Origin of the sequence: Streptococcus sp. HMSC064D12, from assembly GCF_001837205.1 — a bacterium.
Taxonomy (GTDB): Bacteria; Bacillota; Bacilli; order Lactobacillales; family Streptococcaceae; genus Streptococcus; species Streptococcus salivarius_D.
Genome location: NZ_KV831751.1, coordinates 23,117 through 80,787, shown reverse-complemented (window position 1 = coordinate 80,787; position 57,671 = coordinate 23,117). Strand labels below are relative to the sequence as shown.

Sequence of the window (57,671 nt, the reverse complement as noted above, 5' to 3'; positions counted from 1 at the left end):
GAAACCCTCTCTAAGGGTCGAACTTCAGAAGCTATTAAGAAACTTATGCACTTGTCAGCCAAGGAAGCAACTGTCCTTCGTGATGGTAAGGAAGTCAAGCTTCCTGTGGATAAGGTTGTTCTTGGTGACCATATTGTGGTCAAACCTGGGGAAAAGATAGCCGTGGATGGTCGAGTGATTTCTGGTAGCTCTGCTATTGATGAGAGTATGCTTACAGGTGAGTCACTCCCTATTGAAAAATCAGCTGGTAAACCAGTTTTTGCAGGTTCTATTAATGGTCAGGGTAGCTTGATTTATGAAGCTGAAAAGATTGGTAAGGACACCTTGCTTTCCCAAATCATCAAATTGGTTGAGGATGCCCAACAAACCAAGGCACCGATTGCCAAAATTGCCGATCAAGTGTCAGCGGTCTTTGTTCCTGTTGTCATGGCTATCGCACTTGTTTCAGGTCTCTTTTGGTACTTTGTCATGGGACAAACCTTTACCTTCGCTATGACAGTAGCAGTTAGTGTCTTGGTTATTGCTTGTCCATGTGCTTTGGGTCTTGCGACACCGACAGCTATCATGGTTGGTACAGGCCTTGGTGCCGAACACGGTATTCTCTATAAGCGTGGGGATGTGCTTGAACTAGCTCACAAGGCTGATGTCCTCGTTTTTGACAAGACAGGAACTATTACTCAGGGTAAACCTCAGTTGGTTTCTAGCTATACCTATGGCAATAGTGGGGCAACCTTACAGCTTTTGGCATCCTTGGAAGCTAAGTCTGAACACCCCTTAGGTCAAGCAATTCTTGTGGCAGCAGAAAATACTAACTTGGACTTGTTAGAGATGGACAATTTTTCAAGTTTGACTGGGCGAGGTCTTACTGCCAGCTATGCAGGCAAGACTTATCTAGCTGGAAATCAAACCCTTATGACAGAGGAAAAAGTCGACTTGACTTCAGCACAAGCTGATTTCCAACACTTGACGGCCGATGGTCAAACTCCTATTTTCCTGGCTGAAGATGGTAAGTTAATCGGACTCTTTGGTGTAGCCGATCAGGTTAAATCAGATAGTGCAGATATGGTGGCGTCTCTTCATCAAATGGGCAAGGAAGTCATCATGTTGACTGGGGATAATGACCAAACAGCTCAAGCTATCGCTCAAAAGGTTGGCATCAAACGTGTTATTAGTCAAGTGCTTCCGCAAGAGAAATCTAGGGTGATTAGCGACCTTCAGGCAGAAGGAAAATCAGTCATCATGGTTGGTGATGGTATCAATGATGCCCCAGCCCTTGCGACTGCTGATATCGGTATTGCCATGGGATCAGGGACAGATATTGCTATGGAAAGTGCTGATATGGTCCTTATGAAACCCAACCTCATGGATGTCGTTAAGGCTCTGAAAATTAGTCAGGCGACTATCACAACGATAAAAGAGAACCTCTTTTGGGCCTTTATCTACAATATCTTGTCTATCCCAGTAGCTATGGGTGTCCTCCACCTCTTTGGAGGTCCCCTTCTTGACCCAATGATAGCAGGACTTGCCATGAGCTTTAGCTCTGTTTCGGTCGTCCTTAATGCTCTGCGCCTCAAACGTCGCAAAGTCTAAGCATTGATTGATTGTGACCTCTGCGACTTAAGCTGTGTACTAAAAAATAATTAAAGAAAAGGAAGAAAGAAAAATGACAAAAACATATAACATCACAGGAATGAAATGCCAAGGCTGTGTTAACACCGTTACTGAAAAACTCTCCGCTGTCAAAGGTGTAGACAAGGTTCAAGTTGACCTCGAAAACAAACAAGTTACTATCGAAGGGAAACCTTGGAAATGGTCTCTCAAACGTGCCCTTAAAGGTACTAAGTTTGAACTTGGTGACGAAATTTAAGACAGGAATGAAACAGCTATTAGGCTGTTTTTTTCTGCCTATAATCTTTTTGAAAATCCCTTCCTTTTGTGATATGATTAAGGTAATTATGTTCTCAAAACTGAGACTAGAAAATCAAGAAAAGAAAACGGTATACCTATGTCTAAACAAACCCTTATCCTTCTCTACGGTGGACGTTCAGCAGAACGTGAAGTGTCTGTGCTCTCAGCTGAGAGTGTTATGCGTGCGGTGGATTACAGCGCATTTGAGGTTAAAACCTACTTTATCACTCAGTCTGGTGATTTCATCAAAACACAAGAATTTACAGAAACACCAAGTGATGATGAGAAGCTCATGACTAATGACACAGTTGTGGCTAGTCAGGCTATCAAACCAAGCGATATTTATGAGGAAGGCGCTGTGGTATTCCCTGTGCTCCATGGACCTATGGGTGAGGATGGATCTATCCAAGGTTTCCTCGAAACCCTCAAGTTGCCATACGTGGGTACTAATGTCTTGTCATCAAGTGTGGCTATGGACAAGATTATGACCAAGCATATTCTTGAAGTTGCAGGTGTCCCTCAGGTTGCCTACACAGTCTACATCGAGGGTGAAGATTTGGAAGTAGCAGTAGCAGAGACGCTTGAAAAATTGACCTTCCCAGTTTTCGTAAAACCTGCTAACATGGGGTCATCTGTTGGGATTTCGAAAGCTGAAAACGAAGCGGAGCTTCGTGCAGCGATTGATCTGGCTCTCAAATATGATAGCCGTATCTTGATTGAGCAAGGTGTGGTTGCCCGAGAAATCGAGGTTGGTATCCTTGGAAATACAACTGTCAAAACGACAGATCCAGGTGAAGTGGTCAAAGACGTGGCTTTCTATGATTACCAAGCTAAATACATTGACAATAAGATTACCATGGACATCCCAGCTCATGTGCCTGCAGAAGTCATGACGCAAATGCGTGCCTATGCAGCTAAGGCCTTCCGTGCTCTTGGTGGTTGTGGTCTTGCTCGCTGTGATTTCTTCCTGACAGAGGATGGAGCCATCTACCTTAACGAGCTCAATACCATGCCAGGTTTCACTCAATGGTCAATGTACCCCCTACTTTGGGAAAATATGGGACTTTCATACTCAGACCTTATCAAGGAATTGGTAGCCTTGGGACAAGAAATGTTCGAAAAACGTGAAAGCCATTTGATTTAAGCACTATGATTTAGAAGACAGACATCTTAGTCTCGGAGAAATCTCTGAGACTGAGGTGTTTTTTTCTTTACAGAAATCTAGATTTTATTTATATCTTTTCTTTATCACGCTGATAAAAAATACATATTATCCAAATAATCTAACAGGTGGTAGAATAAATCTAACGTTTCAAATGAAATAGAGCAATTCATTCGTGTTTGATGAAGATTTGCCTGTCGCAAATCTCGTCAGAGACGTGAGATGGTCAAAGGGCTAGAAGTAGATGGCAGTGAATGCTTACGGAATTTTCTGCGCCCTTTGTATCTTGTGAAATTGAACACAGGCTAAATTCCTAGGACAAAAGATAAACTTCCTAGTGTGCCCGCACACGTCGTCAGTTTCCTATTTGCCTTACGGAATTTTCTGCGCACTTTGTATCTTAAATGAGGAGGTAAGTTTTGGACTGGTCCATTGTTCAACAGTATTTGCCCTTTTATCAGAAGGCATTCTTTTTAACCTTACATATCGCTGTTCTGGGGATTCTTGGTTCCTTCCTTTTGGGATTGGTGGTGAGTGTTATTCGTCATTACCGAGTGCCTGTTTTGAGTCAGCTTTCGACGGCTTATATTGAGCTATCTCGTAATACGCCGCTCTTGATTCAGCTCTTCTTTCTCTACTTTGGCTTGCCTCGTATAGGTTTGGTTCTATCCTCAGAGGCTTGTGCTGTGGTAGGTTTGATTTTCTTGGGTGGTTCCTATATGGCGGAGTCCTTCCGAAGTGGTCTAGAGGCTGTTAGTCAGACCCAACATGAAGTGGGCTTGTCTATTGGTTTGACGCCATTCCAAGTCTTTCGCTATGTGGTCCTTCCTCAGGCAGTAGCTGTGGCGTTGCCATCATTTAGTGCTAACGTCATTTTCCTTATCAAGGAAACGTCAGTATTCTCAGCGGTAGCCTTGGCGGATTTGATGTATGTGGCTAAGGATTTGATTGGTCTTTACTACGAAACCGATGTGGCTCTAGGTATGTTGGTGGTGGCTTATCTCTTGATGTTGCTACCGATTTCTCTAGTCTTTAGTTGGATTGAAAGGAGGTTACGCTATGCAGGATTCGGGCTTTCAGGTTCTTCTTCAGGGGAATAATTTCCTACGTATCTTACAAGGTTTAGGCGTAACTATTGGAATTTCCATCGTTTCGGTGCTTCTGTCCCTTTTACTAGGAACCCTTTTTGGAATTGTCATGACTTCGAAATCTAAGATTGTACGTTTTTTGTCACGTATTTATCTGGAATTTATTCGTATCATGCCCCAGTTAGTCTTGCTCTTCATTGTTTATTTTGGTCTGGCTAGGAATTTTAACATCAATATCTCAGGTGAGCTATCGGCTATTATCGTCTTTACCCTTTGGGGAACGGCTGAGATGGGTGATTTGGTGCGTGGGTCAATCACGTCACTACCTAGACACCAGTTTGAGAGTGGAAGGGCCCTTGGTCTAACCAATGGCCAACTCTATACCTATGTGATTATCCCACAAGTCTTGCGTCGCTTGTTGCCTCAGGCTATTAACCTGGTGACACGTATGATTAAGACCACATCCTTGGTGGTTTTGATTGGCGTAGTAGAGGTGACCAAGGTTGGTCAGCAGATTATCGACAGTAACCGCCTGACTATTCCAACAGCTTCTTTCTGGATTTATGGCACGATTTTGATTCTTTATTTTGCCATTTGTTACCCAGTATCTAAGCTGTCTACTTATCTTGAAAATCGTTGGAGGAATTAAGATGACAGAAAGCATTTTACAAATCAAGGATTTGAAAAAGTCCTTTGGGGACAATGAGATTCTCAAAGGTATCTCCTTGGATGTTAAACAAGGTGAAGTCGTTGTTATCCTGGGTTCCTCAGGTTGTGGGAAATCGACCTTGCTACGTTGCATCAATGGCTTGGAGACGATTCAAGGAGGCGACATTCTCCTGGATGGCAAGTCTATCACTGGCAGTAAGAAGGATTTCCACTTGATTCGTCAGAAAATCGGAATGGTCTTTCAAAGTTATGACCTCTTTCCACATTTGGACATCCTGCAAAATCTGATTTTGGGGCCGGTCAAAGCTCAAGGTCGTAACAAGGAAGAAGTCATTGCGGAGGCTGAGAAACTTTTGGATCGTGTGGGACTTCTGGACAAGAAGCATAGCTTCGCACGACAACTGTCAGGTGGTCAAAAGCAACGTGTGGCCATTGTCCGCTCCCTGCTTATGCATCCAGAGGTTATCCTCTTTGACGAGGTGACGGCTTCGCTTGACCCTGAGATGGTTCGTGAGGTTTTGGAATTGATTAACGACCTCGCTCAAGAAGGGCGTACCATGTTGATTGTGACCCATGAGCTTCAGTTTGCGCGTGCCATCGCTGACCGTATTATCTTTATGGATAAGGGAGTCATCGCTGAGGAAGGTACTGCTGAAGAATTCTTCAATCAACCAAAGACACAGCGAGCTCAAGAGTTCCTCAATGTCTTTGATTTCAGTCAGTTTGGTGCCTATTTGTAACCCATTGTTTTTAGTAAAAATATAATATTTTAGGAGATATTTATGAAATTAACAAAGAAAATTTTTGTCCTATTAGCCCTCGTCTTTGCTTTGGTGGCAGTGACTGCTTGCTCAAGTAACAATAGCTCTGGTAAATCAACAGCCAAAGCACGTACCATCGAAGAAATTAAGAAGAGTGGTGAACTCCGTATCGCCGTCTTTGCGGACAAGAAACCTTTCGGTTATGTAGATAACAAGGGTGCTTACCAAGGTTACGATATTGAACTTGGGAACCGTTTGGCCAAAGATTTGGGTGTTAAACCTAAATACGTCTCAGTAGATGCGGCCAACCGTGCAGAATTCTTGATTTCAAACAAGGTAGATATTACCCTTGCTAACTTTACAGTAACTGATGAACGTAAGAAACAAGTGGACTTCGCCCTTCCTTACATGAAAGTCTCAATCGGTGTGGTGTCACCTAAAGACAAGGTCATTAAGGACGTTAAAGAACTTGAAGGTAAGACTTTGATTGTTACTAAGGGAACAACTGCTGAAACTTACTTTGAAAAGAACTACCCAAATATCAAATTGCAAAAGTATGACCAATATAGCGATGCTTACCAAGCCCTCCTTGATGGTCGTGGCGATGCCTTCTCAACTGATAATACAGAAGTTCTTGCTTGGGCTCTAGAAAATAAAGGTTATGAAGTAGGAATCACATCACTTGGTAACCCAGATACCATTGCCCCAGCCGTTCAAAAAGGTAACAAAGAACTCCTTGATTTTATCAATAAAGACATTAAGAAACTTGGTAAAGAGAATTTCTTCCACAAAGATTATGAAAAAACACTTCGTCCAACTTACGGTGATGCAGCTAAAGCTGATGACCTCGTGGTTGAAGGTGGCGAAGTGAAATAAGACTAGTTCCTCTTTAAGGAGCAAGTCTTGCTTAATAAGAATAAAACAAACCACCCCGTGGCTATCTAGCTCAGCTAGAAGCAGGGGTGGTTTGTTTGTTTTAGGGTGATTTTTTTCTTACCTTTTTGCTTTTTATGTTTCTCCACCCAATGACAATAATTGACAAGAAAAGGGCTCCCATTATTCCCCAAAAAAGAAATGGTTCAATATAATCAAAAAAAGTTTTTCGTTCATCATAGACCGAGGTAGAGCCATCTTTCCAAGTAATGGTTTTGTCCCTATCATCAATCCTTTTGTAGGACTCCCCATTATAAGTCAAATAATGATCCTTTCGTACATACATATTCAAATAGTTATGGCCGTTCTTTGTGGGAAGGTCTGAGAACAGACTTTCCTTGGCGTAAACTTCAATGTAGATGGTTCCATCTTTAAGACCTTTAATTTTCTGAGTTCGAGCATTTTTGATAAGGAGTTTTCCATCTTGTACAATTTCCCAATCGTACTTACGACTTTTTCCTCCTTCGTTATAGGAAATAGCAAGCTTGTGATTTTCAGACTGCCATAGCCCGTAGATACTATTTTCACTGATACCATCATAAAAGCATCTAAGATAGATGGTGAATAGAGGTACCATGATTAGAAAACAAATCCTCAAAATTTTGACTAAACGGTCTTTGAATTTCCCCCAACGTGCTCGCCATCCAGTTTTGTACTTTTGTGTTCTTCGATATTCATTTTGTGAATGGTCTTTACTATTAATTTCCTGTTGATCACTATATTTTTTCTTTTTTTGATGCCTCATTTAGCCTATTTTTCCTTTTTAGATTTCTTTTTATTCGCCAATCGACAAAAATGGCATACAAAATCATAGAACCAATAATTCCAAATACGATATAAGGTTTCAGACGATCAAACAAGGTTATTCGTTGACCATAAAGGGATTTTGAACCATCGTTCCAGGTAATACTCTTGTTTTCATCATCAACCCGTTTGTAGGATTCGCCATCATAGGTCAAGTAATTGTCTTTACGGACATACATATTCAAATAGTTGTAGCCGTTCTTTGTGGGAAGGTCTGAAAACAGACTTTCCTCAGCGTAAACTTCAATATAGAGGGTGCCATCCTTGAAGCGTTTAATATCATCAACGCGTGCATCTTTAATAAGGACATTTCCATCTTGAACAATATCCCAATCACGCTTACTTCCCTTTGAACCATCTTCATATGATATGGCAAGCTGATGATTTTCAGATTGCCACAGACCGTAGATACCATCTTTATAAACCCCATCGTCAAAGAAAATCATATGGACGATGAAAATCGGTATCATGAGTAGGAAACATATCATAAACACATTGACTAGACGGTCTGTAAATTTATCCCAGCGTGCTCGCCATCCCGTTTTACGTTTTTGTTCTTTTCGATATGCTTTTTGTGAATGATATTTTCGGTTGAGTTTCTTTCGGTCAGCGTATTTTCTTTTTGATTGGTGTCTCACTTAGTTTTTCTCTCCTCTTTTGCCGAGCCTCTGTAATGATAAGAACTGAGCAAATCCCCATAAGTATCAAATAGAGGGCTTCAAAAACCTCATCTATAGTTGTTTTCCGTTCACCATAAGGGCTGGTGGAACCATCTTTCCAAGTGATGGACATGTTTCCAGAATTGATACGCTTGTAGGACTCACCGTCATAAGTTAGGAGATTCCCCTTTCGGACATACATATCCAAGTAATTGTAACCACCTTTTTGAGGAAGTTTTGAGAGGATATTTTCTGGAGCATAGACCTCAATATGGAGTGTTCCGTCGTTCATCTTTTTGATGGCACGAGTATCTGCAACATTGATTATCGTTTTGCCATCTTGGACGATTTGCCAATTCGTATCACCATGTCTACGGATGTGTTCATAGGAAATGGCTAGCGTGTGGTTTTCGGATTGCCAAAGTCCGTAGATATTGCTTTCATTGACCGTATAGTGCTTGTAATAATAAAAGCCACCCCATAGCAGTGCCAGTAGCACTAAAATAATCAATTCGGCTGTTGGCTCTAGTGGTATTATCTTTCTCCAATTAAGGCGCCATCCTTTAGGTTCTTCGATACTTTGACAGTCGCTATTTATAGTTTCCTCTCCCTTAGAGAAAGGGATTAATTTTTTCTTTGTCATGCCTAATCCTTTCATCAACCATTGTAACAAATTCGTCTTCCAAGCAAAAGCTAGCCTGATTTGTGATATAATTGGGAGTGATTGCAGGCAAGAAAATCATATTTCTTGCCAGACTTGTAAAAATAAAACAGAGGATTTTAAGATGAAACTGACACTCCATGAAATTGCCAAGGTTGTTGGCGCTAAAAATGATGTCACAGCCTATGACGATGTTGCCATTAACCAAATTGAGTTTGATAGCCGTAAGATTACAGCGGGTGACCTCTTTTTACCACTAAAAGGTGCGCGTGACGGGCATGATTTTATCCAAACAGCCTTTGACAATGGTGCCCTAGCGACATTCACAGAAAAAGAATTACCAGCTAATCAAGTCCACATCCTAGTTGATGACGCTCTTGAAGTTTTCCAAAAGCTAGCTGCCTACTATCTTGAAAAGACTGAGGTTGATGTTATTGCTGTGACTGGTTCTAATGGTAAGACAACAACCAAGGACATGATTCATGATATTTTGGCAACAACCTATCGTACTTACAAAACCCAAGGCAATTACAACAATGAGATTGGTCTTCCTTATACAGCCCTCCACATGCCTGATGATACGGAGAAAATCGTCCTTGAGATGGGGCAAGACCACATGGGAGACATTCACCTCTTATCAACCTTGGCGAAGCCAAAAACAGCCGTTGTTACCTTAATCGGAGAGGCTCATTTGGAATTCTTCGGTAGCCGTGACAAGATTGCCCAAGGTAAAATGCAAATGCAAGACGGTATGCCTGATGGTAGCCTCTTGCTTGTGCCAAGTGATCCTATCGTAGATCCTTTCTTGCCAAGCAATCTTGAGGTGGTACGCTTTGGGGATGGTGCAGAGCTTACAGTCTCTGACTTGACAGAATTCAAGGATCACCTCACCTTCGCAACTAACTTCCTAGACGGACAAGTTACCTTGCCAGTTACTGGAAAATACAATGCCACAAATGCCATGGTTGCTGCCTATGTGGCTAAACACTTGGGTGTAACTGAGGAAAATATCCTCACAGCTCTTGCTAACTTGCAGCTTACAAAAAACCGTACCGAATGGAAAAAAGCAGCCAATGGTGCCGATATTCTTTCAGACGTTTACAATGCCAATCCAACAGCCATGAAGCTCATTTTGGAGACCTTCTCAGCTATTCCTAAGAATGAAGGAGGCAAGAAAATCGCTGTCCTAGCTGATATGAAAGAACTCGGTGAACAGTCTGTGCAACTTCATACACAGATGATTCTCAGCCTGACACCAGATGCTATTGATACGGTAATTTTCTATGGTGAAGACATTGCAGAATTGTCACAACTTGCTAGCCAAATGTTTCCACTTGGTCATGTCTATTATTTCAAGAAAACAGCTGACGAAGACCAATTTGACTTTATGGTTAAGCAAATCAAAGAAAGCCTAGGCGAGCACGATCAAATCTTGCTCAAGGGCTCTAACTCTATGAACCTAGCCAAGGTTGTGGAAGAACTCCAAGCTAAGAATTAAGTTCTCTAACCTGCTCTCCAAGCAGGTTTTTGCTTTACCCTGAAATTTGATATAATAGCAGGCATAGTAATTTCAGCAGGAGAAGAGAATGAAGGATTTTTTGACAACCACCCAAACTCATCCACCCCAGATACCTTTGCCCTATTATTTGCTTATGCTTTTGGCGATGGTAGTCTTGAGTTACTTGAGTTGGCGATGGTATAAGAATAATATATGGCGTTGGACCTTTCTTACTATCCAAGCCATTCAACTCTTTGCCCTCTATACCTGGTATCTCTGGCAGGGCTTTCCTCTTTATATTAGTCTCCCCCTTTACCATTGCCGCATGGCCATGTTTGCTGTTCTCCTCTTGAAAGATAGTAGGATAAAGAGCTATTTTGCTATTATGGGAGTTGTCGGGACCTACTGTGCATTGATTTATCCAGTATTTGATCCCTATGAGTTTCCTCATATCACAGGCTTTTCTTTCCTAATTGGCCACTATGCCCTACTGGTCAATAGCCTGAATGTAATTTTTAATAGTTATAAAACGCATCCCATCAGCCAGCGGCTGATTGTGGTGGCTACCCTGCTACTGAATCTAGCTTTGGTAATAGTTAATCAGACTATCGGTGGAAACTATGGCATGCTTAAACACACGCCATTTATTATGGGAACTCCCTTATTTGTCAAATACCTTGCCGTTTCAGGGGCTCTGATTGTTCTCATGATAATCATGAAAAAAGGTCTGGAGCATTTTGAAGATAAATATTAAATAAATAATGAAGAAACACGCTATCAGAAAGATGATAGCGTGTTTTTTCATTTTATTTGTTTTATTCTAACACAAAACGCTTTCAGAATTGCTTTCACACTGTAATTTGGATATAATAAAGGAGCTGTGCCTGCGAGATTATCGCAAGCCTCGACAACAAATGTAGCTCTAAAAAGAGAGAAATTTTCTGAAAGAAGTGCTACAACTATCTTACTTTTCGATCTGGTAAAAACCGACGACTGTCAGTTCCTATTGAGCATGGAAGCTTTGCAATTCCTAAGGCAGCTACTGACGTTCCATACCGCTAAGGAAAAGTATCAAAAAGATTATTTTTAAAGAAGAAAGAAAACTATGAGTATCCAAGACGAAATCAAAAAACGCCGTACTTTTGCCATCATCTCTCACCCCGATGCTGGTAAAACAACAATCACTGAACAATTGCTTTACTTTGGGGGTGAAATCCGTGAAGCTGGTACCGTAAAAGGTAAGAAAACCGGAAACTTTGCTAAATCAGACTGGATGGATATCGAGAAACAACGTGGTATCTCAGTAACCTCATCTGTGATGCAGTTTGACTATGCCGGCAAACGTGTTAATATCCTTGATACCCCAGGGCACGAGGACTTCTCAGAAGATACCTACCGTACCCTTATGGCGGTTGACGCTGCCGTCATGGTCGTTGACTCAGCCAAAGGTATCGAGGCCCAAACCAAAAAACTTTTCGAAGTTGTTAAACACCGTGGTATTCCTGTCTTCACCTTCATGAACAAATTGGACCGTGATGGACGTGAGCCACTCGACCTCTTGGAAGAGTTGGAAGAAGTGCTTGGTATTGCCAGCTACCCAATGAACTGGCCTATCGGTATGGGTAAGGCCTTCGAAGGACTTTACGACCTCTATAACGAACGCTTGGAGCTTTACAAGGGTGACGAGCGCTTTGCCAAGATTGAAGATGGTGATACCCTTTTTGCCAACAATCCGTTCTATGAGCAAGCTAAAGAAGATATCGAACTCTTGACAGAAGCGGGTAATGAATTCTCTGAAGAAGCTATTTTAGCTGGTGAATTGACGCCGGTCTTCTTCGGTTCTGCCCTTACAAACTTTGGGGTTCAAACCTTCCTCGATACCTTCCTCAAATTTGCGCCAGAACCACATGGCCACAAGACAGTTGATGGCGATGGGATTGATCCTCTTAACAAGGATTTCTCTGGTTTTGTTTTCAAAATCCAAGCCAACATGGACCCACGTCACCGTGACCGTATTGCCTTTGTTCGTATCGTTTCTGGTGAATTCGAGCGTGGTATGAGTGTTAACCTAACCCGTACAGGTAAAGGAGCTAAGCTCTCTAACGTCACTCAGTTTATGGCTGAATCTCGTGAAAATGTTGAAAATGCCGTGGCAGGAGACATTATCGGGGTTTACGATACAGGAACTTATCAGGTTGGTGATACCCTTACTGTAGGTAAAAACAAATTTGAATTTGAGCCACTACCAACCTTTACGCCAGAGTTGTTCATGAAAGTTTCTGCTAAAAACGTTATGAAACAGAAGTCCTTCCACAAAGGAATTGAACAATTGGTGCAAGAAGGAGCCATCCAGCTCTATACTAACTACCAAACAGGCGAATACATGCTTGGTGCCGTTGGTCAACTTCAGTTTGAAGTCTTCAAGCACCGTATGGAAAATGAATACAATGCTGAAGTCGTCATGACACCAATGGGTAAAAAGACTGTGCGTTGGATCCAACCTGAGGACCTTGACGAACGCATGTCATCAAGCCGAAATATCTTGGCTAAAGACCGCTTTGACCAACCAGTCTTCCTCTTTGAAAATGACTTTGCCCTTCGTTGGTTTGCGGATAAATATCCAGATGTGACATTGGAAGAGAAGATGTAATGTACTAAGATTGCTTGGCTATATCATAGCCTAAGCAATCTACGCCACGTCCTATAGGACCGTGACTAAGTCCTTTACTAACTCGAAAACGGAAAATTATCGTTTCCGTTTTCTCATGTCGTAATACTATGTATAGTTTATGTAAATCGTTCATATTTTGAAGCTAGCCACTATCTTGTGGCTAGCTAGCCGTCTGACTAATTATGCCACGTCTCTAAAACAACACAAAAAAATATAGGACTATCTAATCAGATAGCCCTATATTTTTTATAAACCTAATAGTTATCAAGTATACCATTAATTACTTTAGATAATTACGATTATGATAAATCAAGCCAGCTTCTAAAAGTATGCAAATTGTTGATAGCCAGAAACTTGTTGTAATTCCAAATTTTTCAGTAATAGAACTCATCAGAAAGACGAAAACTGAAAAAGCAAGGGTTGAAATGACTTCAAATACAGAATAAACATGTACTAACTGATTTTCATCGACAGTTTCCTGAAGAAAGACACTTTCAGGTACTTCTTTTAACTGAGAAAAGAAGCCGATTAAACTTGAGAAAATTAAAAATGTTTGTGTGTTTGAGAAAAAGAGGATACTGGCTGTGATGGTCGCCATTGCTAAGAGTGAAAAGAGAATACTTTTCCACTTATGAGCTAAAAAATTTTCGGATAGTTTGTAGACAATTATTCCACCTAAAATGATACCAAGGGAATAGGCTGTATTTGAGTAGCCCCAGTAACTTTCAGTTTGTTTTAACACCTCGGTTACAAAAACAAGGATTACAGACGATACCCAGATTGTATTTGAGAAGTCCTCTAATAAATTTGCTTGAACAAATAACTTTAATTTAGGATTTTTTGCAACTAACTTCCATCCTTTTACTAGAGTATCAAGATTTGTCTCCGCTTCTAACTGCTCTATTTTGGCCTGAGGAAGAAAGAGCATCACAAAAGTGGAAAGGAGATAAAGGAGTAAGACTATCAACAGTGTGGGAAAAAGACCAAGCGAAGTATATAGGAGACCGCCCAGTCCCCAACCAATCAATTGTACTCCCTCACCACTCATTGATAAGGCAGCATTTGCCTTTCCCAAATTTGTGGCATATCTAGGAATCATGGCATAAGATACGGGTGACGCAAAGCCATCTAAGATAGAAATAGCGACAACAAAGATATACAATCCTAAGGCTGGAACAAATTGAGCCTTAATGAGCATTACAAGGAGTATTGCTAATAAAAAAGTTTTTCCACATTGAGTGAAAGAAAGCACTCTATTTAGGGATAGTTTTTTAGTCACCAATGGCACCAGAAGGCTTGCCACGAAAGCTGACAATCCGATTAGAATCGGAACCATTGAGGTCGCAATAACGGATTTTGTAATGACGTAGATATTGCAATGAGAGATACCCTGAGGAAAATGTCAGCTAAGTTAGCAAATAACTGAGAGATAAGTAATTTCAGAAAGGATTTAGACATATCGTTTCTCCTTATTGGTTACCAAATCTGGAAATGAAATTGGATTCACACATATTTTTAAATAATTTTACAAGAATAATAAGCTTATTTAATAAATTCCCATATATGCTTGCTAACTATTTATATCTATCAATTTTTTCAAATGCGCTTCATAAGTCTTTGCAATATTCTTGCTCCCTACCAATTTCATGGCATCAATACATCTCTTCATTTCGATAATAGACTGATTGCTTCCTTCTTTTTTATATTGATAATAATTTTGTGCATATTGAAAAACCAATCGTTCATAGATTTCAGTCTCGATAAAAAAGCATTGGTTTAATTGTTTTTCAAAATACGGTGCATCAATGAGTTCTTCTCTTTCTATGCATGTAATATAAACATTTAATAACATGGTTGATATCATGCGTCGATTATTAGGAATCTCTTTGTAAAAATCAGACCTTCTAGACATCTCCTTTGCCAAAACCATAAGAGTCTCATGGTTCAACACATCTAAGGTATTTGCAAAAATTAATAATTCATAATAACCCCAGTACTCAACACTAAATAGATAATCGGTTAAATCGGTTAGATCCTGTTTTGTATAATAGCTTTCTCCCGATAAATCCTGCAAGCGAATTTTTAATAAAATAGTATTAATGTGATGAAATTTTTCTCGTTTATGTTCTGATTTTAGTTGGGAATTAAGTAGTTTCTTTAATCCATTAATATCATGAGTTGATACAAAAAACTGAATCTTTGCTAATAGTTCATTCAGTTCATCACGATGAAAATCATGGACAGCATACATGAATTCGTCAATAGGCATATTAATCTCGTCCAATATCAACATAAACTTTGTAATGGTTAAGTCTGTCTGTCCTTTTTCAAAACGAGACAGTTGAGATGTCGAGATACCAGCTTTTGCGACATCTTTTAATCGTATCCCTCTTGATTCGCGAAATTTTTTAAAAATTTCTCCAAATTTTTGCATGGGAAACCTCCATTTTGCATATATGGGAACATATATTTTTTTGTATCTTAACATAAAATACAGTAAAACAAAAGTGAGGTTATTACTGTGAATAGGCAATAATTGCTGTTTTTTATATAAACAAGAAAAACCATAGGACTTCCACTTAAGACTGTCCTATGGTTTCTTTTATTTTTCTGTATTGAGTAACCTGCCTAGGAATCGTTGTAGGGCGAAGAAAACGATGAGGCTGGCTAATGTTTCTCCAAGGAAGGATGAGCTATTGACGATAAATGAATAGAGATAAGGGCTTTGTCCTTTAGGGGCATAGCTTCCCCAAAAGATGACACCGGCTATAAAGTGAATGAGGTAACGAGCAAAGCTACCAAGCAGAATCCCCTCAGTAATCACCATCAGAGACTTGATATTATTGCCTTGTTTAATGGCTTTATCAAGGGCTGGTTTGACCACACCACTGATACCAATCAGACTAAAGGCGACAAAATACTCCAGAAAGCCTTGTGTTAAGGTTAGCCAACCACCGGCTGCCTGTCCTGTCACCACTTGAAGTAGCCCCCAGATCAGACCGCCCATAGCACCAGCTTTTAATCCCCAGCGAAAACTGAGGAGAAAGATAGGTACCATCTTAAAGGAAAGGGAAATCCAAGGGCCTAGTGACATGGGCTGGGTAACTAGGTCCAGGATATAAGCAATGGTTGCAAAAAGGGCAACCTCAATCATTGGTCGAATATTTGTTTTCGACATAAAAAAACCTCCTATACCAATCGTCTTGATTGGCTGTTTTTTGCCACATCAAAACGACGTCATAGAAGTTCCTCTATTTCAATCTATTTTGAGACACATCCCTACGCAGGTCCTAACCTGATCAGGTGGTAAGAGTTTAGGCAAGCCTTGAAGAAAAAATCAAGCTAGCCATTCTCAGCAATTGCTCCTCTTGTGACTCCTTAATTGTACTACTAGAAACCCATTTCTGCAAGTGTCTGAAATCCTAAAATTGTGGTATAGTTAAAGCAAGGATTATCTTTACAATAAAAAAGGAGAAACAACTATGGGACTTTTTTCAGGACTGCTTGGTAACGCATCTAAAAAAGATAATGATAAAGTTGAGCGCCAATTGGAGGGCATCTTAATTCCAGGTGAACAGGTGGAGTTAGCCTATGTCCTTATTCGTGACTTGATTGTCTTTACAGAGAAGCGCTTGATTTTAGTCGATAAGCAAGGTGTTACAGGGAAGAAGACTTCCTACAAGTCTATCCCTTATCACTCGATTTCTCGTTTTACTGTAGAAAGTTCAGGGCACTTTGACCTAGATGCTGAACTTAAGATTTGGATTTCATCAGCATTGGAGCCCGCAGAGGTCCTTCAATTTAAGAGTGATAATAATGTCTTTGAAATTCAACAAGCTTTGGCAGCAGCAGTGCTAAAGTAATGAGGAAGAAAAATGTTTATTGAAAAAGAACTGGGTTATAAGCGTCACTGGATTAATATTGACTCAGATATTATTTCTGAGCAATCCTACCTTTATACCAAGTATGATATTGACCAGGAAACCATAGAGTATGCCTTGGATAAAAATGAACGAGCTCACATGGACTACAACCGTGAGAATGGAACAATCACCTTTATCTATAATGTCCTAGCTCTTGAGAAGGACAAGGAATACTATGAAACCATTCCTCTGACCTTTATTGTACAAGATACACGTTTGGTGACCATTAGTAACGAGGATAATGCTTATGTGATCAGCAAAATGCAAGACTATGTGGATAACCATGAGGATTTGTCCATTTATAAATTGCTCTTTGCAGGACTTGAGATGATTTCAAATGCCTACTATCCCGTCATTGAACGTTTGGATCAGCAAAAAGATGAGGTTAGTCGACGTCTAAGGCAGACTACGACAAGTAAGAATCTTTACGACCTTTCAGATTTGGAAACAGGCATGGTCTATTTGGTAGCTGCCGCTACACAAAACCGTCTCCTTTTGGAGCACATCAAGGGGCACGCCATTTATCGTCGTCTCAACGAGGTTGAAAAAGAACAGTTTGATGATGCCATGATTGAAGCCAGACAGTTAGTAGCCATGACGGACCTCATTTCTAAGGTCTTACAGCAACTGTCAGGTTCTTATAATAATATCCTAAACAATAACCTGAACAACAACTTGAGTAATTTGACCATTATTGAGGTACTCTTGGGAGTGCTCGCCGTCATTACCGGTTTCTTTGGGATGAATGTTCCTTTACCGTTTATGACGGTTAGTCCAGCCTGGATTTTCATCATTATCGGTAGTGTGATTCTTTGTTTGGTCTTGGCCCGCTACCTGCGTTGGTTGGTCCATAAATAATAATTAGTGAGTGAAACCGTCTTCTCAAATTGAAGGCGGTTTTAAAACGTTATTTCCTGTCTTTTTATTTCTAAATATGATAGACTAGATGAGTTGTTAAAATAAACGACTATTAAATACAGGTAGTTAATCTACTACACAACCAAGTCTCATAAGGTGGCTTCGCACCGCCTTCAAATAGAAAGAAGAATACTTTGAAATTTACAGATTTAAACCTATCAGAAGACATCCAATCAGCTGTTGTAGCTGCCGGTTTTGAAAAACCATCACCTATCCAAGAGTTGACAATTCCACTCGCTCTTGAAGGTAAGGATGTTATCGGTCAGGCCCAAACTGGTACTGGTAAAACAGCTGCCTTTGGTTTGCCTACCCTAGATAAAATTCGTACAGAAGAAAATACAATCCAAGCCCTTGTTATTGCCCCAACACGTGAGTTGGCAGTGCAATCTCAAGAAGAGCTTTTCCGTTTTGGTCGTGACAAAGGCGTTAAAGTTCGCTCAGTCTACGGTGGTTCTAGCATTGAAAAACAAATCAAGGCCCTTCGTTCAGGTGCCCACATCGTTGTAGGGACACCAGGTCGTCTCCTTGACCTTATCAAACGTAAGGCTCTTAAACTCAATAACATCGAGACTTTGATTTTGGATGAAGCTGATGAAATGCTTAACATGGGCTTCCTTGAAGACATTGAAGCTATCATTAGCCGAGTACCAGAAGAACGTCAAACTCTCCTTTTCTCAGCAACTATGCCTGATGCCATCAAACGTATTGGTGTGCAGTTCATGAAAGACCCTGAGCATGTGAAAATCAAGGCTAAAGAATTGACCAATGTTAACGTTGACCAATACTTTATCCGAGTGAAGGAACAAGAGAAGTTTGATACCATGACTCGCCTTATGGATGTTGACCAACCAGAATTGTCAATTGTCTTTGGTCGTACCAAACGTCGTGTGGACGAGTTGACACGTGGCTTGAAACTTCGTGGTTTCCGTGCAGAGGGTATCCACGGTGACCTTGACCAAAACAAACGTCTTCGTGTTATCCGTGACTTCAAGAACGACCAAATCGATATCTTGGTTGCGACAGACGTTGCAGCGCGTGGTCTTGACATTTCAGGTGTCACTCACGTCTACAACTACGATATTCCACAAGATCCAGAAAGCTACGTTCACCGTATTGGACGTACAGGACGTGCAGGCCAATCAGGTCAATCTATTACTTTCGTAGCACCAAACGAAATGGGTTACTTGGGAATCATCGAAAACTTGACCAAGAAACGCATGAAAGGTCTTAAGCCACCAACAGCTCAAGAAGCCTTCCAAGCTAAGAAGAAAGTTGCCCTTAAGAAGATCGAACGCGACTTTGCGGATGAAGCTATCCGTTCTAACTTTGACAAGTTCAAGGGTGATGCGGTAAAATTGGCTCAAGAATTCACTCCTGAAGAATTGGCACTTTACATCTTGAGCTTGACCGTTCAAGACCCAGAGACAATGCCAGAAGTGGAAATTGCCCGTGAAAAACCATTGCCATTCAAACCATCAGGTGGTGGCTTTGGTGGTAAAGGCGGCAAAGGTGGCCGTGGCAACCGTGGTCGCGATAACAACCGTCGTGGTGGATACCGTGGCGACCGTAACCGCGATGACCGAGATGGTGGCCGTCGTGACTTCAAACGCAAGTCTAAGAAGAATAGCCGTGACTTCGAAAACCGTGGCAATAAACGCCCACACCGTACCTCAAGCGAAAAGAAAAACGGCTTTGTTATCCGTAACAAGGGTGATAAATAAACAATGAAAACGCTCTATGAAAATAGAGCGTTTTCCAATATCAAAGAACACACGGTTATTTTTCCGTGTGTTCTTTGATATAAGCCAGTTTTTTCTCTCGACTTTTTTTCTTAAAGAGTGCTTCGGCGCTCATGGCTTCAGGCTTGCTGTCAAAGAATTCTGAATAGAGGAGTTTAACTGGTAGGCGGGCTCTGGTATACTTGGCGCCTTTGCCTGCGTTATGGGTTTTGAGGCGGCGTTCGACGTCTGTGGTATAGCCTGTATAGAGGGTGCCATCGGCACACTCAACCACATACATGTAGGCCTTGTTATCCTTTTCTGTCATCGTCTAGGACTCACCCTCAGTCTTTTTTCCAAAGTAAATCTCAAAGATTTCGTCGGTATAGTCGCCATTTTTCTTATGCACAAAGAGAGGCGGAAGGATTTTCAAGCCATCTGTCGAGCCGTCTTTAATAGCTTCAATCAGGAGCATATTTGCCTCACGTCCCATCTTAGGATAGATGAACTGGATGCGTTTAGGTGCTAGATTATATTGGCGCATGGTGTCGATGATATCCAAAAATCGGTCAGGGCGATGCACCATGGCAATGCGTCCATTAGATTTGAGGGCATGACGTGCGACCTGGCAAATTTCCTCTAGATTGGTCGTGATTTCGTGACGGGCCAAGAGGTAGTGCTCGGACAGATTCTTCTTGGACGTTTCTGTCGCCTTAAAGTAGGGAGGGTTACAGAGAATAAGGTCTACCTGAGATCGTGGGGCATGGTCAAGCAAATTTTTTAGGTCGTCATTGACAACGGTCACCTGGTCCTCTAGCTGGTTGAGAGTGACGGAACGCTTGGCCATGTCAGCCAGACGTTCTTGTAGCTCAACCAAGGTAATTGGTGCCTCAGTACGTGTACTAGCAAAGAGGCCAACGGCACCATTTCCCGAACAGAGGTCGACGATTAACCCCTTCTTGGGAATTTTTGGAAATCGAGAGAGGAGGACACTGTCGATAGAATAGCTGAAGACCTCCTTATTTTGAATGATTTTTACATCTGTGGAGAAGAGTTGGTCAATGCGTTCTCCATCTTTTAAAATTGGATTTGTCATAGCTTTTATTGTAACAAAAAACAGCTCCCAAAGGAACTGTTGTGAGTGATTACTCTAGGACACCAAAGGTGTAGCCTTGGTCTTTGAAGTATTCGATGATTTGTGGAAGGGTCTGAACTGTGAGCTCCTTACCAGCAGTGTCGTGCATAAGCACAACCTTAACATGACTCTCAGGGAAATATTTTTGTGAACCATCCAAGTAGGCCATCATGCTTTCAGATGTCGTTGGGCGAACAGAGGCTGGTTCTGCATCACCACAAAGCATGTTCCAATCAATCCACTGGACACCTTCCTTGGCAAGAGCTTGGTCAGTACTTTCTAGACCTTGCCATGACATATGACCACCAGGATAACGGAAAATTCTTGTCTTGAAGTCTTTACCTAGGATGGCTTGGAAATTAGCCATGGTTTGGTTAACCTCAGAAACAATCTGACTTTGATTAGGAACACGTCCTGGATAAAGGAGATTAAAGTTATGGCTGAGGCTATGGTTGGCAATCGCGTGTCCTTCTGTAATTTGGCGTTTGAGGATGTCCGCATTTTCTTGTGTAATGGTGTAACCAATGTGGAAGAATGTAGCATGAACACCATATTCTTTCAAAATATCCATGACTTGTGGTGTCAATGTAGGATCAATCCCATCGTCAAATGTTAAAAAGACTACCTTGTCGTCGATATCCTGAGATTCGCCTCGAATAGTGTTATTAACAGCAGTAACATCGTAAGCATAGTCAGAAGCTGCAATGCTGTGGTTACTACCTTTCTTGAGTTGTGTTTTATCTTCTTCCTTAGCTTTTTCTGAAGCTGAACTTGTGCTATTAGCGACTTGTTCAGTCTTTTCAACCTTGGCTACTTGTTCAGATTTCGTGTTATGGCGTTGGAATAGGACAAAGCCTAGGATAGCCAAAACAGCCAAGTTTGCAATAATGAGGCAAATATTAAGTGCCTTTCGATTTTCCCCTGTAATCTTAATACTTTTTATCATAGCTACATTATAGCTCAAACTATTAGAAAGTGCCACACCATTTTCAAGACTTTTGCAAAGAAATTCGATGAAAAAAGAGCTCCTTTTTTGGTATAATAGTAAAAAACTTGTAGAAAAAGAGGTAAAAACGTGTTTTACGCTTATTTACGTGGGCTTGTTGTCTTCCTTCTTTGGATTATCAATGGCAATGCCCATTACCACAATCGCAATAAATTATTGGACAAGGATGAAAACTATATCTTGGTTGCTCCGCACCGAACTTGGTGGGACCCTGTTTATATGGCCTTTTCAGCCCGTCCTAAGCAGTTTATTTTCATGGCTAAGAAAGAACTCTTTAAGAGCCGTATCTTTGGTTGGTGGATCCGCATGTGTGGCGCCTTTCCAATTGACCGTGAAAATCCTGGTCAAGAAGCTATCAAGTACCCTGTTAACATGCTTAAGAAGAGTAATCGTAGTTTGATTATGTTTCCAAGTGGTAGCCGTCATTCTTCTGATGTTAAGGGTGGGGTTGCGGTTATCGCTAAAATGGCCAAGGTTAAGATTATGCCAGTTGTCTATCAAGGCCCTCGTGAGCTCAAGGGTCTCTTAACGGGTGAACGTGTGGATATGAACTATGGTAATCCTATTGATATTTCAGATTTGAAGCGTTTGAATGACGAAAATATTCAAGAGGTTGCTCGTCGTATCCAGTCTGAATTTGATCGTCTTGATGAAGAAGCTTTGAGCTATCAAACAGGCAAAAAACCAAACCCATTGACTTATATTTACCGTGTACCTCTCGGTCTTGTGGCTATCATTGCAGTGCTTTTGACCATGGCTTTCTCATATGTAGCTAGCTTTGTTTGGAACCCTGAAAAACACCGTGCCAAAGAAACGCAGAAATAAGCTAATAACTCTATCAGATATAGATCTGATGGAGTTTTTTACTTTTTGATATATTTTTCAAATTTTTTACGAATAAGAAAGAAAATATATCAATTAAGGAGAATAGCGTGAAGGAAAAGATTCTAGCCTATGTCAAAGATAATTGTCTGTTTGTGAGTGTTATTGCTGTACTGATGGTGATTTTTTGCTTCTTCCTATGGATGACTTACTGTGCCGGCAACAGCATGGAGGCGGAGACGTCTTATACAGATGTGACAGCTTTGTCAACCTCCTCCTCCTCCAAACAAAGCTCACAGTCTCTTTCTGAGGCGTCTTCCCAGTCAAAGACTGAAGGAAGTGAAAAGGATGAGTCAAAAGTAACGGTAGATGTTAAGGGGGCTGTGGCTAATCCGGGTGTTTATACCTTAAAAGCAAGCGCTAGGGTGACTGATGCCATCAAAGCCGCTGGGGGAATGACTGAGGATGCGGATGCTAAGAGTGTTAACTTAGCTGCAAGCTTGTCAGACGAAGAGGTTGTCTATGTGGCAACTAAGGATGAAAACCTCTCTGTTCTTGGTCAATCAGGAACTGGTCAGGTCTCTGATAAAGGAGGGCAAACTAGTGCTAAGGATGGCAAAATTAACTTAAATACAGCGACCTCAGAGGAGTTGCAAACCATTTCTGGGATTGGAGCTAAGCGTGCTGAGGATATCATTGCCTATCGTGAAAGTCATGGTGGCTTTCAATCCATAGATGACTTGAAAAATGTCTCAGGAATTGGTGAAAAAACTTTAGATAAAATCAGAGAGTCCCTCTATGTGGCTTAAAAAGGCTCCAATCAATCTTTTTTCCTTGGCTCTGTTAATAGCTGCTCTTTATTTTACGGTTTTTGTCACTAATGTTTATGCTATTGGGACTTTTGTCTTTCTTATGGTCTGTTTTTTGAAACATCATTGGAAGAATAAGGCTGCCCTAAAGTTGGTGGGAATTGTAGGTAGTTTCTTTTTGGTCTACTTTTTATTCTTACACCACAAAGCTACCATACAAGATAAACAAGCTCCTGCTGAAATCAATCAGGTGACTCTGGTTGCTGATACGTTATCGGTTAATGGTGAGCAATTATCAGCTATCGGAAAGGCAAAGGGACAAACTTATCAGGTCTTTTACCGACTCAAATCTGAGAAGGAGCAGCATTTTTTTAAGACTACTAGCCAAACGCTGGTATTAAAGGGGAAAATAAAGTTATCCCCAGCAACTGGTCAACGTAATTTTCAAGGGTTCAATTATCAGTCTTATCTAGCCAGCCAAGGTATTTATCGAATGGCTCAGATTGAGCGCTTGGATTATGTGGTGTCTCAAAAATCTCTATCTCCCTTAGCTTTTTTCCATCAATTGAGGAGAAGGGCTTTGGTTCATATCCAGACACATTTTCCTAGTCCTATGAGACACTATATGACAGGCCTACTCTTTGGGTATTTGGATAAGGAGTTCGATGAGCAGAGTCAGCTTTACACAAGCCTAGGTATTATTCATCTATTCGCACTTTCGGGGATGCAAGTGGGCTTTTTTCTGGGATGGTTTCGCTATGGACTCCTACGCTTGGGCCTTCCTAAAGATTATCTATTTATTATCTTGCTACCTTTTTCCTTATGCTATGGCTTAATGACAGGTTGGACAGCTTCAGTCCTACGTTCCCTGATTCAAAGTTTGTTGGCGGAGTTTGGTATTAAAAAACTGGATAATATGGGAATAACCTTACTTCTATTGTTTCTCTTTTTACCTCATTTTCTTTTAACAGTGGGAGGTGTTTTAAGTTGTTCCTATGCTTTTTTGTTGTGTTTGTTTGATTTTGAGGAGATGTCATCTCTTAAAAAGTCAATCTGTATGAGCTTGGTATTGAGTCTTGGGATTTTGCCTTTTCTAACTTACTATTATGGGACCTTTCAACCGGTGAGTTTAATTCTGACGGCGATATTTTCCATAGTCTTTGATAACTTTCTCTTGCCTGTCTTGACGGTCTTCTTTGCCCTTTCAGGACTGGTAATCTTTTCTCAAATCAACCCACTTTTTGAATGGATGGAGACCTTTTTGACTTGGATACAATCTTGGATAGGCCAGCCATTAATTTTAGGGAAACCTAGTTTGTTACAGTTTAGCTTGATGATAGCTGTATTGGTTATGCTCTTTGATTTTTGGAAAAAGCCTCAGTTTAGGATTTGCCTTTTGATGATTTTTGGTCTTTTGATGGTCTGGGTCAAACATCCTTTAACCAATGAGGTGACTATGGTTGACGTTGGTCAGGGAGATAGTATTTTTCTGAGGAGTATGAAAGGCGATACCATCCTAATTGATGTGGGTGGCAAGGTGACTTTCGGTTCAAAGGAAAAATGGCAGGAGGGGAGCCAGACGAGCAATGCAGAGAAAACCTTGATTCCCTATCTACAGGCTAGAGGAGTGTCTCAAATTGATCACCTGGTCCTGACGCATACGGACACAGACCATATTGGTGATTTGGAAGAAGTGGCCAAGAGGTTTAAGATTAAGGAAATCTGTGTCAGTCAGGGGGCTTTGACTAAACCTAGTTTTGTTAAAAGACTTCGGACCTTAAAACGACCAGTTCACACTCTAAAGGCTGGCGACAAATTACCCATGATGGGAAGTAAGCTACAGGTTCTTTATCCCAATAAAATTGGTGATGGTGGTAACAACGATTCGATAGTTCTTTACGGAAAACTATTAGGAAGCAGTTTTTTGTTTACTGGTGATTTGGAAAAAGAAGGAGAGGAGGAGCTGATGGCCAGCTATCCAACTTTAAGGGCAAGCGTCCTCAAAGCTGGACACCACGGTTCAAAAGGCTCATCGTCTGAAGCTTTTTTGGATCAGTTGCACCCCTCCCTTGCACTTGTTTCAGCTGGTGAGAACAATCGTTATAAACATCCAAATGATGAAACATTAGAACGTTTTAAGCAACGTCACATTAAGGTTTTACGAACAGATAAAGACGGAGCCATACGTTTTAAGGGTTGGTTTAAATGGTCAAGTGAAACTGTCCGATAATTGTTAGAGTTCTTAATTTGTCATGCACCTCAATCTATGGTAGAATGTAAAGGCTAATATTCCAGTATAAGAAAGATTGAACAGTATGCGTAAAATTATCATCAATGGTGGTAAGAAACTTCAGGGAGAAGTTACAGTATCAGGGGCTAAAAATTCAGTTGTTGCATTGATTCCAGCTATTATTTTATCTGATGGAGTGGTTACTCTTGACGGGGTACCAGCAATCAGCGACGTCGATAACCTCATTGAAATTATAGAAGTAATGGGTGGTTCTGTTAAGCGTGATGGCGAAACACTTGAAATTGATCCACGAGGCGTTAAGGATATGCCAATGCCATTTGGTAAGATTAACAGCCTTCGTGCTTCTTACTATTTCTACGGTAGCTTGCTTGGACGTTACGGACAGGCAACAGTAGGTTTGCCAGGTGGCTGTGATTTGGGACCACGTCCTATTGACCTTCACCTTAAGGCGTTTGAAGCGATGGGTGCTAGCATTTCCTATGAAGCGGAGTCTATGCGTATTGCGACTGATGCTGGTCAATGCATTAAGGGTGCTCATATTTACATGGATACGGTCAGTGTTGGAGCGACTATCAATACCATGTTGGCAGCAGCTAAGGCTGAGGGTCGTACGGTTATTGAAAATGCGGCGCGTGAACCTGAGATTATTGATGTAGCAACTCTTCTTAACAATATGGGCGCACGTGTACGTGGCGCTGGTACAGAGGTTATCACGATTGACGGTGTAGAGAGCTTACATGGCACTCGTCACCAAGTTATTCCAGACCGTATTGAAGCGGGTTCTTACATTGCTATGGCCGCGGCTATCGGTAAGGGAGTTAAGGTTAAAAATGTTCTTTATGAACACCTTGAAAGTTTTATTGCTAAACTTGAAGCAATGGGTGTTCGTATGACAGTTGAAGAAGATGCCATCTTTGTGGAAGAGCAAGGTGATCTAAAACCTGTTGACATTAAGACGTCGCCTTATCCAGGTTTTGCAACAGATTTACAACAACCGATGACACCGTTGTTATTGAAAGCAATTGGTCGAGGAAAAATCATAGATACAATTTATGAAAAACGTGTGAACCACGTTCCTGAATTGGCTCGTATGGGAGCTGATATTCAAGTACTCGGTGGACAGATTGTTTATAACGGTCCAACGCAACTCTCAGGTGTACCAGTAAAAGCTAGTGATTTACGTGCGGGTGCGGCGCTTGTTACGGCAGGTCTTATGGCAGAAGGTCAAACTGAAATTACCAATATTGAGTTTATCCTTCGCGGGTATTCAAATATCATTGAGAAACTTTCTGACCTTGGTGCAGATATTCGTTTGATTGAAGATTAAGTCTAAGGTTCAACCCCTAGTGGTTGAGCCTTTTTCCATTTCTAAAACTGTGTTATAATACTATCATGGATATTTGGACTAGTCTGGGTGCTTTTGCCTTTTTTGAGTCGGAGCGCCTTTCTTTTAGACCACTCATCTTTTTGGATCGTTTTGATTTACACGAAATTGTATCAAATCCTCAGAATCTACAATTTTTCTTTCCTGCCACTCAAACACAGCATGAAACGGATTGCCTTTTGGTCCATTATTTCATGAAGGAGCCTCTAGGTGTATGGGCCATTGTAGATAAAGAGTTAGATAAGATGATTGGCGTCGTTCGTTTTGAGAAGATTGATGTCCAGAAACGGACTGCAGAGCTTGGCTATTTTCTGAATGCCTCTTACTGGGGTAGAGGTCTAATGACTGAGGCGGTTACCTGTCTGTCAGATTTGGCTTTGACAGCTATGGGAATGGATCGTATTATCCTTATTGCACATTTGGAAAATAAGGCATCGATTCGTGTAGCGGAAAAATCTGGCTTTAAACTTGTGTCTCGCTTTAAGGGAGCAGACCGATACACTCGTACCATGCGTGATTATCTCCGCTTTGAGAAGGAGGAGAACTGTGAGTAAACATCAAGAAATTCTAGATTATCTTGAGGCCTTGCCTATCGGTAAGCGTGTTAGTGTGCGTAGTATTTCGAATCACTTACAGGTTTCTGATGGAACTGCCTATCGAGCAATTAAAGAAGCTGAAAATCGAGGGTTGGTTGAGACACGTCCTCGGAGTGGGACGGTTCGAATTGAAAAGAAAGTCCAAGTTCGTCTTGATAGGCTGACATTTGCGGAGATTGCAGAGATTACAGAGTCTGAGGTTATCTCTGGTCATGAAGGTCTGGAACGTGTCTTCAGTAAGTTCTATATTGGAGCCATGACTATTGAGAATATCACCCGTTATCTAACCAAGGGAGACCTTCTTATTGTTGGGGACCGTGAGGATATTCAATTGCTTGCCCTGGAACACAATAATGCTATTCTAGTGACGGGGGGCTTTCAGGTTTCCGATAGGGTAAAAGAGCTTTCTCGTTTGAAGCAATTTCCGGTCATGGTCACAACATACGATACTTTTACCGTGGCAACTATGATTAACCAGGCGCTTTCGAATGTCCGCATCAAAACAGACATCAAGACTGTAGCTCAAGTCTATACCAGACGAGAAGACTACAACTACATGACTCCAGAAATGACGGTCAGGGATTTTCAGAATTTGGTTAAACGGACCAACTTGGTACGTTTTCCAATCTTATCTGAGTCTGAAAAAGTGATTGGGATTGTGACCATGCGGGATGTGTCTAATCAGCAACCGACGACCATGCTTAAGGCAATCATGACCAAGCCGACGGTGACACGACTTGAGACTAGTCTGGCAACTGTTGCCCAAAAGATGATTTTTGAAGACTTTGATATCATTCCTGTTGTGGACGAAGAAAAACACTATCTAGGTGTTATCACCCGTCGTCAGGTTTTGGAAGAACTTCAGGACAATAATCGTGGCAACTTGCACACTTTCAGCGATCAAATGATAGCTAACCTGAACCAGGACAAGCATGCTTTCAGTTTTGAGGTGGAGCCCACTATGATTGACAATTCTGGGAACCTCACTCAGGGTGTTCTTGCAGAGATGGTTAAAGAGGTTGTCTATCGTATCATGGAAAAGCAGGAGCAAAATGGTCTTGTGATTGAAGAGATGATGTTTTACTTTCTTCAGGCGGCTCAGATTGATGACAAGGTGACGATTACACCAAGTATTATCGCCGAGACCAGACGTAGAGCTCATCTGGATCTTATGGTTACTCATGGGAATCATACCGTCTGCAAATCAGTTGTTGTGGTTAAGAAAACTTAGTAACGAATAAAAAATAAAAGATATAAAGAAAACGGAGAAAACAATGATTACATTAAAATCAGCACGTGAAATTGAAGCAATGGATAGGGCAGGGGATTTTCTTGCTAGTATTCACATTGGTCTACGTGACCTCTTGAAACCAGGAGTGGACATGTGGGAAGTAGAAGAGTATGTACGTCGTCGTTGTAAAGAAGAAAATGTTCTTCCTCTTCAGATTGGTGTTGAGGGAAGTATTATGGATTACCCTTATGCGACATGCTGTGGTCTTAATGACGAAGTGGCACATGCCTTTCCACGTCACCATATTTTAAAAGATGGTGACCTCTTGAAAGTTGATATGGTCTTGTCAGAACCTATCGATAAGTCAGTCCTTGATGTATCAAAATTGGACTTTGACAATGTTGCTCAGGTTAAAAAATACACGGAATCATATTCTGGCGGTTTGGCTGACTCATGTTGGGCTTATGCGATTGGAACGCCATCTGACGAAGTTAAAAAACTTATGGAAGTAACACGTGAGGCTATGTATCTTGGTATTGAACAAGCAGTAGTCGGTAACCGTATCGGTGATATCGGGGCAGCTATCCAAGAATACGCTGAAAGTCGTGGTTACGGTGTTGTTCGTGATTTGGTTGGACACGGAGTTGGGCCAACAATGCACGAAGAGCCAATGGTGCCAAACTATGGGGTGGCTGGACGAGGTCTCCGTCTCAAAGAAGGAATGGTTTTGACTATTGAGCCAATGATTAACACTGGTACTTGGGAAATCGATACGGACCTTGAAACTGGCTGGGCTCACAAAACTCTTGACGGTGGACTTTCTTGTCAATATGAACACCAATTTGTTATTACTAAGGATGGTCCAGTAATTTTGACTTCTCAAGGCGAAGAAAGAACTTACTAATATGAAACGACAAGGCTTAATGGCCCGTCTCCTGGATAAACTCCAGTGGCGCCCTTTGCAGGTTTATCTTAGGCATTATCGTAGTGCAGAGATAGACATTTCAACTATCGCAGTGGCTTACTATCTCATTTTGACGGTTTTTCCGCTCATTGTCATTGCGGCCAATGTCTTTCCCTATTTGAATATTGATACGACTGATCTTTTGAAGTTTATGAATGAGCACCTTCCTAAGCAGTTTTATGCACCTGCAGCAAACGTTGTTCAGGATATCTTCTCGACACCTTCTGGACAGTTATTGGGAGTTGCCTCTTTGACAGGATTCTGGACTATGATTAAGTCCTTGTCTTCCCTTCAAAAGGCGATTAACAAGGTGTATGGTGCTTCAGAACACCGTGATGTCTTTATTAGTCACATTATCGGTGGTTTCATGAGTCTGGTCATTTTGTTCCTGCTCACCTTTGCACTAATGCTGTCCACGATTATTCAGTCGGTCCTTCGAGTTGTCAATCAGACCTATCCTATTGGTTCCAAGATGACCCAGCTTATTCTAAATAGTATTCAACCTCTGAGTATTGCAGTTGTCTTCCTGGGAATGATGGTGCTTTATTTCGTGCTTCCAAATGTGAAGATTCGAAAAATCCGCTATGTTATGCCAGGAACAATATTTACGACTTTAGTGATTGGTTATTTAAGCAACTTGTTTGGAACCTATGTGATTCGTACCTTGAGTCGATTGGTTGACATCAAGTTATTTGGATCCATTATGATTTTCGTCTTCATGCTTTGGTTCATCTTTTTGGCCAGGATTTTGATTTTGGGTGCTGTCTTTAATGCGACCTATCAAGAGCTTAGACAAGGTGAACTGAAAAGTAGAAGAGGAGATGTGATTACTATTATTCAGAGTTTTTCTGGAGATGGTAGTGACAGCAAAAAACACAAAAAACATGAGGATGATTCCTAGATGATAAAAAGAGCTTGGTGAGATCCAGGCTCTTTTGACGGGATTATTGATTTTTCGTAGCTAATAAAAACATTGATTATGGAGGAAAAATGAAAAAACAAACTGTTCGTGATTTAACACATATTGCTATTGTGGCAGCCCTTTATGTGGTCTTGACTGTTGTGCCACCTTTTAACTTAATTTCCTATGGTCCCTACCAGTTCCGAATTGCAGAAATGTTCAATCTTTTAGGATTTTATAATCGCAAGTATATCATTGCCGTTACTTTGGGTTGTGTGATTGCCAATTTCTTTAGCTTTAACATGATTGATGTGGTTGTTGGAAGCCTATCAACATTGGTCTTTGTCGGTTCAGGTGTTTATTTCTTTGACCGTTTTAAAAACCAAGACATTTTGGGTGGCCTTTTTGACAAGGCTCATGTTTTCTTTGCCTTTTACTTTTCATTCTTCATGGTGACGATTGCGGCTGAGTTGACTCTAGTTACTCAAGCACCATTTTGGGCAACTTGGTTCACTGTTGCTATGGGAGAATTGGCCTCTCTCTTGGTTGGTGCAATTCTTATTAAGAAATTGGCCAAAGTCATTGATTTTGTTTCCTAAATTAACGTCTGTAAAGGCGTTTTTTTCTGCTTTTATGTTAAAATGTTCCTATGGAAAAACGAATGAAAGAGCTGGTTGCTAAACTTAACCAGTATGCAAAAGAGTATTATACGGAAGATAATCCATCGGTGTCAGATGCAGACTATGATAAGCTCTATCGAGAGCTTGTAGCTTTGGAGGCTGAGCACCCTGAATATGTTCAAGCAGATAGTCCTACGCATCGTGTGGGAGGTCTGGTCCTTGATGGTTTTGAAAAATATCAACATGAGTATCCGCTTTATAGTTTGCAGGATGCTTTTTCACGAGAAGAACTGGATGCCTTTGATCAGAGAGTGAAGGCCGAATTTCCTAATGCTGATTATATGGCTGAACTCAAAATTGATGGTCTCTCTATCTCGCTAACCTATGTGGATGGTGTTCTCCAGGTAGGTGCGACACGTGGTGATGGTTCTATCGGTGAAAATATCACTGAAAATGTCAAGCGTATCTCAGATATTCCTCTCAAGTTGGACCAACCGCTTAATATTACCGTTCGTGGGGAGTGTTACCTGCCACGGGCTGAGTTTGAACGCATCAACATCCAGCGTCAGGAGAACGGTGAAGCCGAATTTGCCAATCCACGTAATGCAGCAGCCGGAACCCTTCGCCAGTTGGATACTAAAGTGGTTGCAGAGCGTCGTTTGGCGACTTTCCTTTATCAGGAAGCGAGTCCAACGGAGCGTCTCACACAAAATGATGTCTTGAATGAAGTGGCAGAACTAGGTTTCTCTGTTAATCCACGACGTATTGTCACATCATCGATGGATGAGATTTGGGACTTTATTCAAGCTGTTGGACAGGATCGTGATGACTTGGCCTATGACATTGATGGTGTTGTTATCAAAGTCAATAGTTTGGCTATGCAAGAAGAGCTAGGTTTTACAGTTAAGGCACCACGTTGGGCCATTGCCTATAAATTCCCAGCTGAGGAAAAGGAAGCAGAGCTTCTCTCAGTGGACTGGCAGGTAGGTCGTACGGGTGTAGTAACGCCGACTGCTAATTTAACTCCAGTGCAATTAGCAGGGACAACGGTTAGTCGTGCTACCCTTCATAATGTGGATTATATTGCTGAAAAAGACATTCGTATCGGTGATACCGTTATTGTCTACAAAGCTGGTGATATTATCCCTGCAGTACTTCGTGTAGTGGAAAGTAAGCGTACAACGCAAGAACCAATGGAAGTACCGACGCAATGTCCATCTTGTGGTAGTGGCCTCTTACATTTTGAAGATGAAGTTGCCCTACGTTGTATTAATCCTTCTTGTCCTGCTCAGCTTAAGGAAGGCCTCATCCATTTTGCCTCTCGTGATGCCATGAACATCGCAGGTATGGGACCTTCAGTGGTTGAAAAGCTCTTTAAAGCTGAATTGGTTAAAGATGTGGCTGATATCTATGGTTTGAACAGTCAAGATTTCCTCCAATTGGAAGGTTTCAAGGAAAAGTCTGCTGAAAAACTTTATGCAGCCATTCAAGCCTCAAAAGAAAATTCTGCAGAGAAATTGCTCTATGGCTTGGGCATTCGTCATGTCGGTACCAAAGTTAGTAAGCAGTTGCTAGAAGCTTTTGGCAGTATAAAAGAGTTAGCAAGTGCAGATGTCGAGGCAATTGCTGCTGTAGATGGTTTAGGAGGGGTTATCGCCAAATCCATCCAGCGCTATTTTGCCAAGGAAGAAGCTCAAGTTCTTATGAAAGAACTGGAGACTTATGGAGTTAATTTGTCCTACCTTGGGCAAAAGGTAGCAGATGATGCCATCCTATCTGGTAAGACAGTTGTTTTGACAGGAAAATTGGAGCATCTTAAACGTAGTGAAGCAAAGGCAAAATTAGAAGCTCTGGGTGCTAAGGTGACAGGTTCTGTCTCTAAGAAAACAGATTTAGTAGTTGCTGGTAGTGATGCCGGAAGTAAGTTGGAAAAAGCACAAAGCCTAGGAATTGACGTAAAAGATGAGGCTTGGTTGCTGGATTTATAGGAGTTCAATATGAAACAAAAACGTGCCCGCTTAATTTATAATCCAACATCTGGACAAGAAATTATGAAAAAAAATGTTGCCGAGGTCTTGGATATTCTGGAAGGGGCTGGCTTTGAAGCGTCAGCCTTTCAAACAACACCAGATGAGAACTCAGCAAAAAATGAGGCCACTCGTGCAGCCAAAGCAGGCTTTGACTTAGTTATTGCTGCAGGTGGCGATGGAACAATCAATGAGGTTGTTTCTGGGATTGCCCCACTCAAAAAGCGCCCACAAATGGCGGTTATTCCAACGGGGACAACAAATGACTTTGCACGCGCTTTAAAGATTCCAAGAGGGAATCCTGTAGAAGCAGCCAAGGTTATTGCTAAAAATCAAACCCTTCAAATGGATATTGGTCGTGCCTATGATGACAAATACTTCATCAATATTGCGGCTGCGGGTTCCTTTACGGAACTAACTTATAGTGTGCCTAGCCGCTTAAAGACAGTCCTTGGTTATTTGGCTTACCTTGTTAAGGGGGCAGAATTACTGCCACAAGTTAAAAAGGTTCCTGTCCGTATTACGCATGATGAGGGTGTCTTTGAAGGTGGCCTTTCCATGATTTTCGTTGCCTTGACCAATTCCGTTGGTGGCTTTGAAACGATTGCCCCAGATGCTAAACTGGATGATGGTAAATTTACACTAATTATGGTTAAGACAGCTAACCTCTTTGAATTGGTGGACCTCATTCGTCAGGTTCTCCAAGGTGGTAAACACATCTACGATAAGAGAATTTCCTATATCAAAACGAGCTCGCTGTATATTGAGCCTCTAAGTGATGATCGTATGATGATTAACCTCGATGGCGAATACGGTGGTGATGCACCAATTCACCTCCAAAATCTGAAGAATCATATTGAATTCTATGCAAATATTGATGAGATTTCTGATGATGCCATCACTCTTCCAGATACAGACGAATTAGCTCTTGAAGCCATCGCACAAAAATTCAGTACAGAAGCTGAAAAAATTGAGAATGACTAATGTTAAACCTTTAAGCAACCTAATATAGGCTGCTTTTTAAGTATATCTGTAGAAAATGACGCTTTCATTTGTTACAATAGAAAAAACTGGGAAATTGTTATATAGAATATTTAGAGGAGTAGATGTTTAATAAAGAAAGTGAACGTTATTTAAGTGATGATCATCGAAAGAATGGTGATTAGGTTTTCGAGTCGGCTTTTAGTAATCAAGGGCCAGAGTTTGAATCTGCTTTTCAGGAGGAAAAAGCTGAAAAGCGACATTTCTTTTTGACCCTTGTTTTGCCATTGATACTCTTAAGTGTGAGCTGGATGTCGGTCTTCTTATGAGTACAACGAAAAGAAAAAGGACTATTATTTGAGCTATAATTCTGTGGATCGTGGCCACTGGTGATGACTATCTATGGTAAATAATAACTAGACAGCAATTTTTTAGTAATAAGAGGTTTGATTATAAAGGGGGATTTTATAATGACAGCATCAAAAACCAAACGTCTCTTGTACTTTATGTCCGAATTAGAAAAGGGAAATGACATTTCAAAAACGGACTACCTAGCTCGCTTTGGTATCAGTGAGCGTACGCTTAAAGAGGATGTGAGTGAGCTAAAGGAGAACTTGACTGAACTCCGTCCAAATATGAAGGTTAAGTATTCCAGAAAATACGGTTCCTATCATGCTCAGTATGAACAAGGCTACGGTAACCTTAAATACAATCAGGCAGTTATCCTCTCTAAGATTCTTTTAGAGAGTCGTGCCCTTCGAAAGGATGAAGTAGCAGAGATAATCAACATCTTTGTTGAGAGGGCTGTAGACGACAAGGAGCGCAGACGTATCAAGCGATTGACTGAACTAGAATTAGATAGTTATCAAGAACTTAAGATTTATCAGGAACAAGATAAGTCACTCTTACCTGCTATTTCAGCTATTTTCGATGCCATAGTGGACCAACGTCCATTGTCATTTAGTTACCGTAAGCCAGGAGAAAAAGTAGAGGAATATAAGGTCTTTCCAATTTCAGTCATTTTTGACAACCACTATTTCTACTGTATTTCTTACAAACTGGATGACAACCTTACTTGTGATTATCAGTTCTCTGAAATCCGTTATTTCCGTGTGGATCGTTTCCAGACCATTCATAAATCTGAAAATGATTTGGCTTTCACGCTCAGTCCAGAACAAAAAGAACGTCTTATTACAGATGAGCAGGTGCGTTATCAGGCTTTCTCAATGCTTTCTGGTAACGAGTGGGCTCGAATTACCTTTGAGTATAAAGGACTTTACCGTGATGTCTTGGAATCCGATATTCCAAAACTAAAATTGCTTGAAGAAAGCACTAGTGATGGTGTTGATCAGGTCCGATATGAGATTGAAACCTTTAGTTTATTAGGTTTTCAAAAGTATATTCAACGCTTTGATGGGGATTTTGTGTTCCTCAAGATTGAAGCAATAGATAACAAATGAAAAAGGCCTTCGGTTATCCGAATGTCTTTTTAAATCTGACAAAAATAGTACAATTGTGTTAAAATAGGAGTACGGAAACGTTATCATTTCCATAAGGAGGGAAAATATGAAAGAAAAGAAAAAAGAAATGCAAAAACAAGTCTTAACTCTTTTAGGAATCTTGATTTTTGCCTTTGTCAATGTGTTTATCTTTGATAATAAGATGGGCGCTGGTTTTTCTGCCTTCTCAACTATCACCCTGATGAGTATTGGACTCTTGTCTAAGCGCACCAGTCTGCGAGTTTTGGCCATTATTTCCTATCTCATCAATGTGGTAGCAGCCGTTTTTGGCTTCAACTACGTTGGTTTTCTAACAGCAGTTCAAGCCATTGAACTTATCTTCGTTATCTGGTATCTTTACCCACGTGACACGTTTTTGAGGCGAGATACAACTGATAAATACACTTACCGCTATCGTTGGATTCATTTGCTCTTGACGGTTTTAATCTCAATTGGAGGTTATATCGTTTTTGCAGTTGTTTCTAGTATTTGGAATGGTTCCTTCCTAGAATACGGTGGGAACACAGCTCTTATCTTTGCCATGCAATATTTGCTCTTTTTGAGTATCACCAAGTCAAGGGAAGATGAACCGACCAAGGTTGCCCATTTGTTCCAAAAGGAACGCCGTACTAAGGAAATGAAAGCGGCAATAGAGGCCGAACGCCAAGCCAAAGAAAGAGCGCTTGCACAAGCCTTTGAGGTACCTTTAAAGGCACCTAGTCAAACGGCTACAAAATTTGGTAACAACATGATCAAATTTGCATCTGTCTGGCTTTTGGTGATGGACATGTCCATCTTGGCTTATTTCTTCCGTCCAAATGATGTTGGCTTCGGGTTTGGCGCCTTCTTTGTACTCTTGACCATTGTCTTGTCCTTGATTTTCAAATCTGAGGAAGACAAGGAGGACGTTTTCTCTATCATCTATCATAAGGTCCGTCCTATTCAACCTATTTTCTTCATTTTACTTTTGATTGCCCATGCGCATAAGTTCAGCTACGGTGCTGCTTACGCTCTCTTGTTCTCAGCTGCTTATTTCTTCTGGGCTATCAATAAGATTAATATGAAGACCCTTTTGACCTTTACAGTCATCATTTATTTCTTCCCAGTCTTTGGTTATCTCTCTAACCCATACCGTCTGGGTGCTGAAAATCTTAAGATGGTAGGTGAACTGGTGACAGACCGTGAGAAGTCTAATACCTTCTATCTCGGTCATTATTGGTCACTTCTAGGGCTACAGAGTGATGGTGAATATGAAGGAGTCCCTACTTCTTGGCAGGCTGCTAAGTTCGCTGACATTCAGACATTCTCTGATGATAGTGACATTACTTCAGGTGTCTTCCAAGTGAATAGTCACAATGATTATGATTATGATTTACATTTAAGAAATAACAAGGGCACCATTTCAGTCACAACTGGTTCTGGAAAAGATAAGAAAGAATACCAGTTCACAGACTTTGCCAGAACCTATTATCGATATGAAAAATTGAAAAAAACGGATGACCAAAAGCGTTATAAAGATTTTTACAAGGTAGGTACTGTTTCGACTGAGTTGGGAACTTATAATCTTTATCTTGAAATGAATCAAGATTGGGTTGATGAGTATCAAAAAGATCCTACTAATGTTGACTACCGTTTGCTTATCTCTGGTGACAAATTGACACCAAGAGAAGCTTACAAGAAAGCATATCATTACTAAAAAAATATCTCTGCACATTGCAGAGATATTTTTGTTTTTGTCAGTCTTTATATCCTTGTTTAGCTAATTCTCGTACCAGGACTGCTCCCAAAATCGCAGGAACTAATTGTCCCAGGAGGAGATTAATAACGAGAGCAAAATAAGGAAGTTTTAGCAAGGCACTAAGCCAGATTGGTACCACTAAAGCAGGAACGAGTAGGATTGGAAAGATGATGAACCAGCTAGATAACTTGGCTTTACGGATGAGGTAGATGCTACCAGTTGTTAAAAAGCTAGCACAGAAACCACCAACCACGTCAATCAATCCCAAACCTCCAAAAGAGTTTGCGATGGCATTAGCCAGACTAATTGGGAATACCAAAAACGGGAAGATGTAGGTTAATCCATATAAAGCAGTGGCCAGACGCATCTGAACCGCACCAAAGGAAATAGCTTGAGATACAAAGAGGATAGCGATGTAAAGAGCCATCATAATAGCTGACAGAACGAGCTTTTGAGTGGTATTAAGTTTGGTTTTCATCATTTCTCCTTAATTGGGCATAGTAAAAGAGTAGTAGTTCTACTCTTTTTGTGATTTAGGTCTAGAGTTATTTTATAAATCAATCTCTAAGACAATAGGTGTGTGGTCTTGGCGATCACCAGAGTCAATCATGTCTGATTTTGTGACCTTATCGGCAATACGATTTGAAGTCAACCAGTAGTCGATTCTCCAGCCTGTATTGTTGATTTTAGATGTTTTACTACGTTGGGCCCACCATGTGTAGGCTCCTGTAACGTCGCCATTGAGGTGACGGTAGGTATCTGTGAAACCTTTTGCAAGGAGGTTAGTGAAACCAGCACGTTCTTCATCAGTAAATCCTGGTGAACGACGATTACTTGAAGGATTAGCCAAGTCGATTTCCTTGTGGGCAACATTGTAGTCACCAGTCGCAAGAACTGGTTTCTGAGCATCCAATTCAGCTAGGTAATCCGCATATTTTTCGTCCCAGATTTGACGTTCAAGCAGACGTTTGAGGCCATCACCAGCGTTTGGTGTGTAGACCTGTGTCACAAAGAAATTGTCAAATTCAAGAGTGATGATACGTCCTTCACAGTCCATGGTTGAAGGTGCTCCGATTTCAGGATAGGTAATGACTGGATTCAATTCTTTTTTATACAAGAACATGGTTCCAGCATAACCTTTACGGGCAGGTTCAACAGATGAACGCCAAGTATTGTCATAGTCAGGGAAGTAGTCTTCCAAGATTTGCAAATGTTTTTTAGTCGGACCTTTAGCAGAGAGTTTTGTCTCTTGAATAGCAATGATGTCTGCATTTTCAGCGACCAAAGTGTCGATAACAGCGCGTGATAATTGAGCGCGTGCAGAATCACTAGTAAGGGCGGCATTTAGGGAATCAATATTCCAAGAAATTAATTTCATGTGTACAGTTTCCTTCTTTGAATTATTCTTATCTATTGTAGCAGAAAATAAGGTGTCAGGCGAGTTATGGGCTTGATAAGGGACGCTAGGAGGAGTATACTTATCTTAGATTGAGAGGTACATATTAATGAAAAAGCAATCCTACATTTATTACTTGTTTTGGGCTCTCTTATTGATACAAATCATTCTTACAATCATGATTTGGTGGTCACAGGGAATGATTCTTCCCCTTGCCATTTTTCCAGGGATGAGTCTCTACTTTCTATTTTGCTTAAGGTATCTCTTGCATTACACCCTTAATCAATCTCCCTCAGAACCCTTATTTGTCCTTCGTAGGAGTGGTCTTGGAACTAGTTTAAATCCTCAAAATCCTCTGGGTTATAAGCTTAGTCTCCTAGTGGTCATGGGTGCTTTAGTTCTTCTTTTCTGCCTAACCCTATTAGCCTTTCTTGGAAAATAGAGTCTTAGGCTTTTTTATTTGTAATTATCACTAACTAGTGATAATGTTGTTCTCATAACAAATAAAAGAATTACTGGAGGAAAGATTTATGACGATTGAACTTGGCATTTCAACTTTTGGAGAAACAACCCTCCTAGAATCGACTGGAAAAGCTATCTCTCATGACCAACGTATTCGAGAACTCGTTGAAGAGATTGAATTGGCGGATCAGGTTGGACTAGATATTTATGCGATTGGAGAGCATCACCGTGAAGATTTTGCAGTGTCGGCACCGGAAATTGTTCTTGCAGCAGGTGCTGTGAATACCAAGAAGATTCGTTTATCTAGTGCAGTGACCATTTTGTCATCTATTGACCCGGTTCGTGTCTATCAGCAGTATGCAACCATTGATGCTCTGTCAAGTGGCCGTGCAGAAATCATGGCGGGTAGAGGCTCCTTTGTTGAGAGTTTCCCACTTTTTGGCTATGATCTTTCAGACTATGATGAACTTTTCAATGAAAAACTAGACATGCTTCTGGAAGTGAGAAAGCAAACGAATTTAACTTGGCAAGGTAAGCATACTCAATCTGTTGACAATCGCCCTGTGTATCCGCGAGCAGTCCAAGAAGACTTTCCGGTATGGGTAGCGACAGGTGGTCACATTGAGTCGACCATTCAAATTGCGGAAAAAGGTCTGCCAATTGCCTATGCTACAATTGGAGGAAATCCGAAGGCCTTTGCAAAATTAGTTGAGGTCTATAAGGAAATCGGTGCTCGAAATGGTTATTCGGATGAACAACTTAAGGTGGCTGCTCATTCTTGGGGGTGGATTGAAGAGAATAATTTCCAAGCGATAGAGAATTATTTTTATCCAACAAAACAAACAGTGGATAACATTGCTAAGGATCGCCCACACTGGTCTGAAATGACTAAAGATCAGTACTATGCTAGTGTTGGACCAAACGGAGCCATGTTCGTTGGGGACCCTGCTCACGTCGCTCAAAAAATCATTCGTATTATTGAGGATTTACAGCTAGATCGCTTCATGCTTCATCTCCCGATTGGTTCTATGCCACATGAAGACGTTCTAAAGGCCATTAAACTTTATGGTGAAGAAGTGGCGCCGATTGTTCGTCGTTATTTTGAAAATAAAGGGTAATTGGTTGAAGGTAGACCTCAAGTTCTCTCTACTATTGTCATCATCACTGTTCTATGATAGGATGGAAGATAATTGATAAAGAGAAGAGGAAAATTATGCGAAAGCTGTCAGAAGCAGAATGGATAAGTCGTTTTGAGCAAGTTCAAGGGCGGAAACCGAAACCAGATGAACTACAATTAGCTTATCAGTCTGGCCTTATTGGAATCTCGAAAAATTATAATTATATCTATATTCTTCTGGGGGCTCTAGTAGCAATCGTAGTTGGCATTGGCTTGACTCTAGTCTCTAGTTCAATGAAGAACGTCAAACAGACTAAGTCATCTGCCACAGTGGCTAGCTCGATATTTTCATCGACAGATAAGGCTAGTGCCTCATCAAGTACTTCATCGACCGGAAATACGAGGACAAGTGAATCTAGCAGTGCAAGTATTGACACACCTGATGCTAACCATGCCAAGGAAGCCTATACTGAAAATCCACGTTGGACCAATGATAAGGCTAGTCGACTTGCTAGTTTGATGGTTTCTTGGGGCAATCAGATGAATCAGCCTGGATACAAAGAAATCACCAATGAGGCTTCTTCTTTGCCTATCCGTTGGATGTCGGACCATAACCAGACTGTGGATGCTACTTATGCTGCAAATGGTAATAGCAGTTCTGAGTATACTATTGTTTCCGTTTACGAGAGATGGGAAAATGTATCAGTTCACCGTTATTTCTTTACCATTAAAAAAGATGGGACTCCCTTTGTTCTTTATTCACCAACTACCAATGGTGGTGTCTATTATGTCAAAGAAACAGAAAATGCAGACCTTAAATCAGGATATGCAGATATTGTAAACAATTAAAAACTAGGAATCCGACTGGGTTCCTAGTTTTTACTTTGAAGACAAGTCAAGCTGTGCTCAGCTCGTCTGCAGTTATTCGCTCTTATTTAACCTTCTTAGCTAACATGGTTGCAAATTGAAGGGCGATGGGATTGCCATATTCATCCAAACGGTGAAGGTGACCAAGATTTTCATTATACTTGACTAACTCCCAGTCACTATAATAATTTTTCAACTCTCCCTCTTCAAACGTAAATGGGAAAGGCATGGTACAAGGGTGTTCCTCAGTATCCATGGCACAAACAATCAGATTGTAACCACCTACGACCGTACGCTCTTGCATATTCTTGATAATAGCCGGAATTTGATTGGGATCAAGGAACATAAAGACTACTGTTGAGAGGATGAAATCAAAGGTCTCAGACTCAGGAAGAGCAGCAGCATTGATATCGTAGTAGCCAGCTCTAACATTGTAATTTTCCTCATCTGCAATCATTTGGATGCGTTGTGTAGCTTCGTTATTAACATCAACGGCTGTAACATCATGCCCAAGAGATGCCAAATAAAGAGCGTTACGGCCATGACCACAGCCTAGGTCAAGGGTGCGACCAGGTTTGATATGGCCAGATTGGACAGCTTCAAGAACCTCGGAGTGGGCCCTAGTGTCATACTTTTTAGCCATGTAGTCCTCAGGCTTACAGTAAAAAGAAAGATAGCATTCCAAATCATCTGAAGCAGCAGCGATGCGATGCCAAGCTTGTGGTTCAACAAAAGGAATCTCTGTCTCGGGGGTAAAGAGGTGCTCGGCAGTAACCTCTCCCTGTTCGTCTAATTCGTAGAAGTGAAGAGATCCCGATAGAATGGTCAATTTAGCCCAAGTTCCCACCTTAGTATTGTGTTTTTGCGTCACCATTTCCGGAAGTGTTGTAGCTGTCCAGTTTGGTAAACGTTTGTAGCAAAGAAGTTGCTGATCTATAGTCATTTTATGAGTTCCTTTCAAACGGTATGGCTCTATTATAGCAAAAGTATGGAAAAAGAAAAAAAGCCTAGCCGGGTGAGCTAGACGCTTTTCTTGTGAGAGATCTGATAATCTAGGAATGGGAAAAGTGTTTGGGGAAGATAGTTATAAATGTTAAGAAGGGTTCCTAGACTATTTAGAAAATGTTTATGAGAATAATAAATTTTAAATGACAAAACGCTTATCTACAGCTCATTATATCTCTCTTTACATTATCTATTGTACCAAAAAAAACCAGAGAAAACTTACATATATCAAAAATATGTAAGAAACAATCATGAACAGTCATTTTCTGGTCTTGAATGGTAATTTTGTGAGAATTATTTTGAACGATTACTAATCTAGTGAGCTAATACCAACGACTATGTGCTTTAATAGACTAAAAAACGCCTAGCTGCTGTTGCTAGACGTTCTTTATTAGGAGAGATCTGGAAATCTAGGAATGGGGGAAAAGTGTTTGGGGAAGATAGGTATAAATGTTAAGAAGGGTTCCTAGACTATGTTATTCTGTTTATGAGAATAATGAGCAAAAACTAACAAAGTTGAGTTCTATAACTCATCCGGTCTCTCTTTACATTTTCTATTTTACCAAAAAAACGAAGAAAATCTTACGTATTTTTAAAATATGTAAGAAATAATCATGAACAGTCATTTTCTAGTCTTGAATGGTCAACTCACCTGTATAAAAAAAGCAGAACCTGATAGGTCTGCTTATGAATTGTAGTAATAGTGTAAGAACTTAGACAATCTTGCTATAGAGTTTCTTAACATTGTTAATATCAACAGGTTGGATACTTGTCTTACCACCTTTAGGTTCCATTACAGAGGCAACGGCACTGTTGTGCTCAAGTCCAATTGAGTGTCCTAATTCGTGTTCTGCAGTGTTAAGGAGTTTTCCACCATTCTTTTGATAATAATTGTTTTGAACATGGAAGGTATTCAAGTAAACAGTAGCATTACTATATTGCTTTGTTGGGAGGTAGTAAGTAGAGTAGGTAACCCCAAGAGGAGCTGCTACATTACCTTCATAACGTTCATCAGCAATGATGTTAGCTTTTTGTTTATCGTTAGTGAGCAAGAAATTAAAGGCACCAGTGTTATTCCAAGAAGTGATAGCTTGTTTGTAGGCGTTCACGATTTCAGGATTCTTAGCATTGATGAAGACTGTTGCTTCCTTACTTGACCAGTGAGGAGTGTCGTAATTCTCTTTTACCAGTTCGTTATTCTTTTGCCATACTTGAGCAACTCGGTCCACTGGTTTAGCAGGTTGGATAGGAGTGGCTTTAGGAGCTGTAGGTTTAGTGACAGTCGTTGTTGGTTTCTTAGGCTGAGTTGTAGGTGTTTTAGGTTTGTTAGCGACTGTGGCCACTTTTTTAGGTTGACTAACAGCAGGAGTTGATTGTTTAGGTTTCGGTGTAGCTGTTGTCGTTGGTTTTGTAGAAGGTGTTAATGGTTTTGGAATATAAGTAGATAGAATCTTATGAACGTTACCATTATTAATTTCTGTTGACACCCATGTAGCACCATCATTTGACCAGGTTTGTGCTTGAGCAACAGTTTCGGTCTTTGGTTCAGCTTGATTTTCTACAGCCTTCTGATTGCTATCTGTATTTGTCGGAATTCTAGTCTCATAGGTTTTGCTGCCAGTCTGGCTGTCGACAGTACTATTAGCTGTTTGACTATCTTGTTTCAATTCCTCAAAAGTCGTAGTATTTGCGGGAGTTTGTTCATAGTCATTTTCATGTGTATGAAGACCATCCACAGAGGTATGTGACACAGTAGTCACAGTAGTAGGTGTTTCACTAGATACACCTGTTTGAGCGATGATATTTGTATTTGTAGCTGTTTCAAGTTCGGAAAATGTCAGAGCCTGATTAGGATCTGAAACATAGGTTTGATCCGCAGAGGCATGCTGAGGACTTCCCACAAGAAAAGCACTAATGATACCGACAGTTGCAAGGGTCAAGATGGTCTTTGTCTTAGTCCCTTGTGTTTTAAATGAACGTAACATAACTTTCTCCTTTTTAATATCAAACAAAAACAGTTCTCATGATAACACCTAAAAATGAAGATGAAATGACAAGGAGATAACAATTGTTTTATAAATGAAATGTGGTGGGTTAAAAAGATTTTATGCTGTAAAAAAAGGAATATTATCCGATTAATTATGATAAAATGTTAGGTAGGTATATTAAAGTATATTAGAAAGAAAGAGGGAAATAAGATGCTTTCTATTATCGTCCTTGAAGATGATGCCTTGCAGCGTCATCGTGTTAGTCGTTTATTGGACGAAGCAGTTGAGGAGTCGAAGGCCGTTGTTGATGGGATTACCTTTTATGAGCAGGGTCAGGAATTGTTAGATACTGACAGGGACTCAGGTAAATCCATGGTTTATCTTTTGGATATTGACCTCAAGAATCAGACCAAGCAGGGACTAGATATTGGCTTGGAGATTCGAAAAGAAGATTTAAAGGCACAAATTGCTTTTGTAACGGCCTATTCCGAATTTATGCCTTTGACCTTTCGTTATAAGATTCAAGCCCTTGATTTTGTAGATAAATCCATGGACGATGTGGATCTTAAGAGAGCCCTAGTAGAACTATTAGATTTTGCTCAGTCACAGGTTGAACAAGAAACTAAGGCTCAGAGCCTAACTGTCAAAACAGATAAAAATGATGTCAATCTTCCTTATGAAGATATTTTATATATTGAGACAGCTCCGGTACCCCATAAGTTGATTGCCCACACCAAGTTAAACTTGGTAGAATTCTATGGAAAGATTGCAGAGGTAGCAAAGTTGGATGACATTTTCTTCCAAACGCATCGCTCCTTTGTTGTCAATGTTAGCAATGTCGCCAGCGTTGATCGTACAGCTAATATGGTATTTTTTGAGGGTGATGAGTCTTGTCTGCTCTCGCGCACACGTAAAAAGGAATTTTTGGAACGGTTGAAAAACCGTTAAAGTTTTAGCTCTCCTTTTTTCTTTAATTGTTATTGAAATTTTTCTGAAATTAGGGATAACTATTCAACTTTATCTCATTTATTATCAGGAATTATGATAGAATAGCAGTATGACCTTTTGTTGTTTATTTAGAATCTTTAGAAGGAAGTTGCTAACCATTAAATGATACTCAATTTACAAATTGCATTAGAGTTTCTTTTGCATTTCATCGTTATACAGTGGATTTACGAAAAGACTAGCCTGGTTAGGATACCACGTATGATTCTTCCTATTGCGTTCCTAGTTGAATGTATAGGGGGAATACTGGGGATGTCATATAATGTCGGTTTGTCCTTTATGACACCTTTCTACCTTCTTTTCTATGCTTATTTCTATGGCAAGGAAAGAACCACCAATATGTTGGCGTTTTATGCCTTCTATCCTCTTGTTCTTTATCTTTTGATTTTTAATGGTTATGCCTACTTTTTGATGCCGGGATTTGGTATCACATCGGATTTTCTTAACAAAAGTTATCTTTATTTTATTTTCTTTGACCTTTTAATTATTCCAACATTTGTTGCTCTTTCCAAACTTCTTAATATTGATTTTAAATATTTGAGGGTTTTGGAGCGAGATCGCAAATTTGGTCGGATAATGTTTTTCACTAACTTTGTTTTGATTAGTTATGTGATTATGAACTATTCCGTAGTTGTGGCTTCGCGTTTCTTTGATTTGTACTATGCTGGCCATATTATAACCTTGATTGGCTATATAGCGATTCTTTATGCTGTTTACAGTGTCAATAGATACGCAGATGAGTACTTTGAAAATGAGCGAAGAAAAGAAAATCGTCGTCACTTGGATGACCTAGAGAAGTATTCTGAGCAGGTTGAAAGTCTTTACGAAACGTTACGCAGTTTCCGTCACGACTATACTAATGTCATGATTTCGCTTAATGAAGCCATTCAGATGAAAGACATTGACCAGATTAAGATGATTTATGACAGTGTCCTTAAAGATTCTGCATCAGATCTGAATCAGCAAAAGTTTGATTTAGCAAAACTAACACGAGTGACCAACATGCCACTCAAGAGTCTTCTATCATCTAAATTGGCTGAAGCTTTTGATAAGGGAATTCAATGTCATGTTGAGGTTGAAGAAGGTGTTTTCTTCACAGAAGTGCGTGCTCTAGACTTGATTACAATCATATCCATTCTTTGTGACAATGCTATTGAAGCTACTGTATTGGCAGATAAACCAAAATTATCTATTGCTATCTTTAAGATGGGAAATCAATCAGTTATTGTTGTTGAAAATTCAACTAAGGAAGCTTATATTGATGTAACTCCTTTGAAACAAAGAGGATTTTCAACAAAAGGAACAGGTCGAGGGTTGGGCTTGGCAAATATCGAAGAGATTCTCTTTAGATACGATAATGTCACGCTTGAAACGGAATCAGCACAACACCGTTTTGTCCAATTATTGTCTATTACACCAAAAGAAGATTAATGGGGATTTAATAAGAATTTTTAGAATTCTTATTAATCCCTATTTTTATGTTAAAAAGTATGGTAAAATAGGGAAGTTAATCATGTGTTTTTTAATTCAGGGGGATTTATTATGTTGAAAGACGAATGGTTAGAGTACTTTGAGGCTGTGAATGGCCGAAAACCAAGACCAATCGACTTTAAAGAAGCCTTGGAACGAGGAGAGTTTGTTCTCTCTGAAGGTGCAGAGGCTAACCAAGTAGCTGATCAAGGAGAAACATCAGCTGACCAACAGTTTGAAGAAGGAACCGCAACTGCCAGAGCACTAGCCCAGTCTCAGAAAGAGCGTGACAACGCGCAAGAGGCTATGGCAAATGCGGCCCAAGAAAAGCGGAAGGCCCTATCTCAAGAGACTGTTGGTCAAGTAAGAACCATTCAGTCGGGCCGTCAGGCTGAGGATATTCAAAAAGAAGAGGAACAACGTAAACGCGTCGCAGAGGCTAAGGAGCGTTTGGCAAGTTATGCGCCAACCCGTCCAGATGCAGGAAATCATTCTGTTAATACCTCGAGTGAACCTAATCAATCTATTCCAGTTTTCAGTAACCAAGCACAGCATCTTGGATTGTCTGAGGATTTGACAAAACTTGATCATAAGGAAGAAAAAGCAGCTAAGAAGCTTGCTCGTCAAGCTGCTCGTGATAAGAAAAAGGCTGAAAAATTAGCTGCTAAAGCTAAATCTAAGGAAGAACAGACAGTTGCCAAACTAGAAAAGAGATTGGAAAGTCAGGTTCGTCTTCTCGAAACGATTCAAAACGCTAATCAAAAATCGCAAAAGGCCAAAAATTGGGGTAAAGGAGCCTTGATATCTAGTCTTGTTGCTGTTGTTTTGATGTTGCTTGTCGGTGGTGTCTACGGTTTTTGGCGTAATGCTTCGGGGAACATTGAGGGGACTTGGGAATTAAAATCGTCTAAGGTCTTGGATGAAAATTCTGGAAAGTTAACCAATGCTCTGAAAGAACATGAAGATAAAGATGAAATTTACGTCTCTTTCCTTAAAGTTGATCAGTCTAATAATTTACAAACACATTCTTACTTTTATAAAAAAGGTGAGGAGGATCAGCCTACTTTTACAGCTTCAGATTATTTGAAGGAATATCAAGTTGTTGATCAGTGGAATAAATCGATCACCTATACTAAAGAAGTTTCAGAATTTAAGCGTGAGTTAACTAAAGTTGTCTCGCAACTTTATCCAAATGCAGATAAGAATCTAGTAGATTACTATATTTCGGATAACGTAGATAACTACCGACTCTACCGTAAAGGGAAACGCACCAAGTCCTATACTGTAAATAAAGATACCTTGGTTGTTTCTACCTACAACGAGGATGGCAAGTTGACCAGTCGTGATACTTACGAGAAAGTGTCGAAGGCAGCGGCTAAGGGTTTAGAAGCTGAATATGCTGGAGCAAAGGTAGCTTATGAAAAAAATCATAAGACTACGACTAAGAAATAGTCGAAAAGGAAGTTAGAGTTTGACTCTAACTTTTTTTGTAGAAATTTTAAGTCTGTCAAGTTTTTTTCTTGACACATAAAAATGATATGGTATACTAGTTAAGGTCGAGGGGCGATAAGTGCCTCCACCATAATAAAAAACTAAAGAAAAGAGATATTAAAAATGGCAGTAAAAATCCGTTTGACTCGTATGGGTTCTAAGAAAAAACCTTTCTACCGTATTAACGTTGCAGATTCACGTGCTCCACGTGATGGACGTTTCATCGAAACAGTTGGTACTTACAACCCACTCGTTGAAGAAAACCAAGTAACACTTAAAGAAGAACGTGTTCTTGAGTGGTTGTCTAAAGGTGCACAACCTTCAGATACAGTTCGTAACATCCTTTCAAAAGAAGGCGTTATGAAGAAATTCCACGAATCAAAATTCTCAAAATAATTTTTTAGCCTATGGATACCATTGAAAATCTTATTATCGCTATCGTTAAACCTTTAATTGCTTCACCAGATCAGTTGACCATCAAAATTTTTGACGGTCCTGAGTTTTTGGAGTACCATCTTGATCTTGCCCCAGCCGATATTGGGCGAGTTATCGGGAAAAAAGGACGTACTATTACGGCGATAAGAGCGATTGTCTATTCGGTACCTACTCAAGGTAAAAAAGTTCGTCTTGTTATTGACGAAAAAGAGAAAGCTTAAGAGGTGACCCTAGGGTTGCCTTTTTTGCATATTTTGGTTATACCTAGAAGTCTTTGGTATAATAAGAGCGTCAAAGCATTAAGCTCAAGGAAAAACTAGAAATCTAGTTTAGAGGTCAGCTTAATGACTAAGTTGAAGCATTAGCCTAAAAAAGGAGTAGTTATGACTTATCAGGAAGCGTTGGATTGGATTCATGGACAATTAAAATTTGGCATCAAGCCTGGCTTGGAGCGTATGGCTTGGATGCTTAAAGAGTTGGGAAATCCACAAGATAATCTCAAGGCTGTGCATATCGTGGGAACAAACGGCAAAGGGTCTACAGTCAATGCCCTACAAACCATTTTTACCCAGGCGGGCTATGAAGTTGGAACCTTTACTTCACCCTATATTATTGACTTCAAGGAACGAATCTCTCTTAATGGTCAGATGATTTCAGAAGAGGACTTACTTGACCTGGTTAATCGTGTGAAGCCTGTGGTTGAACGTTTACCAAAAGAGACAGAGCATGAAAATGCGACAGAGTTTGAAATTATCACAGTCTTGATGTTCCTCTATTTTGGTCAGATCCATCCTGTGGATATCGCATTCATTGAAGCGGGAATGGGTGGTCTTCATGATTCGACTAATCTCTTTAAGCCCTTGGCAGTCCTATGTCCTTCGATTGGTTTAGACCATCAGGCTATTTTGGGAAATACCCATGCTGAAATTGCAGCAGAAAAAGCCGGTGTTTTGAAGAATGGGGCTCCCTTTATTTATGCGACTGACCGTCCTGATGTTCGAGATGTTTTCGAGAAGAAGGCGCGTGAAGAAGGGTCTAAGACCTATGAGCTGGGAAGAGATTTCACAGCTGAAGGGTCAAGCCACTCCTTTGATTTTACCTATGGAGAGCAAAGGTTAGATAATATAGCCTTGGCTATGGCCGGTCAACACCAAGTAGCAAATGCTAGCTTGGCTATCATGGCTTCTTTATTGCTTCAAAAAGATTATCCTAAAGTAACTCTTGAACTTATAAAGCATGCCCTGGCTCATGCCAATTGGCGAGGTCGAACAGAATTTTTAAGACCTAATCTCATGATTGATGGTGCTCATAATAATGAGAGTGTTAAAGTTTTGATTGACTTGTTGCAATCAGAATATGCAGATAAGGAGATTGAACTTCTCTTTGCGGCTATTGACACCAAGCCTATTGATGGCATGCTTGCCCAACTAAAATTGGTTGGTGACTTGACTGTAACGAGTTTTGACTATCCAAACAGTGTTAAATTAGATAAATACCCAGAGGCCTATAAGCAGGTACCAGACTTCAAAACATGGATTAAAGAACATGTGACGACTGACAATAAGAAACTTTATGTGGTAACGGGATCTCTATACTTCATTTCTCAGGTCAGAAAATGGGTTTTAGAGCAGGCAAGTGATGGTTAAGACTTGAAAGATAACATTTAGGAGCGTATAATAGCCCTGGTATGTTTTAAAAGTAAGGAGATGACAATGTTTCAACGTCTGAAAAACATTTTAATCGGTGAACCTTTAACTCATGATGATAGTGGTGATGAACACTTATTGTCCAAGATTCAGGCCTTGGCCATGTTGTCGAGTGATGCACTTTCATCTATCGCCTATGGTCCAGAGCAGGTCGTCTTGGTTCTGACAGCTGTATCTAGTGCGGCTATTTGGTGGTCAATCCCTATTGGGCTTTTGGTTCTCGTCCTTTTGGCCAGTCTTACCATTTCTTATAGACAGGTTATCAAAGCCTATCCTCAAGGTGGTGGCGCCTATATGGTAACGACGGAAAATCTGTCTCCTAAGTTTGGCTTGATAGCTGGGGGTAGTCTTTTGGTCGATTACATGTTGACGGTTGCTGTTTCAGTGGCCTCAGGTGCAGATGCCATTACTTCAGCCCTTCCTTTCCTGCATCCTTTCAATCTTGAAATATCAATGATTTTGGTGCTTGTTTTGATGGTTATGAACCTTAGGGGAATGCGTGAATCGGCAAAATCTTTGATGATACCGGTTTATCTTTTCATTGTTTCGACGCTCTTCCTATTGGGATTTGGTTTCTTTCAAATTCTAACGGGTCATATGCCTAACGCAGCCACAGCACATTTAGGACAACCAATTACAGGTGTGTCTTTGATTCTTATTTTAAGGGCCTTTACTTCAGGTTCTGCCTCATTGACAGGGGTAGAAGCTATCTCTAACGCGGTGCCTTTCTTTAAGAAACCTAAGGCCAAAAATGCAGCTTCAACCCTCTTTATTATGTCTAGCATTTTGGGGGCTATGTTTGCGGGAATCACCTTCCTCAACTGGTGGACAGGTATTACACCTCATGCAGGAGTAACCATCTTGTCACAAATGGCTAGAGAAATTCTCGGTCAGTCATGGATTGGTAGTATTCTATTTTACGTTTTCCAATTCTCTACTGCCATGATTCTTGCAGTAGCGGCTAACACAGGTTTTTCAGCCTTTCCGATGTTGTCCTTTAATATGGCGAAAAATAAATACATGCCTCACATGTACCTTGAAAAAGGGGCACGTATGGGATACTCTAATGGGATCTTGACACTTGCAATCGGTGCCATTACCCTTTTGTTTATTTTCCGAGGAAATACGGAACGTTTGATTCCGCTTTATACCATCGGTGTATTTATTCCATTTGCTCTTTCTCAAACGGGGATGGTTATCCATTGGATTCGTGAATATGGTAAGGGATTCTGGAAACACTCTTTAGCTAATATCTTGGGCGCCCTCATTTGTTATGCTATTGTTCTCATTCTCTTCCTTTTCCGTTTAGGAGATATCTGGCCATTCTTCCCAATTATTGCAATCTTGATGTGGATGTTCCTTAAGATTAAAAAACACTATAATGGTGTTGCTCAACAGTTGCGTATTGATGGAGCGGTAGAAGAACACCATTATCAAGGAAATATTGTTCTTATCCTCGTTGGGAATGTTACCAAGGCTAATATCGGAGCTATTTCCTATGCACGTTCTATTGGTGACAAGGTTATCGCCATGCATGTATCTACTAAGGATACTGAGAACAAGGACAAGGAAACTGAACAAGAGTTTAAAAAATATTTCCCTGAAATTGAGATGGTTCATATCCAATCACCATACAGCTCAATCACTCAGTCAACCATTCAGTATGTGGACGAGGTCGCCACTCAAGCTGAGAAGGATAATGCGACTTTGACAGTCATGATTCCTCAGTTTGTGCCTAAAAAATCATGGCAAACCATGCTTCATAACCAGATGAGTTTGCGATTGAAATATTACCTCAAATGGCGTGAGAATATTGTCATTTCATCTTATTCTTACCACTTGAAAGACTAAAAAATATAAGCGAAGATAACCTCTATATGAAAGGTAGTCTTCGCTTTTTTTGAGGTTTAGGTAGCTAGGAAATCTCATTTTTTGCAAGAAAAATCCAGCGAAATAAGGTATAATAGATAGTATTATAACGTTGCAAGAGGAAATTATGGCAAATCAAGAAAAAGTAGAACAAGCAGTCTATCAACTATTGGAAGCTCTAGGTGAAAATCCTGAGCGTGAGGGACTTTTGGACACACCAAAACGTGTGGCTAAGATGTATGCTGAAATGTTTTCAGGTCTAAATGAAGACCCTAAGGATCAATTTACAGCTGTCTTTTCAGAAGTCCATGACGAAGTTGTCCTTGTCAAGGATATTCCTTTTTACTCTATGTGTGAGCACCATTTGGTTCCATTTTATGGTAAGGCCCACGTGGCTTATTTGCCAAGTGGAGACAAGGTGACAGGACTTTCCAAATTAGCGCGTGCGGTTGAAGTAGCTGCTCGTCGTCCGCAGTTGCAAGAACGTCTTACAGATCAAGTTGCTACAGCACTTGAAGAAGCTCTGAATCCTCGAGGAGTTTTTGTCATGGTTGAAGCAGAGCACATGTGCATGACCATGCGAGGCATTAAGAAACCAGGAAGTAAGACAATCACAACTGTCGCTAAGGGCCTTTATAAAGAAGACCGTGAAGAACGCAAGGAAATTCTTTCATTGATGCGTGATTTTTAGGAGTTAAGATGTTTATTGGCAAACATGAGATTGCAGGTAAGGCCTGTATTATGGGAATCTTGAATGTCACCCCTGATTCTTTCTCAGATGGTGGCGATTTTGACACTGTAGAAGATGCTTTGGCTCAGGTTGAGCGTATGATTGCCCAAGGGGCTGCCATTATCGATGTAGGTGGCGAATCTACAAGACCAGGAGCAGAATTTGTAACTGAGGAAGAAGAGATTGCTCGTATCGTGCCAGTTATTCAGGCTATCAAGGCAAAATATGATGTGCTCATCAGTATTGATACCTATAAGACAGCCACTGCCAGAGCTGCTCTTGAAGCAGGTGCAGATATTCTAAATGATGTCTGGGCTGGACTCTATGATGGTCAGATGCTAGCTTTAGCAGCTGAAAAGAATGTGCCGATTATTCTCATGCATAATCAAAAAGAAGAAGTATACAATGATGTCACAGAAGATGTCTGTACATTCCTTAGTCAACGTGCCCAGGCCGCCTTGGAAGCAGGTGTGGCCAAGGACAATATATGGATTGATCCAGGCTTTGGCTTTGCGAAAAATGTCCAACACAATATTGACCTGCTAAAAGGTTTGGACAAGGTCGTTGACTTGGGCTATCCTGTTCTTTTTGGGATTTCTCGTAAGCGTGTTGTGGACTACCTACTAGGTGGAAATACCCAAGCTAAGGACCGTGATCAGGGAACGGCTGCTCTGTCTGGCTATGCTGTTAGCAAGGGTTGTCAGATTGTCCGTGTGCATAATGTCGACGCCAATCGTGATATTGTTAAGACCATTTCAGGAATTTTATGACACTAAAAAAAGCTCAATTGAGCTTTTTTTCTTAGTCTTGAATTGTCCAAACGCTGACAGATTTTTCAGAAACTGGGAAGTCTCCCCATCCGTCTTTGTCGATGGTTACAGTATCAGAGCAGTTTCCAAGAATGTCGTAGAAGGTTTGGCCGGCCCAATCACTACCAATTTCCATAGACTTGCTGTTAGCAGCATCATTAGAGATTGTTACAGCTAATGGAGAGCCATCTTCGTTGCCAGAGCGTGTCCATCCAATACAGTTTGGATCATCAAAGTAGTCTGTTTGCTCTCCGTAAGCTAGGTCTTTACGAGCGTAGAGCAAGGTATCTAGGATTTCTTGGAAATTTTCTTGGGCAAATTCACCTTCGATGCCATAGTAGTCACCATAAAATAGGCAAGGAAGACCGTCTTCACGGAGAAGGATGAGAGCATAAGCAGCTGGTTTAAACCATTCTTCAACAGTAGATTCTAGAGCTTGTCCGCGTTGAGTGTCGTGGTTGTCTACGAAGGTTACAGCATGTTCAGGATGATTTTTGACCAAGGAATGATCGAAAATTGTCGTCAAATCATAATCGGCACCATCTAAGCTAGCCTTGTGTAGATTGTTGTGAAGCGGAACATCGACGAGGTCAAAACGTTTTTCAATCTTTTCAAGATAGGTATTATTATCTTCTTCATTACCATTCCAAAATTCACCAAAGACATAGAAATCCTGCCCTTGTTTTTCTTTGACATCACGGATAAAGTTACGCATGAAGAATGAATCGATGTGCTTGATTGCATCCATGCGGAATCCTTGAACACCTGTTGTTTCAACGAACCAATCTGCCCATTCGTAAATGTTTTCAATAACTTCAGGGTGTTTATAGTCTAGGTTAGCATACATGAGGTAGTCAAAGTTCCCATTTTCGTTATCAACTAAGTCGTTGTCTGCCCAACCTTTGTTGTCACCTTGGATAAGATAGATGCCACTTTTATTACGTTTGGCATCGAAGTCAGTTCCGTTAAAGTGGTACCAGTGCCATTCAAAATCGTTGTAGGCTTTATTGCGTCCGTTAAAGGTGAAATGTGTCCAGCCTTCGATTTCAAATGGTTCGCTGATTTCTTGGGTGCGGTCCTCTGGGTCAACTTCGACCACTTCGAAGGTCTCGAGTTTATCGGCTGCTGCCTTGTGGTTAAGCACAACGTCGGCCATAGGTACAATACCAACTTCTTTGAGTTGGTTGATAGCATTGAGATACTCTTCTTTGAGGCCGTATTTTGTGCGGACTGTTCCTTTTTGGTCGAATTCTCCAAGGTCAAAGAGGTCATAGACTCCGTAACCAACATCATCTTTGTTGGTGGCCTTAAAAGCAGGTGGCATCCAAACGTGGCTGATGCCCAGGTCTGCTAAATGTTGGGCATCTTCAGCCAAATTGTTCCAGTGTTGTCCGTCACTTGGGAGATACCACTCAAAGTATTGCATTGCGGTTTGATTTGTCATAGTTTTTTTCCTTATTAGTTGAGATAGTCTTGCTTGTAATCAGGAATCTTTTTAACTCCTGTGCCTATATTTTACCAAATCAGAAGAATTATGCAACCGATTGCATACGCGTAAACACAATAACTTCAGATCTGTCTAAAATATCATACTAATTAGAGACCAACTTTTCAACTGTTTTGTGCTAGAATAAAGAGGAGTCTAGTCGTGTGAAGGAGAAACTATGGATAAAATTATTTTAAATGGTTGCCGTTTTTATGGCTATCACGGGGCTTTTGCTGAGGAACAGACCCTGGGACAAATTTTTGTGGTAGATTTGGAATTGGCTGTTGATCTAACCAAGGCCTCACAGAGTGACAATCTAGATGATACGGTTCACTATGGATTGGTTTTTGAAGCTGTGCAAAAACAAGTGGAAGATAAAAAGTACATTTTGATTGAGCGTTTAGCTGGTGCAATTTGCGAGGATCTATTTGCACAGTTTCCACCAATTCAATCTATTAAAGTTCGAATTACCAAGGAAAATCCCCCAATTAATGGGCATTATAAGAGTGTTGGTATCGAATTGGAGCGTAGCCGATGACAAGAGTTTATTTGAGTTTGGGATCTAATATGGGAGACCGTCAGGGCTATCTTCAAAAAGCTGTGAAGGCCTTGAATGACCTACCTGAGACGGAGGTTAAAGCGGTATCCTCTTATTATGAAACGGCTGCTTGGGGACTGACAAATCAGGCTGATTTTTTGAATCTTGCCTTGGCTTTAGAGACGAAGTTGCCAGCAGAGACCTTACTAAGGTCATGTCAGCAAATTGAAAAAGATCTTGATCGCGTTCGTCATGAGCATTGGGGGCCTCGGACAGTAGATATCGATATTCTTCTATATGGGCAGGAAATTTGGGAGACTGAGCACCTTAAAGTGCCCCACCCTTATATGAGCCAGAGAGCTTTTGTTTTGGTGCCCTTAGTAGAAATAGCAGATGATTTGGTTGACCCCAAAACTGGGCAAGCCTACAAAAATTATTTGAGTCACTTAAACACTAGTGATGTCCGTAAATTGGAACTTATGGACTAGCTTTGCGTGAAATTCCTTGTCGTCAAGATGGGGAATTTTTGCTATAATTAAACTTGGCTTTTTGCTGTATTTTTCTTCTAATTTTTAGGGAAAAATACTAACTCATTTTTAGGTAGTGATAGTAACATGGGGGAGTCTATCACGATACCTACAAAGAAATCAATGTATAGAAAAAGTATGGAAAATAACATGTTAGATGAACTTAAAGAAGATTTAGTGGGAATTGATATTCGTTTCGACGAACCCTTAAAACGTTATACATATACCAAGGTTGGTGGTCCAGCAGATTATTTGGCCTTTCCACGTAACCGCTATGAACTCTCTCGTATTGTCAAATTTGCTAATAAGCATGACATTCCTTGGATGGTGCTTGGTAATGCCAGTAATTTGATTGTCCGTGACGGTGGTATCAGAGGTTTTGTGATTATGTTTGACAGGCTCAATGGTATCGCAGTTAATGGTTATCAAATTGAAGCTGAAGCGGGAGCTAACTTGATTGCGACAACCAAGGTGGCTCGTTTCCAAAGTTTGACCGGTTTTGAATTTGCTGCGGGGATTCCAGGTAGTATTGGTGGTGCTGTCTTTATGAATGCTGGTGCCTATGGTGGCGAGATTGCCCATGTCTTGGTTTCTGCTCAGGTTCTTACAAAAGACGGTGATATTCGTACGATTGACGCAAGGGATATGCGTTTTGGTTATCGTCGTTCAGTGCTCCAAGAAACAGGTGAAGTGGTTATCTCAGCTAAATTTAACCTCAAACCAGGAGATTACGAGCAAATCAAGAATGAGATGAATCGTCTTAATCATTTGCGAGAGCTTAAACAACCTCTTGAATACCCTTCATGTGGTTCGGTCTTTAAACGCCCACCAGGTCATTTTGCAGGTCAGCTTATTGTGGAAGCAAATCTCAAGGGACATCGTATCGGTGGTGTTGAGGTGTCAACTAAGCATGCTGGATTCATGGTCAATGTTGATCACGGAACAGCTAAAGACTATGAAGATCTTATTGCAGATGTCATCGCTAAGGTTAAGGAAAATTCAGGTGTAACACTTGAGCCTGAAGTACGTATCATTGGCGACAAATTAAACTAATAAAACCCTATCCCTATATTTGCTATCCATGGAGGATTTATGACAATTGACTAATCCGATTATTGCCTTTCGAAACGTCTCAAAAGTGTTTGAAGATAGTGGCACACAAGTTTTAAAAGACATCAACTTTGAACTAGAAGAAGGTAAGTTCTATACCCTACTCGGGGCTTCTGGTTCTGGTAAATCAACGATTTTGAACATCATTGCAGGTCTCTTAGATGCGACCAGTGGTGACGTCCTTTTGGATGGAAAGCGTATCAATGATATTCCTATTAATAAAAGGGATGTCCACACCGTTTTTCAATCTTACGCCCTCTTTCCACATATGAATGTCTTTGACAATGTGGCTTTTGCCCTTAAATTGAAAAAGGTGCCAAAAA

General features: G+C 40.6%; 54 protein-coding genes, 1 pseudogene and 1 riboswitch (1 of these 56 cut by a window edge). Of the genes and pseudogenes, 41 read left to right on the top strand and 14 right to left on the bottom strand.

Features of this window, described 5'->3' with window-relative positions:
* The 7 genes from HMPREF2697_RS06570 to HMPREF2697_RS06540 all read left to right on the top strand — a co-directional run.
* A protein-coding gene (locus HMPREF2697_RS06570) for a heavy metal translocating P-type ATPase (RefSeq protein WP_070850062.1) crosses the window boundary here: on the top strand, positions 1-1,590 show its 3' portion. 639 nt of this gene lie to the left of the window's left edge; 1,590 of the gene's 2,229 nt are visible here — the last part of the coding sequence; its start codon lies off the left edge, out of view; the stop codon is at positions 1,588-1,590.
* A gap of 73 nt (positions 1,591-1,663) precedes the next feature.
* Positions 1,664-1,867: a copper chaperone CopZ gene (gene copZ, locus HMPREF2697_RS06565; protein WP_002891592.1), complete on the top strand. Its 204-nt coding sequence runs from the start codon at positions 1,664-1,666 to the stop codon at positions 1,865-1,867.
* 138 nt (positions 1,868-2,005) lie between these two features.
* Positions 2,006-3,052 (top strand): D-alanine--D-alanine ligase, encoded by a 1,047-nt coding sequence (locus tag HMPREF2697_RS06560; protein ID WP_070850060.1) that lies wholly within the window; start codon positions 2,006-2,008, stop codon positions 3,050-3,052.
* Positions 3,053-3,489: 437 nt separating this feature from the next.
* Complete coding sequence (locus tag HMPREF2697_RS06555; protein ID WP_002891586.1) at positions 3,490-4,170, top strand: amino acid ABC transporter permease; 681 nt, start codon at positions 3,490-3,492, stop codon at positions 4,168-4,170.
* Positions 4,130-4,807: an amino acid ABC transporter permease gene (locus HMPREF2697_RS06550; RefSeq protein WP_002891585.1), complete on the top strand. Its 678-nt coding sequence runs from the start codon at positions 4,130-4,132 to the stop codon at positions 4,805-4,807. Before HMPREF2697_RS06555 ends, HMPREF2697_RS06550 begins: the two co-directional genes overlap by 41 nt.
* 1 nt (position 4,808) lies before the next feature.
* Positions 4,809-5,567, top strand: a complete 759-nt coding sequence (locus tag HMPREF2697_RS06545) for an amino acid ABC transporter ATP-binding protein (RefSeq protein WP_013991043.1) — start codon at positions 4,809-4,811, stop codon at positions 5,565-5,567.
* 42 nt (positions 5,568-5,609) lie between these two features.
* Positions 5,610-6,464, top strand: coding sequence for a cysteine ABC transporter substrate-binding protein (locus HMPREF2697_RS06540; protein WP_070850057.1), 855 nt, complete (start codon positions 5,610-5,612; stop codon positions 6,462-6,464).
* Positions 6,465-6,564: 100 nt separating this feature from the next.
* Here the strand turns inward: HMPREF2697_RS06540 and HMPREF2697_RS06535 are convergent, their stop codons facing one another.
* The 3 genes from HMPREF2697_RS06535 to HMPREF2697_RS06525 are packed head-to-tail and all read right to left on the bottom strand — an operon-like array spanning position 6,565 to position 8,627.
* Positions 6,565-7,266 (bottom strand): hypothetical protein, encoded by a 702-nt coding sequence (locus tag HMPREF2697_RS06535; RefSeq protein WP_070850055.1) that lies wholly within the window; start codon positions 7,264-7,266, stop codon positions 6,565-6,567.
* On the bottom strand, positions 7,238-7,963 hold the full coding sequence (locus HMPREF2697_RS06530) for a hypothetical protein (protein ID WP_070850053.1): 726 nt from the start codon (positions 7,961-7,963) through the stop codon (positions 7,238-7,240). Before HMPREF2697_RS06530 ends, HMPREF2697_RS06535 begins: the two co-directional genes overlap by 29 nt.
* Positions 7,932-8,627 carry a hypothetical protein gene (locus HMPREF2697_RS06525; protein ID WP_180364362.1) on the bottom strand — a complete coding sequence of 232 codons (696 nt, stop codon included), beginning with the start codon at positions 8,625-8,627 and terminating at the stop codon, positions 7,932-7,934. The genes HMPREF2697_RS06530 and HMPREF2697_RS06525 overlap by 32 nt, the downstream gene beginning before the upstream one ends.
* Positions 8,628-8,769: 142 nt before the next feature.
* Between HMPREF2697_RS06525 and murF the strand changes: the two genes are divergently transcribed.
* From murF to HMPREF2697_RS06505, 3 genes are all read left to right on the top strand, one after another.
* Positions 8,770-10,143 (top strand): UDP-N-acetylmuramoyl-tripeptide--D-alanyl-D-alanine ligase, encoded by a 1,374-nt coding sequence (gene murF / locus HMPREF2697_RS06520; protein WP_070850051.1) that lies wholly within the window; start codon positions 8,770-8,772, stop codon positions 10,141-10,143.
* 88 nt (positions 10,144-10,231) lie between these two features.
* The gene (locus tag HMPREF2697_RS06515; RefSeq protein ID WP_070850049.1) at positions 10,232-10,897 is read left to right on the top strand and encodes a YwaF family protein; all 666 of its coding nucleotides are present in this window, start codon (positions 10,232-10,234) and stop codon (positions 10,895-10,897) included.
* Positions 10,898-11,248: 351 nt separating this feature from the next.
* On the top strand, positions 11,249-12,793 hold the full coding sequence (locus tag HMPREF2697_RS06505) for a peptide chain release factor 3 (RefSeq protein ID WP_070850045.1): 1,545 nt from the start codon (positions 11,249-11,251) through the stop codon (positions 12,791-12,793).
* 301 nt (positions 12,794-13,094) lie between these two features.
* On the opposite strand, the pseudogene HMPREF2697_RS06500 reads toward HMPREF2697_RS06505, so the two are convergent.
* From HMPREF2697_RS06500 to thiT, 3 genes and pseudogenes are all read right to left on the bottom strand, one after another.
* Positions 13,095-14,272, bottom strand: a pseudogene (locus HMPREF2697_RS06500) (ryptide export MFS transporter).
* Positions 14,273-14,384: 112 nt separating this feature from the next.
* Entirely contained in the window at positions 14,385-15,248 is an 864-nt protein-coding gene (locus HMPREF2697_RS06495) for a helix-turn-helix domain-containing protein (RefSeq protein WP_045771958.1), read from the bottom strand.
* A 168-nt stretch (positions 15,249-15,416) separates the two neighbouring features.
* Positions 15,417-15,992 carry an energy-coupled thiamine transporter ThiT gene (gene thiT / locus HMPREF2697_RS06490; RefSeq protein WP_070850040.1) on the bottom strand — a complete coding sequence of 192 codons (576 nt, stop codon included), beginning with the start codon at positions 15,990-15,992 and terminating at the stop codon, positions 15,417-15,419.
* 81 nt (positions 15,993-16,073) lie between these two features.
* A riboswitch (TPP riboswitch) is annotated at positions 16,074-16,193 on the bottom strand.
* 103 nt (positions 16,194-16,296) lie between these two features.
* On the opposite strand from thiT, the gene HMPREF2697_RS06485 reads away from it, so the two are divergent.
* The 3 genes from HMPREF2697_RS06485 to HMPREF2697_RS06475 all read left to right on the top strand — a co-directional run bounded on the left by HMPREF2697_RS06485 (position 16,297) and on the right by HMPREF2697_RS06475 (position 19,376).
* The gene (locus HMPREF2697_RS06485) at positions 16,297-16,677 is read left to right on the top strand and encodes a PH domain-containing protein (RefSeq protein ID WP_004183191.1); all 381 of its coding nucleotides are present in this window, start codon (positions 16,297-16,299) and stop codon (positions 16,675-16,677) included.
* 12 nt (positions 16,678-16,689) lie between these two features.
* Positions 16,690-17,595, top strand: a complete 906-nt coding sequence (locus HMPREF2697_RS06480; RefSeq protein WP_004183190.1) for a magnesium transporter CorA family protein — start codon at positions 16,690-16,692, stop codon at positions 17,593-17,595.
* A 194-nt stretch (positions 17,596-17,789) separates the two neighbouring features.
* The gene (locus HMPREF2697_RS06475; RefSeq protein WP_004183188.1) at positions 17,790-19,376 is read left to right on the top strand and encodes a degradosome RNA helicase CshA; all 1,587 of its coding nucleotides are present in this window, start codon (positions 17,790-17,792) and stop codon (positions 19,374-19,376) included.
* 55 nt (positions 19,377-19,431) lie between these two features.
* On the opposite strand, the gene HMPREF2697_RS06470 is transcribed toward HMPREF2697_RS06475, so the two are convergent.
* The 3 genes from HMPREF2697_RS06470 to HMPREF2697_RS06460 are packed head-to-tail and all read right to left on the bottom strand — an operon-like array spanning position 19,432 to position 21,454.
* Complete coding sequence (locus HMPREF2697_RS06470) at positions 19,432-19,701, bottom strand: GIY-YIG nuclease family protein (RefSeq protein WP_013991038.1); 270 nt, start codon at positions 19,699-19,701, stop codon at positions 19,432-19,434.
* 3 nt (positions 19,702-19,704) lie between these two features.
* A complete protein-coding gene (locus HMPREF2697_RS06465) occupies positions 19,705-20,469 on the bottom strand; it encodes a tRNA1(Val) (adenine(37)-N6)-methyltransferase (protein ID WP_013991037.1) in 765 nt (254 codons plus the stop codon).
* A gap of 49 nt (positions 20,470-20,518) precedes the next feature.
* Entirely contained in the window at positions 20,519-21,454 is a 936-nt protein-coding gene (locus HMPREF2697_RS06460; protein WP_045768797.1) for a polysaccharide deacetylase family protein, read from the bottom strand.
* A gap of 129 nt (positions 21,455-21,583) precedes the next feature.
* Between HMPREF2697_RS06460 and HMPREF2697_RS06455 the strand changes: the two genes are divergently transcribed.
* The 13 genes from HMPREF2697_RS06455 to HMPREF2697_RS06395 all read left to right on the top strand — a co-directional run bounded on the left by HMPREF2697_RS06455 (position 21,584) and on the right by HMPREF2697_RS06395 (position 37,295).
* Positions 21,584-22,339: a lysophospholipid acyltransferase family protein gene (locus HMPREF2697_RS06455; protein WP_045768783.1), complete on the top strand. Its 756-nt coding sequence runs from the start codon at positions 21,584-21,586 to the stop codon at positions 22,337-22,339.
* A gap of 107 nt (positions 22,340-22,446) precedes the next feature.
* The gene (locus HMPREF2697_RS06450) at positions 22,447-23,145 is read left to right on the top strand and encodes a helix-hairpin-helix domain-containing protein (RefSeq protein ID WP_013991034.1); all 699 of its coding nucleotides are present in this window, start codon (positions 22,447-22,449) and stop codon (positions 23,143-23,145) included.
* Complete coding sequence (locus HMPREF2697_RS06445; RefSeq protein ID WP_013991033.1) at positions 23,135-25,375, top strand: DNA internalization-related competence protein ComEC/Rec2; 2,241 nt, start codon at positions 23,135-23,137, stop codon at positions 25,373-25,375. The genes HMPREF2697_RS06450 and HMPREF2697_RS06445 overlap by 11 nt, the downstream gene beginning before the upstream one ends.
* 85 nt (positions 25,376-25,460) lie before the next feature.
* Positions 25,461-26,723 carry a UDP-N-acetylglucosamine 1-carboxyvinyltransferase gene (locus HMPREF2697_RS06440; RefSeq protein WP_070850038.1) on the top strand — a complete coding sequence of 421 codons (1,263 nt, stop codon included), beginning with the start codon at positions 25,461-25,463 and terminating at the stop codon, positions 26,721-26,723.
* Between the two features lie 65 nt (positions 26,724-26,788).
* The gene (locus HMPREF2697_RS06435; RefSeq protein ID WP_013991031.1) at positions 26,789-27,334 is read left to right on the top strand and encodes a GNAT family N-acetyltransferase; all 546 of its coding nucleotides are present in this window, start codon (positions 26,789-26,791) and stop codon (positions 27,332-27,334) included.
* Positions 27,327-28,607 carry a CBS-HotDog domain-containing transcription factor SpxR gene (spxR, locus tag HMPREF2697_RS06430; RefSeq protein WP_002884454.1) on the top strand — a complete coding sequence of 427 codons (1,281 nt, stop codon included), beginning with the start codon at positions 27,327-27,329 and terminating at the stop codon, positions 28,605-28,607. The genes HMPREF2697_RS06435 and spxR overlap by 8 nt, the downstream gene beginning before the upstream one ends.
* A gap of 43 nt (positions 28,608-28,650) precedes the next feature.
* Entirely contained in the window at positions 28,651-29,511 is an 861-nt protein-coding gene (locus tag HMPREF2697_RS06425; protein WP_070850036.1) for a methionyl aminopeptidase, read from the top strand.
* Between the two features lies 1 nt (position 29,512).
* On the top strand, positions 29,513-30,472 hold the full coding sequence (locus tag HMPREF2697_RS06420) for a YihY/virulence factor BrkB family protein (protein ID WP_045768785.1): 960 nt from the start codon (positions 29,513-29,515) through the stop codon (positions 30,470-30,472).
* Positions 30,473-30,561: 89 nt separating this feature from the next.
* The gene (locus HMPREF2697_RS06415; protein ID WP_002891556.1) at positions 30,562-31,071 is read left to right on the top strand and encodes a QueT transporter family protein; all 510 of its coding nucleotides are present in this window, start codon (positions 30,562-30,564) and stop codon (positions 31,069-31,071) included.
* Positions 31,072-31,121: 50 nt separating this feature from the next.
* A complete protein-coding gene (gene ligA / locus HMPREF2697_RS06410; protein ID WP_070850034.1) occupies positions 31,122-33,080 on the top strand; it encodes an NAD-dependent DNA ligase LigA in 1,959 nt (652 codons plus the stop codon).
* Positions 33,081-33,089: 9 nt separating this feature from the next.
* Entirely contained in the window at positions 33,090-34,103 is a 1,014-nt protein-coding gene (locus HMPREF2697_RS06405) for a diacylglycerol kinase (RefSeq protein ID WP_070850033.1), read from the top strand.
* Between the two features lie 467 nt (positions 34,104-34,570).
* The gene (locus tag HMPREF2697_RS06400; RefSeq protein WP_070850032.1) at positions 34,571-35,560 is read left to right on the top strand and encodes a helix-turn-helix transcriptional regulator; all 990 of its coding nucleotides are present in this window, start codon (positions 34,571-34,573) and stop codon (positions 35,558-35,560) included.
* 106 nt (positions 35,561-35,666) lie between these two features.
* Positions 35,667-37,295, top strand: coding sequence for a hypothetical protein (locus HMPREF2697_RS06395; RefSeq protein WP_070850030.1), 1,629 nt, complete (start codon positions 35,667-35,669; stop codon positions 37,293-37,295).
* A 40-nt stretch (positions 37,296-37,335) separates the two neighbouring features.
* Here the strand turns inward: HMPREF2697_RS06395 and HMPREF2697_RS06390 are convergent, their stop codons facing one another.
* Positions 37,336-37,815: a QueT transporter family protein gene (locus tag HMPREF2697_RS06390; RefSeq protein ID WP_070850028.1), complete on the bottom strand. Its 480-nt coding sequence runs from the start codon at positions 37,813-37,815 to the stop codon at positions 37,336-37,338.
* A 72-nt stretch (positions 37,816-37,887) separates the two neighbouring features.
* Complete coding sequence (locus tag HMPREF2697_RS06385; protein WP_002884246.1) at positions 37,888-38,715, bottom strand: exodeoxyribonuclease III; 828 nt, start codon at positions 38,713-38,715, stop codon at positions 37,888-37,890.
* Positions 38,716-39,263: 548 nt separating this feature from the next.
* On the opposite strand from HMPREF2697_RS06385, the gene HMPREF2697_RS06375 reads away from it, so the two are divergent.
* Positions 39,264-40,313: an LLM class flavin-dependent oxidoreductase gene (locus tag HMPREF2697_RS06375; RefSeq protein WP_070850027.1), complete on the top strand. Its 1,050-nt coding sequence runs from the start codon at positions 39,264-39,266 to the stop codon at positions 40,311-40,313.
* A 95-nt stretch (positions 40,314-40,408) separates the two neighbouring features.
* Positions 40,409-41,161, top strand: a complete 753-nt coding sequence (locus HMPREF2697_RS06370) for a DUF4767 domain-containing protein (protein ID WP_070850026.1) — start codon at positions 40,409-40,411, stop codon at positions 41,159-41,161.
* Positions 41,162-41,243: 82 nt separating this feature from the next.
* On the opposite strand, the gene tehB is transcribed toward HMPREF2697_RS06370, so the two are convergent.
* Together tehB and HMPREF2697_RS06360 are read right to left on the bottom strand one after the other, a co-directional pair.
* A complete protein-coding gene (tehB, locus tag HMPREF2697_RS06365; protein WP_070850024.1) occupies positions 41,244-42,122 on the bottom strand; it encodes an SAM-dependent methyltransferase TehB in 879 nt (292 codons plus the stop codon).
* Between the two features lie 775 nt (positions 42,123-42,897).
* On the bottom strand, positions 42,898-44,169 hold the full coding sequence (locus HMPREF2697_RS06360; RefSeq protein WP_070850022.1) for a matrixin family metalloprotease: 1,272 nt from the start codon (positions 44,167-44,169) through the stop codon (positions 42,898-42,900).
* Between the two features lie 213 nt (positions 44,170-44,382).
* On the opposite strand from HMPREF2697_RS06360, the gene HMPREF2697_RS06355 reads away from it, so the two are divergent.
* The 9 genes from HMPREF2697_RS06355 (at position 44,383) to folP (ending at position 53,648) form a co-directional block, all read left to right on the top strand.
* Positions 44,383-45,120, top strand: coding sequence for a LytR/AlgR family response regulator transcription factor (locus HMPREF2697_RS06355; RefSeq protein ID WP_004183124.1), 738 nt, complete (start codon positions 44,383-44,385; stop codon positions 45,118-45,120).
* Between the two features lie 309 nt (positions 45,121-45,429).
* Positions 45,430-46,608 carry a sensor histidine kinase gene (locus tag HMPREF2697_RS06350; protein ID WP_049553627.1) on the top strand — a complete coding sequence of 393 codons (1,179 nt, stop codon included), beginning with the start codon at positions 45,430-45,432 and terminating at the stop codon, positions 46,606-46,608.
* Positions 46,609-46,719: 111 nt separating this feature from the next.
* Entirely contained in the window at positions 46,720-48,099 is a 1,380-nt protein-coding gene (locus tag HMPREF2697_RS06345) for a hypothetical protein (protein WP_049553626.1), read from the top strand.
* Between the two features lie 162 nt (positions 48,100-48,261).
* Complete coding sequence (gene rpsP / locus HMPREF2697_RS06340; RefSeq protein ID WP_002884675.1) at positions 48,262-48,534, top strand: 30S ribosomal protein S16; 273 nt, start codon at positions 48,262-48,264, stop codon at positions 48,532-48,534.
* An 11-nt stretch (positions 48,535-48,545) separates the two neighbouring features.
* The gene (locus HMPREF2697_RS06335) at positions 48,546-48,794 is read left to right on the top strand and encodes a KH domain-containing protein (RefSeq protein ID WP_014632751.1); all 249 of its coding nucleotides are present in this window, start codon (positions 48,546-48,548) and stop codon (positions 48,792-48,794) included.
* Positions 48,795-48,956: 162 nt separating this feature from the next.
* On the top strand, positions 48,957-50,219 hold the full coding sequence (locus HMPREF2697_RS06330) for a bifunctional folylpolyglutamate synthase/dihydrofolate synthase (RefSeq protein ID WP_045771950.1): 1,263 nt from the start codon (positions 48,957-48,959) through the stop codon (positions 50,217-50,219).
* 66 nt (positions 50,220-50,285) lie between these two features.
* A complete protein-coding gene (locus tag HMPREF2697_RS06325; RefSeq protein WP_045771949.1) occupies positions 50,286-52,130 on the top strand; it encodes an APC family permease in 1,845 nt (614 codons plus the stop codon).
* 145 nt (positions 52,131-52,275) lie between these two features.
* Positions 52,276-52,839 (top strand): GTP cyclohydrolase I FolE, encoded by a 564-nt coding sequence (gene folE / locus HMPREF2697_RS06320; RefSeq protein ID WP_002884345.1) that lies wholly within the window; start codon positions 52,276-52,278, stop codon positions 52,837-52,839.
* Between the two features lie 8 nt (positions 52,840-52,847).
* Entirely contained in the window at positions 52,848-53,648 is an 801-nt protein-coding gene (gene folP / locus HMPREF2697_RS06315) for a dihydropteroate synthase (protein ID WP_045771948.1), read from the top strand.
* Between the two features lie 31 nt (positions 53,649-53,679).
* Here folP and HMPREF2697_RS06310 read toward each other — a convergent pair whose 3' ends face one another.
* Positions 53,680-55,131, bottom strand: a complete 1,452-nt coding sequence (locus HMPREF2697_RS06310; protein ID WP_004183109.1) for an alpha-amylase — start codon at positions 55,129-55,131, stop codon at positions 53,680-53,682.
* Positions 55,132-55,351: 220 nt separating this feature from the next.
* Here HMPREF2697_RS06310 and folB point away from each other — a divergent pair, with 220 nt between their 5' ends.
* The 4 genes from folB to HMPREF2697_RS06290 form a co-directional block, all read left to right on the top strand.
* Positions 55,352-55,711 carry a dihydroneopterin aldolase gene (folB, locus tag HMPREF2697_RS06305; RefSeq protein WP_004183107.1) on the top strand — a complete coding sequence of 120 codons (360 nt, stop codon included), beginning with the start codon at positions 55,352-55,354 and terminating at the stop codon, positions 55,709-55,711.
* The gene (folK, locus tag HMPREF2697_RS06300) at positions 55,708-56,199 is read left to right on the top strand and encodes a 2-amino-4-hydroxy-6-hydroxymethyldihydropteridine diphosphokinase (RefSeq protein ID WP_004183105.1); all 492 of its coding nucleotides are present in this window, start codon (positions 55,708-55,710) and stop codon (positions 56,197-56,199) included. Before folB ends, folK begins: the two co-directional genes overlap by 4 nt.
* Before the next feature lie 189 nt (positions 56,200-56,388).
* Positions 56,389-57,291, top strand: coding sequence for a UDP-N-acetylmuramate dehydrogenase (murB, locus tag HMPREF2697_RS06295; RefSeq protein WP_004183103.1), 903 nt, complete (start codon positions 56,389-56,391; stop codon positions 57,289-57,291).
* A gap of 46 nt (positions 57,292-57,337) precedes the next feature.
* Positions 57,338-57,671, top strand: a 334-nt coding sequence (locus tag HMPREF2697_RS06290) for an ATP-binding cassette domain-containing protein (RefSeq protein ID WP_142350086.1), incomplete at its 3' end; no start/stop codon positions are given.

Coding starts and splice junctions, on each gene's coding strand:
- copZ (WP_002891592.1), top strand. CDS start 1,664: ATGACAAAAACATATAACATCACAGGAATGAAATGCCAAGGCTGTGTT.
- HMPREF2697_RS06560 (WP_070850060.1), top strand. CDS start 2,006: ATGTCTAAACAAACCCTTATCCTTCTCTACGGTGGACGTTCAGCAGAA.
- HMPREF2697_RS06550 (WP_002891585.1), top strand. CDS start 4,130: ATGCAGGATTCGGGCTTTCAGGTTCTTCTTCAGGGGAATAATTTCCTA.
- HMPREF2697_RS06545 (WP_013991043.1), top strand. CDS start 4,809: ATGACAGAAAGCATTTTACAAATCAAGGATTTGAAAAAGTCCTTTGGG.
- HMPREF2697_RS06540 (WP_070850057.1), top strand. CDS start 5,610: ATGAAATTAACAAAGAAAATTTTTGTCCTATTAGCCCTCGTCTTTGCT.
- HMPREF2697_RS06535 (WP_070850055.1), bottom strand. CDS start 7,266: ATGAGGCATCAAAAAAAGAAAAAATATAGTGATCAACAGGAAATTAAT.
- HMPREF2697_RS06525 (WP_180364362.1), bottom strand. CDS start 8,627: ATGACAAAGAAAAAATTAATCCCTTTCTCTAAGGGAGAGGAAACTATA.
- murF (WP_070850051.1), top strand. CDS start 8,770: ATGAAACTGACACTCCATGAAATTGCCAAGGTTGTTGGCGCTAAAAAT.
- HMPREF2697_RS06515 (WP_070850049.1), top strand. CDS start 10,232: ATGAAGGATTTTTTGACAACCACCCAAACTCATCCACCCCAGATACCT.
- HMPREF2697_RS06505 (WP_070850045.1), top strand. CDS start 11,249: ATGAGTATCCAAGACGAAATCAAAAAACGCCGTACTTTTGCCATCATC.
- HMPREF2697_RS06495 (WP_045771958.1), bottom strand. CDS start 15,248: ATGCAAAAATTTGGAGAAATTTTTAAAAAATTTCGCGAATCAAGAGGG.
- thiT (WP_070850040.1), bottom strand. CDS start 15,992: ATGTCGAAAACAAATATTCGACCAATGATTGAGGTTGCCCTTTTTGCA.
- HMPREF2697_RS06485 (WP_004183191.1), top strand. CDS start 16,297: ATGGGACTTTTTTCAGGACTGCTTGGTAACGCATCTAAAAAAGATAAT.
- HMPREF2697_RS06480 (WP_004183190.1), top strand. CDS start 16,690: ATGTTTATTGAAAAAGAACTGGGTTATAAGCGTCACTGGATTAATATT.
- HMPREF2697_RS06470 (WP_013991038.1), bottom strand. CDS start 19,701: ATGACAGAAAAGGATAACAAGGCCTACATGTATGTGGTTGAGTGTGCC.
- HMPREF2697_RS06465 (WP_013991037.1), bottom strand. CDS start 20,469: ATGACAAATCCAATTTTAAAAGATGGAGAACGCATTGACCAACTCTTC.
- HMPREF2697_RS06460 (WP_045768797.1), bottom strand. CDS start 21,454: ATGATAAAAAGTATTAAGATTACAGGGGAAAATCGAAAGGCACTTAAT.
- HMPREF2697_RS06445 (WP_013991033.1), top strand. CDS start 23,135: ATGTGGCTTAAAAAGGCTCCAATCAATCTTTTTTCCTTGGCTCTGTTA.
- HMPREF2697_RS06440 (WP_070850038.1), top strand. CDS start 25,461: ATGCGTAAAATTATCATCAATGGTGGTAAGAAACTTCAGGGAGAAGTT.
- HMPREF2697_RS06435 (WP_013991031.1), top strand. CDS start 26,789: ATGGATATTTGGACTAGTCTGGGTGCTTTTGCCTTTTTTGAGTCGGAG.
- HMPREF2697_RS06425 (WP_070850036.1), top strand. CDS start 28,651: ATGATTACATTAAAATCAGCACGTGAAATTGAAGCAATGGATAGGGCA.
- HMPREF2697_RS06420 (WP_045768785.1), top strand. CDS start 29,513: ATGAAACGACAAGGCTTAATGGCCCGTCTCCTGGATAAACTCCAGTGG.
- HMPREF2697_RS06415 (WP_002891556.1), top strand. CDS start 30,562: ATGAAAAAACAAACTGTTCGTGATTTAACACATATTGCTATTGTGGCA.
- ligA (WP_070850034.1), top strand. CDS start 31,122: ATGGAAAAACGAATGAAAGAGCTGGTTGCTAAACTTAACCAGTATGCA.
- HMPREF2697_RS06405 (WP_070850033.1), top strand. CDS start 33,090: ATGAAACAAAAACGTGCCCGCTTAATTTATAATCCAACATCTGGACAA.
- HMPREF2697_RS06400 (WP_070850032.1), top strand. CDS start 34,571: ATGACAGCATCAAAAACCAAACGTCTCTTGTACTTTATGTCCGAATTA.
- HMPREF2697_RS06395 (WP_070850030.1), top strand. CDS start 35,667: ATGAAAGAAAAGAAAAAAGAAATGCAAAAACAAGTCTTAACTCTTTTA.
- HMPREF2697_RS06390 (WP_070850028.1), bottom strand. CDS start 37,815: ATGAAAACCAAACTTAATACCACTCAAAAGCTCGTTCTGTCAGCTATT.
- HMPREF2697_RS06385 (WP_002884246.1), bottom strand. CDS start 38,715: ATGAAATTAATTTCTTGGAATATTGATTCCCTAAATGCCGCCCTTACT.
- HMPREF2697_RS06375 (WP_070850027.1), top strand. CDS start 39,264: ATGACGATTGAACTTGGCATTTCAACTTTTGGAGAAACAACCCTCCTA.
- HMPREF2697_RS06370 (WP_070850026.1), top strand. CDS start 40,409: ATGCGAAAGCTGTCAGAAGCAGAATGGATAAGTCGTTTTGAGCAAGTT.
- tehB (WP_070850024.1), bottom strand. CDS start 42,122: ATGACTATAGATCAGCAACTTCTTTGCTACAAACGTTTACCAAACTGG.
- HMPREF2697_RS06360 (WP_070850022.1), bottom strand. CDS start 44,169: ATGTTACGTTCATTTAAAACACAAGGGACTAAGACAAAGACCATCTTG.
- HMPREF2697_RS06355 (WP_004183124.1), top strand. CDS start 44,383: ATGCTTTCTATTATCGTCCTTGAAGATGATGCCTTGCAGCGTCATCGT.
- HMPREF2697_RS06350 (WP_049553627.1), top strand. CDS start 45,430: ATGTCATATAATGTCGGTTTGTCCTTTATGACACCTTTCTACCTTCTT.
- HMPREF2697_RS06345 (WP_049553626.1), top strand. CDS start 46,720: ATGTTGAAAGACGAATGGTTAGAGTACTTTGAGGCTGTGAATGGCCGA.
- rpsP (WP_002884675.1), top strand. CDS start 48,262: ATGGCAGTAAAAATCCGTTTGACTCGTATGGGTTCTAAGAAAAAACCT.
- HMPREF2697_RS06335 (WP_014632751.1), top strand. CDS start 48,546: ATGGATACCATTGAAAATCTTATTATCGCTATCGTTAAACCTTTAATT.
- HMPREF2697_RS06330 (WP_045771950.1), top strand. CDS start 48,957: ATGACTTATCAGGAAGCGTTGGATTGGATTCATGGACAATTAAAATTT.
- HMPREF2697_RS06325 (WP_045771949.1), top strand. CDS start 50,286: ATGTTTCAACGTCTGAAAAACATTTTAATCGGTGAACCTTTAACTCAT.
- folE (WP_002884345.1), top strand. CDS start 52,276: ATGGCAAATCAAGAAAAAGTAGAACAAGCAGTCTATCAACTATTGGAA.
- folP (WP_045771948.1), top strand. CDS start 52,848: ATGTTTATTGGCAAACATGAGATTGCAGGTAAGGCCTGTATTATGGGA.
- HMPREF2697_RS06310 (WP_004183109.1), bottom strand. CDS start 55,131: ATGACAAATCAAACCGCAATGCAATACTTTGAGTGGTATCTCCCAAGT.
- folB (WP_004183107.1), top strand. CDS start 55,352: ATGGATAAAATTATTTTAAATGGTTGCCGTTTTTATGGCTATCACGGG.
- folK (WP_004183105.1), top strand. CDS start 55,708: ATGACAAGAGTTTATTTGAGTTTGGGATCTAATATGGGAGACCGTCAG.
- murB (WP_004183103.1), top strand. CDS start 56,389: ATGTTAGATGAACTTAAAGAAGATTTAGTGGGAATTGATATTCGTTTC.